Source organism: Nitrospira tepida (assembly GCF_947241125.1).
GTDB lineage: Bacteria > Nitrospirota > Nitrospiria > Nitrospirales > Nitrospiraceae > Nitrospira_G > Nitrospira_G tepida.
This window is the reverse complement of record NZ_OX365700.1, coordinates 3207865-3264730: the sequence shown is the minus strand read 5'-3', so window position 1 is coordinate 3264730 and position 56866 is coordinate 3207865. Positions and strand designations below refer to the sequence as shown.

Annotated in this window: 55 protein-coding genes and 1 pseudogene (1 of these 56 cut by a window edge); 34 read left to right on the top strand and 22 right to left on the bottom strand. The window is 62.2% G+C overall.

The annotated features are described in order from the left end of the window. The first annotated feature begins 541 nt into the window (after positions 1–541). From QWI75_RS15450 to QWI75_RS15440, 3 genes are all read left to right on the top strand, one after another. Positions 542–955 carry a response regulator gene (locus QWI75_RS15450; protein WP_289269479.1) on the top strand — a complete coding sequence of 138 codons (414 nt, stop codon included), beginning with the start codon at positions 542–544 and terminating at the stop codon, positions 953–955. 263 nt (positions 956–1218) lie between these two features. Beyond that, positions 1219–1575, top strand: coding sequence for a hypothetical protein (locus tag QWI75_RS15445; protein WP_289269478.1), 357 nt, complete (start codon positions 1219–1221; stop codon positions 1573–1575). Between the two features lie 62 nt (positions 1576–1637). Continuing rightward, entirely contained in the window at positions 1638–3395 is a 1758-nt protein-coding gene (locus tag QWI75_RS15440) for a mechanosensitive ion channel family protein (RefSeq protein WP_289269477.1), read from the top strand. Positions 3396–3418: 23 nt separating this feature from the next. On the opposite strand, the gene QWI75_RS15435 is transcribed toward QWI75_RS15440, so the two are convergent. The 10 genes from QWI75_RS15435 to QWI75_RS15390 form a co-directional block, all read right to left on the bottom strand. Next, entirely contained in the window at positions 3419–4609 is a 1191-nt protein-coding gene (locus QWI75_RS15435; RefSeq protein WP_289269476.1) for a hypothetical protein, read from the bottom strand. A gap of 131 nt (positions 4610–4740) precedes the next feature. Then, entirely contained in the window at positions 4741–5352 is a 612-nt protein-coding gene (locus tag QWI75_RS15430) for a tetratricopeptide repeat protein (protein WP_289269475.1), read from the bottom strand. Next, positions 5349–5801 carry a C39 family peptidase gene (locus QWI75_RS15425; protein WP_289269474.1) on the bottom strand — a complete coding sequence of 151 codons (453 nt, stop codon included), beginning with the start codon at positions 5799–5801 and terminating at the stop codon, positions 5349–5351. Before QWI75_RS15425 ends, QWI75_RS15430 begins: the two co-directional genes overlap by 4 nt. A gap of 194 nt (positions 5802–5995) precedes the next feature. Continuing rightward, positions 5996–6460, bottom strand: a complete 465-nt coding sequence (locus tag QWI75_RS15420) for a PA2779 family protein (RefSeq protein WP_289269473.1) — start codon at positions 6458–6460, stop codon at positions 5996–5998. Between the two features lie 526 nt (positions 6461–6986). Beyond that, positions 6987–8813, bottom strand: coding sequence for a glycoside hydrolase family 15 protein (locus tag QWI75_RS15415; protein WP_289269472.1), 1827 nt, complete (start codon positions 8811–8813; stop codon positions 6987–6989). Between the two features lie 113 nt (positions 8814–8926). After that, entirely contained in the window at positions 8927–9340 is a 414-nt protein-coding gene (locus tag QWI75_RS15410; RefSeq protein ID WP_289269471.1) for a DNA polymerase III subunit alpha, read from the bottom strand. Between the two features lie 99 nt (positions 9341–9439). Continuing rightward, a complete protein-coding gene (locus QWI75_RS15405) occupies positions 9440–10615 on the bottom strand; it encodes a hypothetical protein (protein WP_289269470.1) in 1176 nt (391 codons plus the stop codon). A gap of 13 nt (positions 10616–10628) precedes the next feature. After that, complete coding sequence (locus tag QWI75_RS15400; protein ID WP_289269469.1) at positions 10629–10841, bottom strand: hypothetical protein; 213 nt, start codon at positions 10839–10841, stop codon at positions 10629–10631. An 84-nt stretch (positions 10842–10925) separates the two neighbouring features. Then, complete coding sequence (locus QWI75_RS15395) at positions 10926–11612, bottom strand: hypothetical protein (RefSeq protein WP_289269468.1); 687 nt, start codon at positions 11610–11612, stop codon at positions 10926–10928. Between the two features lie 107 nt (positions 11613–11719). Then, entirely contained in the window at positions 11720–12445 is a 726-nt protein-coding gene (locus QWI75_RS15390) for a chlorite dismutase family protein (protein ID WP_289269467.1), read from the bottom strand. Between the two features lie 227 nt (positions 12446–12672). Between QWI75_RS15390 and QWI75_RS15385 the strand changes: the two genes are divergently transcribed. From QWI75_RS15385 to QWI75_RS15370, 4 genes are read left to right on the top strand one after another with little or no spacing between them, the layout of a single operon-like run. Further along, a complete protein-coding gene (locus QWI75_RS15385) occupies positions 12673–13254 on the top strand; it encodes a hypothetical protein (protein ID WP_289269466.1) in 582 nt (193 codons plus the stop codon). 51 nt (positions 13255–13305) lie between these two features. Then, entirely contained in the window at positions 13306–14640 is a 1335-nt protein-coding gene (locus QWI75_RS15380) for a competence/damage-inducible protein A (RefSeq protein WP_289269465.1), read from the top strand. Further along, complete coding sequence (thpR, locus tag QWI75_RS15375; protein ID WP_289269464.1) at positions 14613–15269, top strand: RNA 2',3'-cyclic phosphodiesterase; 657 nt, start codon at positions 14613–14615, stop codon at positions 15267–15269. The genes QWI75_RS15380 and thpR overlap by 28 nt, the downstream gene beginning before the upstream one ends. 10 nt (positions 15270–15279) lie before the next feature. Beyond that, positions 15280–17661, top strand: coding sequence for a fatty acid cis/trans isomerase (locus tag QWI75_RS15370; protein ID WP_289269463.1), 2382 nt, complete (start codon positions 15280–15282; stop codon positions 17659–17661). A 111-nt stretch (positions 17662–17772) separates the two neighbouring features. Here QWI75_RS15370 and QWI75_RS15365 read toward each other — a convergent pair whose 3' ends face one another. Beyond that, entirely contained in the window at positions 17773–18063 is a 291-nt protein-coding gene (locus tag QWI75_RS15365; RefSeq protein WP_289269462.1) for a hypothetical protein, read from the bottom strand. A 193-nt stretch (positions 18064–18256) separates the two neighbouring features. Between QWI75_RS15365 and uvrB the strand changes: the two genes are divergently transcribed. Further along, on the top strand, positions 18257–20254 hold the full coding sequence (gene uvrB / locus QWI75_RS15360; RefSeq protein ID WP_289269461.1) for an excinuclease ABC subunit UvrB: 1998 nt from the start codon (positions 18257–18259) through the stop codon (positions 20252–20254). Positions 20255–20277: 23 nt separating this feature from the next. Here the strand turns inward: uvrB and QWI75_RS15355 are convergent, their stop codons facing one another. The 5 genes from QWI75_RS15355 to QWI75_RS15335 all read right to left on the bottom strand — a co-directional run bounded on the left by QWI75_RS15355 (position 20278) and on the right by QWI75_RS15335 (position 24087). Beyond that, positions 20278–20538: a DUF4321 domain-containing protein gene (locus QWI75_RS15355; protein WP_289269460.1), complete on the bottom strand. Its 261-nt coding sequence runs from the start codon at positions 20536–20538 to the stop codon at positions 20278–20280. Positions 20539–20880: 342 nt separating this feature from the next. Further along, entirely contained in the window at positions 20881–21249 is a 369-nt protein-coding gene (locus QWI75_RS15350) for a hypothetical protein (protein WP_289269459.1), read from the bottom strand. 105 nt (positions 21250–21354) lie between these two features. Continuing rightward, positions 21355–22272, bottom strand: coding sequence for a transposase (locus QWI75_RS15345; protein ID WP_289269458.1), 918 nt, complete (start codon positions 22270–22272; stop codon positions 21355–21357). A gap of 423 nt (positions 22273–22695) precedes the next feature. After that, the gene (locus tag QWI75_RS15340; protein ID WP_289269459.1) at positions 22696–23064 is read right to left on the bottom strand and encodes a hypothetical protein; all 369 of its coding nucleotides are present in this window, start codon (positions 23062–23064) and stop codon (positions 22696–22698) included. 105 nt (positions 23065–23169) lie between these two features. Continuing rightward, positions 23170–24087, bottom strand: a complete 918-nt coding sequence (locus QWI75_RS15335) for a transposase (RefSeq protein ID WP_289269458.1) — start codon at positions 24085–24087, stop codon at positions 23170–23172. A 489-nt stretch (positions 24088–24576) separates the two neighbouring features. Here QWI75_RS15335 and QWI75_RS15330 point away from each other — a divergent pair, with 489 nt between their 5' ends. The 12 genes and pseudogenes from QWI75_RS15330 to QWI75_RS15275 all read left to right on the top strand — a co-directional run bounded on the left by QWI75_RS15330 (position 24577) and on the right by QWI75_RS15275 (position 35433). Next, a complete protein-coding gene (locus QWI75_RS15330) occupies positions 24577–25965 on the top strand; it encodes an IS1380 family transposase (RefSeq protein WP_289269371.1) in 1389 nt (462 codons plus the stop codon). A 139-nt stretch (positions 25966–26104) separates the two neighbouring features. Then, positions 26105–27454: a signal recognition particle protein gene (gene ffh / locus QWI75_RS15325; protein ID WP_289269457.1), complete on the top strand. Its 1350-nt coding sequence runs from the start codon at positions 26105–26107 to the stop codon at positions 27452–27454. A gap of 46 nt (positions 27455–27500) precedes the next feature. Next, the gene (gene rpsP / locus QWI75_RS15320; protein ID WP_289269456.1) at positions 27501–27782 is read left to right on the top strand and encodes a 30S ribosomal protein S16; all 282 of its coding nucleotides are present in this window, start codon (positions 27501–27503) and stop codon (positions 27780–27782) included. A gap of 91 nt (positions 27783–27873) precedes the next feature. Continuing rightward, positions 27874–28449, top strand: a complete 576-nt coding sequence (gene rimM, locus QWI75_RS15315) for a ribosome maturation factor RimM (RefSeq protein ID WP_289269455.1) — start codon at positions 27874–27876, stop codon at positions 28447–28449. Then, positions 28439–29227, top strand: coding sequence for a tRNA (guanosine(37)-N1)-methyltransferase TrmD (gene trmD, locus QWI75_RS15310; protein WP_289269454.1), 789 nt, complete (start codon positions 28439–28441; stop codon positions 29225–29227). The genes rimM and trmD overlap by 11 nt, the downstream gene beginning before the upstream one ends. A 4-nt stretch (positions 29228–29231) precedes the next feature. Next, a complete protein-coding gene (gene rplS, locus QWI75_RS15305; RefSeq protein ID WP_289269453.1) occupies positions 29232–29636 on the top strand; it encodes a 50S ribosomal protein L19 in 405 nt (134 codons plus the stop codon). A gap of 65 nt (positions 29637–29701) precedes the next feature. Continuing rightward, positions 29702–30373, top strand: a pseudogene (gene rnhB / locus QWI75_RS15300) (ribonuclease HII); the annotation flags it as partial. A 61-nt stretch (positions 30374–30434) separates the two neighbouring features. Next, positions 30435–30827, top strand: a complete 393-nt coding sequence (locus tag QWI75_RS15295) for a YraN family protein (RefSeq protein ID WP_289269452.1) — start codon at positions 30435–30437, stop codon at positions 30825–30827. A 443-nt stretch (positions 30828–31270) separates the two neighbouring features. Then, positions 31271–31939, top strand: a complete 669-nt coding sequence (ftsE, locus tag QWI75_RS15290) for a cell division ATP-binding protein FtsE (RefSeq protein ID WP_289269451.1) — start codon at positions 31271–31273, stop codon at positions 31937–31939. Further along, on the top strand, positions 31936–32838 hold the full coding sequence (locus QWI75_RS15285; protein ID WP_289269450.1) for a cell division protein FtsX: 903 nt from the start codon (positions 31936–31938) through the stop codon (positions 32836–32838). The genes ftsE and QWI75_RS15285 overlap by 4 nt, the downstream gene beginning before the upstream one ends. Continuing rightward, positions 32838–34028 carry a murein hydrolase activator EnvC family protein gene (locus QWI75_RS15280; RefSeq protein WP_289269449.1) on the top strand — a complete coding sequence of 397 codons (1191 nt, stop codon included), beginning with the start codon at positions 32838–32840 and terminating at the stop codon, positions 34026–34028. The genes QWI75_RS15285 and QWI75_RS15280 overlap by 1 nt, the downstream gene beginning before the upstream one ends. Positions 34029–34053: 25 nt before the next feature. Further along, the gene (locus QWI75_RS15275; RefSeq protein WP_289269448.1) at positions 34054–35433 is read left to right on the top strand and encodes a S41 family peptidase; all 1380 of its coding nucleotides are present in this window, start codon (positions 34054–34056) and stop codon (positions 35431–35433) included. A 32-nt stretch (positions 35434–35465) separates the two neighbouring features. On the opposite strand, the gene QWI75_RS15270 is transcribed toward QWI75_RS15275, so the two are convergent. After that, a complete protein-coding gene (locus QWI75_RS15270; protein WP_289269447.1) occupies positions 35466–35951 on the bottom strand; it encodes a histidinol-phosphatase in 486 nt (161 codons plus the stop codon). Positions 35952–36038: 87 nt separating this feature from the next. Between QWI75_RS15270 and thiS the strand changes: the two genes are divergently transcribed. From thiS to QWI75_RS15225, 9 genes are all read left to right on the top strand, one after another. Further along, positions 36039–36245, top strand: coding sequence for a sulfur carrier protein ThiS (gene thiS / locus QWI75_RS15265; RefSeq protein WP_289269446.1), 207 nt, complete (start codon positions 36039–36041; stop codon positions 36243–36245). Between the two features lie 34 nt (positions 36246–36279). After that, on the top strand, positions 36280–37053 hold the full coding sequence (locus QWI75_RS15260) for a thiazole synthase (protein ID WP_289269445.1): 774 nt from the start codon (positions 36280–36282) through the stop codon (positions 37051–37053). Between the two features lie 117 nt (positions 37054–37170). Next, positions 37171–37812, top strand: coding sequence for a thiamine phosphate synthase (gene thiE / locus QWI75_RS15255; RefSeq protein WP_289269444.1), 642 nt, complete (start codon positions 37171–37173; stop codon positions 37810–37812). A gap of 221 nt (positions 37813–38033) precedes the next feature. Next, positions 38034–39803, top strand: coding sequence for a proteasome ATPase (gene arc / locus QWI75_RS15250; protein ID WP_289269443.1), 1770 nt, complete (start codon positions 38034–38036; stop codon positions 39801–39803). Between the two features lie 24 nt (positions 39804–39827). Further along, positions 39828–41324, top strand: coding sequence for a depupylase/deamidase Dop (dop, locus tag QWI75_RS15245; RefSeq protein ID WP_289269442.1), 1497 nt, complete (start codon positions 39828–39830; stop codon positions 41322–41324). Positions 41325–41361: 37 nt separating this feature from the next. After that, positions 41362–42186, top strand: a complete 825-nt coding sequence (gene prcB, locus QWI75_RS15240) for a proteasome subunit beta (protein ID WP_289269441.1) — start codon at positions 41362–41364, stop codon at positions 42184–42186. After that, complete coding sequence (prcA, locus tag QWI75_RS15235; protein ID WP_289269440.1) at positions 42186–42872, top strand: proteasome subunit alpha; 687 nt, start codon at positions 42186–42188, stop codon at positions 42870–42872. Before prcB ends, prcA begins: the two co-directional genes overlap by 1 nt. An 87-nt stretch (positions 42873–42959) precedes the next feature. Next, complete coding sequence (gene pafA, locus QWI75_RS15230) at positions 42960–44336, top strand: Pup--protein ligase (protein ID WP_289269439.1); 1377 nt, start codon at positions 42960–42962, stop codon at positions 44334–44336. Further along, positions 44333–45277 (top strand): M23 family metallopeptidase, encoded by a 945-nt coding sequence (locus tag QWI75_RS15225; protein ID WP_289269438.1) that lies wholly within the window; start codon positions 44333–44335, stop codon positions 45275–45277. The genes pafA and QWI75_RS15225 overlap by 4 nt, the downstream gene beginning before the upstream one ends. Before the next feature lie 104 nt (positions 45278–45381). On the opposite strand, the gene QWI75_RS15220 is transcribed toward QWI75_RS15225, so the two are convergent. The 5 genes from QWI75_RS15220 to galU are packed head-to-tail and all read right to left on the bottom strand — an operon-like array spanning position 45382 to position 51817. Then, positions 45382–46803 carry an HD domain-containing protein gene (locus tag QWI75_RS15220; protein WP_289269437.1) on the bottom strand — a complete coding sequence of 474 codons (1422 nt, stop codon included), beginning with the start codon at positions 46801–46803 and terminating at the stop codon, positions 45382–45384. Between the two features lie 25 nt (positions 46804–46828). Continuing rightward, on the bottom strand, positions 46829–47320 hold the full coding sequence (locus tag QWI75_RS15215) for a DUF2062 domain-containing protein (protein ID WP_289269436.1): 492 nt from the start codon (positions 47318–47320) through the stop codon (positions 46829–46831). An 18-nt stretch (positions 47321–47338) separates the two neighbouring features. Beyond that, positions 47339–48382, bottom strand: a complete 1044-nt coding sequence (thiL, locus tag QWI75_RS15210; protein WP_289269435.1) for a thiamine-phosphate kinase — start codon at positions 48380–48382, stop codon at positions 47339–47341. 1 nt (position 48383) lies between these two features. Then, positions 48384–50885 (bottom strand): endopeptidase La, encoded by a 2502-nt coding sequence (gene lon, locus QWI75_RS15205; protein WP_289269434.1) that lies wholly within the window; start codon positions 50883–50885, stop codon positions 48384–48386. 44 nt (positions 50886–50929) lie between these two features. Next, positions 50930–51817: a UTP--glucose-1-phosphate uridylyltransferase GalU gene (gene galU / locus QWI75_RS15200; RefSeq protein ID WP_289269433.1), complete on the bottom strand. Its 888-nt coding sequence runs from the start codon at positions 51815–51817 to the stop codon at positions 50930–50932. A gap of 362 nt (positions 51818–52179) precedes the next feature. Between galU and bamA the strand changes: the two genes are divergently transcribed. From bamA to lpxA, 5 genes are all read left to right on the top strand, one after another. Beyond that, positions 52180–54477 (top strand): outer membrane protein assembly factor BamA, encoded by a 2298-nt coding sequence (gene bamA / locus QWI75_RS15195; RefSeq protein ID WP_289269432.1) that lies wholly within the window; start codon positions 52180–52182, stop codon positions 54475–54477. A 75-nt stretch (positions 54478–54552) separates the two neighbouring features. Next, complete coding sequence (locus QWI75_RS15190) at positions 54553–55086, top strand: OmpH/Skp family outer membrane protein (RefSeq protein ID WP_289269431.1); 534 nt, start codon at positions 54553–54555, stop codon at positions 55084–55086. An 8-nt stretch (positions 55087–55094) separates the two neighbouring features. Further along, positions 55095–55673 (top strand): OmpH/Skp family outer membrane protein, encoded by a 579-nt coding sequence (locus QWI75_RS15185; RefSeq protein ID WP_289269430.1) that lies wholly within the window; start codon positions 55095–55097, stop codon positions 55671–55673. A gap of 65 nt (positions 55674–55738) precedes the next feature. Then, positions 55739–56197, top strand: a complete 459-nt coding sequence (gene fabZ / locus QWI75_RS15180) for a 3-hydroxyacyl-ACP dehydratase FabZ (protein WP_289269429.1) — start codon at positions 55739–55741, stop codon at positions 56195–56197. An 85-nt stretch (positions 56198–56282) separates the two neighbouring features. Beyond that, positions 56283–56866 carry the 5' portion of an acyl-ACP--UDP-N-acetylglucosamine O-acyltransferase gene (gene lpxA / locus QWI75_RS15175; protein WP_289269428.1) on the top strand. The gene runs 223 nt beyond the window's last position, so only the first 584 of its 807 coding nucleotides appear in the window; it begins with the start codon at positions 56283–56285; its stop codon lies off the right edge, out of view.

Sequence of the window (56866 nt, the reverse complement as noted above, 5' to 3'; positions counted from 1 at the left end):
TCGATCTTCGCGGTCGCCTTGAGTTTTCAGCCTTCCCGGGAACGGCCTGTCTCTGTCTTGATAAGAGAATGCCGTCATCTGACCGGGGCCTCTCCGTTCATCATGTGATCCACCTGGTCCTAGCCCGCATTATTCGTGAACGCTTCTACTGCAACCGCCGATACGCCGCTGCGACGAGCCAGCATGCGAAGTCGGAGGCAAAGGGCCTCTCCGCCGCGACATGATCGAGCGCGGCGGCTCAAGCGAAGCTTGGTATGGCGGGCAGGCTCGCCCCTCAAGGCCTCGACATACTGTTTCAAGTATGCCTCGGCCTCTTGGGGCTCCGCGTGGGGGTACCCATTGCTCTTCTCCCTGCAATGGGTCCCACGCCCGGCGTCTTCGGGTACCCGTTGCTCTGGATATGCAACGGGTGCAACGTCAAGAACCGTCATGAATAATGCGGGCTAGGGTATTTAAGAGTGGCGGTCCGGGGCCTGTTCCTCGCAGAATGAGCGGGAACCGACGGCTGGAGCACCTCAACCGGATCACGGAGGACAGTACGGTGAGGGCAAACGACTCGTCCACAGGCGTGGTGAGCCATGCGGCGCCGATCCGAGTGGTGATCGCCGATGACCACCGACTCGTCAGGCAGGAATTGCGGAACATCCTGGAGGAGACGGAGGATATTCAATTGGTCGGCGAGGCGGTTGATGGATGCCAGGCCGTGGAACTGGCCGGGACGCTGACGCCGGATGTCGTGCTCATGGATATCAACATGCCGCGCATGGACGGAGTAGAGGCGACTCGTGTGATCCGCCATCGCTATCCCTCGGTTCAGGTCGTCGGCCTCTCGGTGAATGCCGCGCACTTTGCCGAGGCCTTGCGATGGGCCGGAGCGGTCGCGGTGCTCAATAAGGATGGCGACCATGCCCGCCTCATCGAAGCCATCCGATCGATTCGCCCGACTCGCAATTAGGACAGGCCCACATCCTCCGTTCTCTTCGAAGCCCTCGAGTCTAACCTATCCCGACTAGTTCTTTCATTTCTCCGATCCAGGGTCCGGCTTCCTATGGGCTTGGGTGTTCCCCAGGGAGGCCCCCGGCGGTCTGGTGCTATAACGAGGCCAGTCAAGGAAGGAGCATGTGATCAAGCCGCTTGAGCGGGATTTGGCAAAGCCGGCCAAATCAGTGGCCGATCAGCTTGGATTTCCACTCCACTGTTCATCATGAGGAGGAAGTGATGGCGACATTCACGGCGGCTCCGATGTTCCGTGTCAACCGATCGACCAGGGGCAGAACAACCGAGCAGGCGGCGGCCAGCAAAGAAGCGCAATGGCTGGAGTCGATCCTCCGGTCCAGGCAATGTCCTCGATGTCAGGGCTTTCTGGTCGGCGATCTCTGCTACGACATCGACGACGACCAGGGCCAGCGGTGGTTCTCGGCCTTGCGGTGCGTGCAGTGCGGGGACGTGCTCGATCCGATCATTGCGCGGAATCGCTTGGCCGTGCTCGGGCGACGCCGGGCGGACGAGGGGGAAGCCTTTACCGCCACCGCCGAGTTCGAGGACGAGGCGCCATTGCTTCGGGTTTCGGCGTAAGCCAGACCGGGACAGAATCGGGAAGTAGGTAGCACTGCACCGCCAAGGGGGGAGGCGGCGGGATGGTTGGATCGGCGTGGCGACGGCTGTTTCTTGTCATTGGGATCATTGGACTGTTGGAATTCTCGGCGCGGCCGGCCTGCTGGGCGGCGCCGGAGGCGGCTCCGCCAAACGCGCCCGGCACCACGGACGAGTTCTTCTTTGACGAGCGCCTCAATGAGGGACTTCCGGCCGTCAAGAACCCGCCGAGCCTTCGAACTCCACGGGTCGCGCTGAAACATTTTCTCTCCTCGGCCGGACAAGGAGAGTTTGACCGAGCCGGCCTGGCGCTCAACCTCGCGCCGGTTCCTCCGAAGGATCGCACCCGTCTGGCGCCCTATCTGGCCGAACACCTCTATTACGTCCTCAACAAGAAACCCTGGATCAACTGGCGGACCATTTCGGATCGGGACGACGGCCAGCTCGACGCGGAGCGCAATCCCAATCATCCGGCCGCCGGCAGGCCGAGGCGCAGCATCGCGATCGCGACGATCCCTCTCGACAATTGGGATGTCGAGATCAGGCTGGAACGATTCAAGCCGGCCCGCGGCGAGCCGGTGTGGCTGTTCTCTCCCGGCACAGTCGAGAAGATCGATGACCTCTACAAGGAGCACGGCCCGGGCCCGTTGATCTATTCGCTGCCGCCGCAGGTGCGGGCCCGTCTGGTGAGTGGGGATGTCGATTGGCAGACGGGGCTGTTGCTGCTGCTGATCGTGAACGGCGCCGCGGCCGGCTGGCTCGTCAGGCGGCTGATTCTTTGGGGGCGGGGCCGCTGTCGCAGTCACACCCTGTGCGGCCTGGCTGATCGCATCGCCGCTCCCATCGCGTTGCTGAGCGGCGCCCTGGCGTTCTATTACCTCGGCTTCGTGAGGCTCTCGCTGTCCGGGCCGATCTTTGCGACCGTCGGTCCGCTGCTCTCGATCCTCGTGATCGCTTCCACGACCTGGCTGGGGACCCGCAGCATCGGCTTCCTCGCCGATACCTACACCCAGCCCTATTTGGACAAGATCGGCCAGGAGGTGTCGGTGACGGCCAAGCGCCGGCTCACGCTCGTCTCAGTCGCGCGGCGGCTCATGATCTTCCTGGCCGTGCTGGGGTCGATCGTCCTGGCGGTCGAGGAGGTCCACCTGTTCGACAACTGGTCCACCTCCGTGCTGGCGTCCGCCGGCATCGTCAGCGTCATCCTCGGGGTGGCGGCGCACAATGTGCTCGGCAACGTGATGGCGGGCATCCAGATCGCGATCACCCAGCCGGCCCGGATCGGGGACAGCGTCGTGTTCGAAGGCCATTGGGGCTATATCGAGGACATCACCTATACGTCGGTGACCATCCGCCGATGGGACGCCAAGCGCGTGATCGTGCCGGTGTCCTATTTTATCAGCCATCCATTCGAGAACTGGTCCATGAAAGAGTCTCATATCCTGACCACCGTCGTCCTGTACGTGGATTACGGGATCGACATCGATGTGCTGCGGGCCAAGGTCGGCGACGTGCTCTCGTCCTCGCCGGCCTGGGACCGGCATGTCGGGCCCTCGTTGCAGGTGACGGATCTTACGGAGCAATGCATGGAGCTGCGGGTGCTCTGCAGCGCGAAAGACGGTCCCTCCGCCTGGGACCTGCAATGCCACCTCCGGGAAGAGTTGATCGAATTCGTGCGCACGCTGGAGCAGGGACGCTATCTGCCGAAACAGCGGCTATCGATCGATCCGCCGCCGGCCCCGCGTGCCGCGGCGTCCGAGCAAGGCGTCGATGCCGTCCCGCGCCCTTCGGGCCGGCCTTGACCCTGTCTTGACCGGCGGACTGTTCATAGCTCCTTCGACCAGAACACAAACATGCCATGGCTGCCGTATTGCCGCTCGCCGCCCGGGTCGCGGATCATCCCGAAGTTGTACGCATAGCTGAACTCGATTTGCGAACGCCAGGGGGCGCCGCTGATGACCCCCCCGCCCAGCGACGGCAACTGATCCATGCTCATGCGGACCGCGCCACCGTCGGCGAACCGCGGCCGTTCGACCAGTCCCCAGGTGCCCCTGACGTAGGGATACAGGAAAAAGAGGACCTCGTACCGATAGGTGAGGGTGGTGACAAGGTACCGCCTTGGAAACAGCTCATTGAACGCGACGCCGGGCAGCAACGGGAGAGCGAGGGCTTCCCATTCATATCCGGTCGGGCGGCCGGGAAGCCGGAAGGAGGAGAAGCGATCCTGATCCTTCCCGATGCCCGCGTACAGGGCTGACACGAGCCGGTGCCGCTCGCTGTCGACGAACGGAACGCCGCCCGCCGCTACGGCAAAAGCCGTGGCCGTCAGATAGCTGCGCTCCTTGCGCACGTCCGGATCGTCGAACGCTACGCCGCCCCACTCCTCCCAACGGGAGCGGTTGGCATAGACGAAATCGCCTCCGAACGCGAAGCCTCGATGGGGAAGTTCCATCAGGTTGCGGATCATGCCGTCGGCGCGCATCCGAAACCGGACGCGGCCTTCGTAGGTGTCGGTGGGGACTTTGAATTGCGGCGACGCTTCTTGTTTGCCCTTGAACCAGAGGTAGCCCGGTTCGTAGGTCAGGGAGAGTTCGATGGCGTTGTCCTGGTACCAGGGCTTGAGGCCGGTGCGATAGGCCACTCCGATGCCGCCATAGATCTGGTTCCATTCCACCTCGACATCGCGGATCCGTTGTCCCTCCACATATTCGGCCCTTCCCAGCGGGATGATAATGCTGTCGAAGGTCAGCAGGAGTTCCCAGCCCTTGAGCCACCGGGAGCCGAAATTGAAATTGATGTCGTTGAAGACGCCGGCGAAGGCCCCGCGCAGGCGGCGCCGCTCATGATCCCAATTGCGCCAGACGAACAGCGAGCCGAACGGCAGGACCTCCAGTTCGCTGGGGCCGTTGATGATCCACTGCACGCCGAAGTTGGCGGCGGTCACGCTGCGGCGGTCCCTGGGAGGCACGTAGATCTGTTGGCCGAACAGGGTGGCCTCATAGGGCTCTCCAGCCACTCCGGTCGGAGGCTCCTCCGCCCGGCCCGCCCACGCAAGGGCGAGCAGGAAGGCTGTCGCGGCGAGACAAATTAAACCGGCACCACACAGGGTACGTAATAGGCTCACAATCGGCAGGATCTCAGCACGATTTAGGGGCAAAGGCCGGACAAGCAAGACCGGTTGGGGCCGTCCTGGGCTTCGAGGCGGGCACGTAACTGGGCCAATTGAAACCGCAGAGCCGGAGGAGCTCCGGCCACGAGCCGATCCGCCTCTTCCAGAAGCAGGGCCGCTTCCTTATGCCGGCCCTGCTCGAAGTAGTGGGAGGCGAGGGTGTGCAGCGCATAGGGGCGGAACGAGGCCGAGCCTTCCATGGCCCGTCGAGCCAAAACCTCGATCTCGTTCAGATGGGAGCCTTGCGCGAGATAGACCATGGCGAGGTTGTTGTTGGCACCCGGATGGCGGGCGTCCAAGTCGAGAACCGACCGGTAGTGCTGTCCAGCTTCGGCCAACGCGCCTGCTTCGTAGGCCAAATTTCCCAATTCCATATGAGCGGAGACATTCCGCGGATCACGGTCGAGGGCTTTCTGGAATTCATTCGTCGCGAGTGGACGAAGATCCTTGGCGAGATACGCCTGTCCGAGCGCAAGGTGTTCCTCGGAAGTCAACGGATCATGGGTGATGAGGGGCCGCGGCATCCACGAACAGGCCGGGGTAAGGAGCAACACAAGCGCGGCAAGGAGCGAAAGCCGACGATGGATCACAAGCCTGTGCTCCCTTTTCGCCCGGGAAGGACGGTCTCGGTCGAACTCCGCCCGGGACGCACCGTCAACATCCAGTTTCCGGCACCGGCCCAGTCACGGAGAAAGGCGGCATAGGGAAAAACACGGTTGGGCCTGGTTCCCGAGTGGGCGATGATGCGGGCGTGGTCCTCGTCGAACCCGGTGACCAGTACATAATGGCCGATGGGGAGCCAGCCGGTTCCAAGGTTCAACTGGACGATGACCGGCCGTCCTGCCGTGATCTCCACTTGCAGGTCCGGCATGGTCCCGCGAACCAGTTGCGCGATAAACCCCCGGTCGGCGGCCGCCTGCCGGAGATCGAAGGGCAGGGTCCCGCGCAGGCTCCGGTCATACACCTCCGCAGCTAGATTGGCCTGACTCACCGACGACCCCCAGTACGACAAGGATTGCGGCCAGGGTGGCCGGGCCACATTCGTCTCCATCGTCCGCGAAAAACGGCACTCCGGCGATCCATGTTGTGCTGGTAGTTGCCCATGGGATCGGCGAAGACTCGCCGGTGCCCGCACAGCCGGAACTCAACCAGGCCGACAGGATCACTGCAACCATCCGTCCTCCAAACCCAATCTGAAAGGCCTTGGCACTCATGGCCGATCACGAACAGCGATCAGACTAGAATGACGATGATGACCGCAACCAAGATAATCAACAGGACCGTGAGAATGGTCCCGAGCACGTGATCGATGCCGCCGGGGAACAACTGGTCGATCTGGGAAGCCAACAGATGAAGCTGCGCGTCGGACAGCCGATTCAACCGATTCTGCGCCTCCTCGGCGGATAAGCCGAGGTCCTCCAGCCGTTGCTTGACGATCTTCATTTCCAAGATCTTCTGGACCTTCTCCAGATCTCTCGTGCGCAGGTCTTCGGCGGGTAACGATTCAACGGTCCCATCCCGATCAACGGTTCCATCCCGACGGATATCCTCCGTGGACGCGGGCTGCGGGGACTCATATCGAGCGGGATCTGCCGGAACAAGCGCGGCCAGGCCGCTCGAAACATCAAGCGCCGTCAAGACCAGCGACAACGCGAGGAGCGAAAGAGACGACAGTCCGAACCGAGCGGCCTGTAACATATCGACTTCTCCTTATTTGATCGTCGTCTGGATCTATCCTGGAATCGCCAGATGACGAAATGAAACTCAATGTGCGAATGCGCGAAGGTACGTAGCCAATACAGTTTCTTGTACGCCGCGGCGCCGCCCGACGAACCTAGGAGCAACCCTGGTGCCGGGAAGGGGCGCCGGCTCTAATCGGATGTCTTGCCGGGGGTCTTGCCAGTGCTTCCCGGGAGCCGGGTGCGGTACGGTGAGGCATTCTGCCGAGAGGAGGGGCTTATGACGCGCGAGGTTGGTCTGCAATCATGGCTGGAACCGCGGCGGGCGGTGATGAGGCGTCCGAGGAGGCGGGGATCCGTTCGGCCGGCCCCCGTCCAGCCTGATCCATCGCCCTTTCCGCCTGAGCCTCAACCTGATCCGTTTCCTCCCCCCAACCCGACGCCCGATCCGCCCTTGCCGGACCCGACGCCTCCCCCGGTCAAGCCGCCGATTCCGCAACTGGGGCCGGCGGCGCGCCGCCCGGACCGATCAGCAGCACGAGCGGCTACTCCGCCCTGGGATGCTGTTGGACCGGTGCGGCCGCTGCCGGTCGATCCTCCGCGGACTTCTCGGCGCAACGCGTCAGGTTATAGGCGGTATTGATAAGCGAGATATGGGAGAGGGCCTGGGGAAAGTTTCCGAGTTGGCGGCCGGAGACGGGATCGTATTCTTCGGCCAGGAGGCCGACATCGTTCCGGATGTCGAGCAGGCGGGCGAAGAGATCAAGGGCACGTTTCTGGTGGCCCATCAGGGCGAGGTTGTCGGCCAACCAGAACGTGCAGGTCAGGAACGAGCCTTCCCCGGGCGGCAACCCATCGACCGAGGGCTGGGGCTCGTAACGTTTGACGAATCCGTGCTCGACCAGCTCCTGCTCGATCCGCTTCACCGTGGCGACCATGCGCGGGTCCGTGGCGGGCAAAAAGCCGACCAGCGGGATCATGAGGGCGCTGGCGTCCACCTGTGCGGCGCCGTAATACTGCATGAAGGCGCCCCGCTCAGGATCGTACCCCTCGCGACAGACCTGCTCATGGATGCGGTGCCGCACGGCCTTCCATCGGTCCAACGGGCCGGACCGTCCGAATCGCTCGATGGCCTTGATCGCACGGTCTACCCCGACCCAGGCCATGACCTTGGAATGCGTGAAATGGCGGCGCGGCCCGCGTACTTCCCAGATGCCTTCATCGGGGCGTTCCCAGGCCGATTCGAGAAATTCCAGCAGTTGTCGCTGAAACTCCCAGGCCATTTCGTTCGGCTCGATGCCGCTGCGCCTGGCGATGTGGGCCGAGTCCATGATCTCGCCATAGACGTCGAGTTGAAACTGTTGGGAGGCGGCGTTTCCGACCCTGACCGGGGCCGAGCCTTCGTATCCCGGCAGCCAGTCCAGGTTGTATTCGAGGAGCCGGCGCTCGCCTGATAATCCGTACATGATCTGCAACTCGGATGGATTGCCCGCGGCGGCCCGCAACAGCCATTCGCGCCAGGCGCGGGCCTCGTCCTGGTAGCCGGCCAACAGGAGGGCGTAGAGGGTAAAGGTGGCGTCGCGCACCCAGCAGTAGCGGTAATCCCAATTGCGGACCCCGCCGATCCATTCGGGCAGCGAGGTGGTCACGGCGGCCACGATCCCGCCGGTCGGCGCGTAGGTCAAGGCTTTGAGCGTGATCAAGGATCGCAGCACGGCTTCGCGCCAGGGGCCCTGATAGGTGCAGCGGCCGGACCAACCGCGCCACCAGGTTTCCGTCTCGGCCAAAGCCCGGCGGGCATCGATCCGCTCGGGCGGCGCTCCGTGAGACGGACGCCAGGTCAGCACGAACGGGATCTCCTGTCCTTCTGTCACCGTGAACTCGGCGACGGTGGAGAATCCCTTGCCTTCGAGCTTGATGTCGGTCCGGAGATCGAGTGCATCGGGGCCGGCCAGCGCTTCCAGGAGACCGTCTCGCCTTCTGACCCAGGGCACGACCCATCCGTAATCGAAGCGGATGATCAGCTCCATGGCCATGCGGACCTGGCCCTTGATGCCGACGACCAACCGAATCAGGTCGATGTTCGTGTCGTGCGGCGGCATCCAATCGATAACGGTGGCCGTCCCGCCCTCGGTCCGGTACTCCGTTTCCAGGATCAAGGTGCCGTCTCGATAACGGCGGCTGGTCTTCCGTACCTCGTCCTTGGGCGCCAGCAGCCAGCGCCCGTTGTCCTGAGTTCCGAGCAATGCGGCGAAACAGGCGGCGGAATCGAAACGGGGGACGCAGTACCAGTCGATCGAGCCGTCCCGTCCGACAAGGGCGGCCGTGTGGGTATCGCCGATCAGCGCGTAGTCTTCAATTCGAGAGGCCATGGAGAGCAGGATGCCTCACCGGCCCGATGGATTTCAAACTGATTCCGCTGCTGATCGGGAAGCGTGAAGGATGGGAGTACGACAGGGAAAGCGGGATTAGGGGTGAAAGGAAGTCAGCCGACGAAGTCGGGATTCAGGCGATTCATGGAGCGGACGCCGGTGGCTTTGATTTCGTTGTAGACGATCGCGCGGCCAGACTGGCGCATGCGGCTGAAGATGCCTTCGACGATGACCAGATCGCCCTCGCGAACTTCCGCCTGTCCCAGCGCGACGACCTTGACCGTGCCGGCCTGGTCCTTGATCAGGAACCCGTACGCGGGCTTGCCGTCGCGGGTGGTGGCCAGTTGAAAGTTGCTGACTTGGCCCGCGATGATCACGGTCTGGTGATCATATTGCTCCGGATGGCTGATGAGCTCCGCGATCTCCAACACGTTGGCGGCGATCAGAAACGGAGGAAACAGGCTGAGGAAAAATCCGAATAGACCGGCGAGAATCGTGGCGGTCATCGGCGGTGCAGGTCGCGTCACGGCTGATCCTTGGGTGAGATTATACCGCAGAACCTTCTATGAGAAAACGGTCGATGAAAAAGAAGTTTGGACGAGAGTGGATCACCGGCGGGAGGGTTCTCAAGGGCCCGGTTCTTGGGCGGATCGAACCTCGCCGAACATGCTGTTCAACACGTGCTGCGTCATTTCGTTGATTTCGATCTTTTCCGGAGCCGGCGGAGGCAGTTCGCCCGGCGCCAGCTTCGGCTGCGGCGAGACCAGGGCGAGCAGCTCGTCTTCGAGCGCCTCTCGGCTCTGATCGGCTTCCGCCAAAACCGCGCAAAGCTTTTGCAACCCGAAGACCGACCAGCCTTCTTCGGCATGGACCGCGTTCGAGCTGCCTCCTTTCCCCAGCGAGAGCCAGAACTTGGTTTGGGCATCTTCGGGAAGACGGTTCGCGACGAACGCCTGGAGCTTCACCATAAAGGCGTCTTCCGTCTGCTCCAGCCCGTCGTAGTGGGCCAAGGACCGTTCAACAGGCCGCTTGGATAGGACCGTAAAAGTCTCTTTCCAGAGATCGACGGGTCCTTGCGCCTGAGCCTGCGGCAAGGCGCCCGCCGCGGACAACTTGCTCTGTAAGGCTTGGGTGTAGGTGCTGAGAAACTTGACCTTCCGAGCCATCAGCGCGCCGGCGGGGATTCCCCAGATATGGCCGATCTCATGGTCCTGCAGGGGAGCGCGAGAGATGGTCTGCAGTTCCCGTTCCGCAATTTCCAGTTGCCGGCGCTCCCGATCAATCCGGCGCACAAGGAATTGCAATTCGAGGCAGAGGCGGGCTTTCCGGTAGGATTCCTCCTCGATCTCATCCCGGTCCCACTGCTGGTCAAGTGAACGCAGTGCCGGTTTGGGCACCATGGCCCTCGCCTCGCGCTTCAGCTCTTCCAGCCGCTCTGCGGGCACTTCGAAGCGCGTGCGCAAAAGATCGGCCGCCGCCGCGAGCTTGGCGCTGTTCAGTTGAATGAGCTTCTGGAGGCCTTCCACCTGGAGCCAGGCCCGTTCGCGCTTGATCCGCACATACCGCCGATATTGGGCGGCACGATCAACGACCGCCTGGATCTTCTCCTTCGAGATGACCGGGACCACCAATTTCTTGCCGGACACCATCCGGGAATCCGGCTGATCGGAGGCTATGAACTCGCAGTCTTCCTGGGTCACATCGAAGTAGGGCAGGAGCAACAGCCGCAGCATGATGCGCCCCTGAACGGGGAGCGCCGCGATTGTGGATTCGATCAGGTCAAACGTCAAAGTGGCATTCATGGTTGACCCGGTGTTAGGCGGAACCGCTCGCCAGGGATTCGATGTAGGTTGCGACATACTCCCGTATTTCCTGCACCGTTCCGGTGCTGTACAGCTCGCGGGGAACATCGACCCGCACCAGCTTGGCCGGATCGATCCCCTGATCCAGCGCGTACTCCTCATCGACATACAAGCTCACGGAACCGTCGGGGTAGCGGACGGCGTAGAGGGGTTCGCTGTTGCTCATGCTGAGGTCACCCTGCGATCGATCCAGCCATTCACCAATAACATAGCCTCCAAAAGGCTGTCAAAGAGGCGGAAACCCTGCTCATCAGACGAAACGATCCCGCCTCCAGAGGATATAGCCGGTGAAGAGCAGCAGGGTCACGAACATGACCGTTCGAATCCTCCCATAGCCGAAACAGACATAGTTCACCATGGCGCTAATGAGTTGGTAGGCGGCGTAGACTAAATAGAAGACCAGGGCCCACCGGCGCAAGCGCACGAAGCCGTATCCGATCAACAGATGGGAGGGGGGAGACTGGGCCTTGGCGGCCAGGCCGAGCCACCCGGTCGGTTTGGAGCAGAAGACCGGCAGCGCATAGTCCGGATTCACCACAATGATATAGAGGTCCATGAAGGCGGAAAGAAAAAAGAGCGCGCCGAGGTAGCGGAGGTCGTGTCCCTCCGACCAGGCCTGCTTGAGCGAATGGATCAGGGTGCGGCGGCCGGCCGGCCGCCCATCGTCGCCGAAAGAGGCGTCGTAGGCCTGCAAGGCCCACCAGGGCAGCACGATCAACATGAAATAGAAGATCTCGGCGCTCAAGTCGGTCATGCGGCCGAGTCCGTGCCCGATCAGAATCAGCAGCAGGGTGACGGCGATGATCCAGAGCCCCTGTCGGGGCCGTCCCAGCCGGACTTGGCCCAGACCGGGGAGGAAACCGGACAGGAGGACGGGCAGCCAGGCAGGGGGAGGAGAGGAAGGAACCGAAGACGAAGCGGGAGGCGTCTCGCTCATGCGTTCATGTCCCGAAGCTCAGCGGCAGATCGACGAGGCAGAAAACAGAAGCGGCCTTCGGAAGCGCTTCCGAAGGCCGCTTGACGGACCCTATTCTCGCACCTCGCTCAGCCGCCCAAGGTGTCGAGCGCTTCCTTGAGACTCTTGCGGATGCAGGTGAAGATCGGCGTGTCCCGAAGGGTGTAACGGCTGCCCTCTGTTTCCCGCAACGCCATCACGAGATCCAAGAAATCTTCGGGCTTGTCCGATTCGAAGGCCACGACCCACTCCTGATCGTCGAGGCCGAAGCTGTAGGTGGTGTTCAGTTTCACGGAGGGAAACCGGTGCCCCACTTCGATATGCTCATCCATCATGCCCTGGCGGGCCGCTTTGGTCAGCAGGAACCACTCGCGGGTCTTCAGGAACGGATACACAAAGATGTACTTGCTCCGCCCCGGGATGATCGTCAGCCGCTTGCTCTCCTGGCCCTCGTGCGAATGGTTGTCCACATAGATCGACCGTTTGGTCATGGATAAGTAGGAATAGGGCGTGGACAGGTATTTCCCGAGCCCGCTGGCCATGATCTTCGTCGACATTTCCTGGAACAGTTCCATTTCGTAGGAAATGCGCCAGAGCATGATGTCCGTTTCCGGCCTGATGCCTACGGTGCTGTAGGCGATGACGATGACTTTCCCTTGGTATTCTTCGATGGCCCGGATGAACTCCTGCTTGCCGCGGGTCCGCTCATCTTCCGACAGGCGGCGCCAGGCGGGATCAACCTTGTAAAAGATGAAGTTGCAGAATTGCCGCCGCTGGGGCTGTTGGGATTGCTGTTGCTGTTCAGGGCCTGCCATTACCGTCCTCCGTCGAATCGCATGCTTGACTCATGTGCCTGCAAGTGCGCACGTGTAGCACTTCTTTTGCGATATTGTCAACCGCGTCAGCCGGGTCGGACCGCCCGTTGACAGGCGGGCGCGCCCATTTGATACTGCGGGCCGTGATCGCGCGGGACAGACAGCGGATACAAGGGCTGGTATCTGTTCATCGTCGGCCCGGTCTGCGCCGAATCCTCCCATGGGAGATGGGCCTCACCTTGGCCCTTTTGGGATTCTCCGGGCTCTGTGTCGAGCCAGGTCTCGCCATCCAGATCGACCCGAGCGCCACCGCCATCGAAGCGGCCATGCAGCGGGGCAAGGAGGCGGCCCAGGAGCGCCTGCCGCCGGATCGGCTCTATGCCTGGTTCGGCAGCGATCGGGACCTGGAGCCCCGCGGCTTTCTGCTGAGCAAACTGGTCGGCATCACCGTGATGACCTCCCACTTCGCCCTGCGAGGGGAGACCCCGAGCCGGTCCGACATCGACCAGATCCTCGCTGAAAAAACGTTCCTGGTCACGGTGCACCTGTTCGGCGACCGTCCCGATTTCGCCCGTGACACCTATGTCGTCATGGACCAGGGAGGCAAGACCGTGAAGCCGCAGCATGTGCGGTTCGACGGCCAGGCCGCCCGCACGTCCGTCTGGCCGAAGGCCCCGGCCTATCGCGCCAAGGTCGTGGCCTCCTTCAACTATGCCGATCTCGATCCGCTCGCCAAGACGCGACTCCTCGTCTACCCGGCCCGCGGTGGAGAGGTAACCTTTGACTTGGACTTTGCCCGCATCGATTGACCGAACGCATCGCGGGCGAAATCGGATGGCGGATCGCCTGCGGAGTTCCACGTGATCGGTAAGCCGCCGGCTTCCTTCGCGGAAATCATCGCCATCGGATCGGAGCTCCTGCTCGGCGGCCGCCTGGACAGCAATTCCTTGTTTCTCACCGAGGCGTTGGCGAGGGAAGGGGTCGAAGTCCGATATAAGTCCGTGGTCGGCGATGCGGTCCGGGATATCGCCCGCGCGATCGGGACGGCGGCGCGCCGGGCGCGTTGGATCGTCGTGACCGGCGGCCTCGGGCCCACCAGCGACGATTGCACGAGGGAGGCGGTCTCGTTCGTGACCAAGCGGCCCCTGCAAGTCCGGGCGGAAGCGCTCCGGCAGATGACGGAGCGGCTGGCCACATGGAACCGGGTCCCGAACGACGCGCAGCTCCGCCAGGCGCTGATTCCGCGCGGCGCGCTGGTCCTGGCCAATCCGGTCGGGTCCGCTCCGGGGTTTGCGGTCCGTCACGGGCAGGCGCTCATTGCGGCGCTTCCGGGGGTGCCGGCCGAGGCGCAGCAGATGTTTGAGACTTCGGTGGTCCCGCTGATCCGGGCAAAACTGAAGGCCGGCAAGGAGGCTCGCCCGGCCGTTCGTATTATCCGGCGCCTGTTTCACACCTTCGGCCTTCCGGAATCGGAGGTGCAGGCCAAGATCGCGCACCTGTTACCCCCAGGGAGCCCGATTCGATTGGGGATCTACGCGTCTCCCCTGGGAGTGAGCGTCTCGCTGACGGTGATCCATGAGGGACGGGGCCGTTCGCCCGCCTCCTCTTCTTCTATAGATAGAGGCCGATCGGTTGGGGAGGAAGCGGTCGAACGGACGCTTGGCGCGATGCGCGATCAGCTTGCGCCGTTCGTCTACGCCGACGAGGCGGACACGATGGAATCGGTCGTCGGAAGACTTCTGTCTCAACAGTCGCTCACCCTGGCGGTGGCGGAATCCTGCACCGGCGGATTGATCGGTCATCGCCTGACGCAGGTGCCGGGCTCCTCCGACTATTTCGAAGGCGGCGTGATCTGCTACAGCAATCGGATGAAGCAGGATTGGCTCGCCGTGCCGGAGCCGTTGCTTCGGCAGCATGGGGCGGTCAGCGCCGAGGTCGCGGCAGCGATGGCCCGTGGTATCCGGGCCCGAAGCGGAGCCTCGCTCGGCCTCAGCATCACAGGGATTGCCGGACCGGGCGGAGCGACGCCCGGCAAGCCGGTGGGGCTGGTCTATATCGGATTGGCAACCCCGGACGGACAGGCGCAGGCCAAAGAGTTTCGTTTTCATGGGACAAGGGACATGATCAAGCTCCGTTCTTCACAGGCCGCCCTGGATCGCGTGAGACGATGGCTGTTGGAACGAAGGCCGACATGATCCGCGCGTTTCTCGCCGTCGAACTCACGGACGACCTCCGCCGCTCGGTCGCGCTCGTACAACAAGAGGTCCGACGGCGGATCGAGGGAGCCGGGCGCCGGGGTTCGCGCATCACCTGGGTGAAGCCTGCCGCGTTGCACCTGACGATCAAGTTTCTTGGCGACACGGGCGAACAGATGGTGGAGTCCTTGCGGGAGGCCCTCACGCAGGCCCTCGGAGGACGGCGCGAGTTGTCGGTGCCGCTGGAACGGGTCGGCGGGTTCCCGCGGGCGCAAAGCCCTCGCGTGCTCTGGGTCGGGCCGGGAGAAGAATGGGAACGGAGCGAGGACTGTGCCGAGGCCGTCGCCTGGCAGCGTTCGGTCGATGAAGGATGCCGGCCGTTCGGGTTTGCTCCGGAGACCAAGTCATTCAGTCCGCACCTGACCATCGCGCGAATCAAAGAAGGGGAGCGTCAGGTAGGGCAGGCCTTGGCGAACAGTGGCCTGCTGGATCGGCCGTTGGAGATGGGGCACTTGGTCTTGAACGGTCTTTCGCTCATCAAGAGCGAATTGCGGCCGGAGGGGCCGTCGTATACCAAACTCTGGGCCGTTCAGGTCGGCGAGAGGTCCGGTTCAGCCGAGGGCCGATAGCAGGAGGAGCATGATGCCGTTGATCGGTGTCAATCGACGAGTCACCTGTCTGTGGTTGTTCATGATGGTCATTTCGTCGGGCTGCGCGCAGCCGGAACGACCCTGGTCCGGCGCCTCTGCGGACGGGCGCGTCACTGCCGCTCGCGCAAGCCTGGCCGACGGGGTGGCGACGGTGAGCTACTGGCGGGACGTGAAGCCGATTTTGGAGCGTCGCTGTGTCGTCTGCCACGGCTGTTATGATGCCCCCTGCCAATTGAACCTCGGCGCGCCTCAAGGTATTGAGCGGGGAGCGCACAAGAAAAAGGTTTACGACGCCTCTCGCCTGCTGGCGGTGGAGCCGACCAGGCTGTTTGAAGATGGAGCATCGGAAGCAGACTGGCGCAAGAAAGGGTTCTTTTCCGTCCTCAATCCGCCGGCCGACGGCAACACCCAGGCTCGGCAGGCCGGCGTCCTGGCGCAGATGCTGGCGTTGAAGCGCCAACATCCACTTCCCACCGTGGCTCCATTGCCGGCCTTGTTCGATTTCTCGCTGGATCGCCCGCAACAGTGCCCGACCCGCGAGGAGTTCGGCGACTATGCCCGCCTACATCCGCTCTGGGGCATGCCCTATGGATTGCCGGGGCTGACCGGCCAGGAGCATGACCTGCTGATGCGCTGGTTGGACGAGGGCGCTCCGTATGGTGAATTTGATCCTTTGCCGAACGGCTATGCGGAGCGGATCGCCGAATGGGAAGCCTTTCTCAACGGCGATTCGCTCAAGCAACAGGCGATGAGCCGCTACCTGTACGAGCATCTCTCCCTCACGAGCCTGTACTTTGACGACCTGCCGCACCGGCAGTTCTTCCGCCTGGTCCGGTCGCGCACGCCGCCGGGCAAACCGATCGACTTCATCTCCACGCGCCGGCCGTACGACGATCCCGGGGTCGAGCGGGTCTACTATCGGCTCGACCCCATGAGGGTGAGCGCGCTGTCCAAGACTCACATGCCCTACGAGCTGAGCCATGCGCGCCGGACACGTTGGACGGAATTATTCCTGGACGTACGCTATGAGGTCCGCTCGCTGCCGGTCTATCATCCGGATGTCGCCTCTAACCCCTTCATCGTCTACCGGGACCTGCCGGTGTCCTCACGCTACCGCTTTCTGCTCGATGACGCCCAGACCTTCGTGATGCAGTTCATCAAGGGGCCGGTGTGCCGGGGCCAGGTCGCCTTGAGCGTGATCGAAGAGCGGTTCTGGATCTTCTTTCTCGACCCGGACAGCTCGCTGCTCGAAGCGAACGCCGAATTCCTGGCGCGAGAAAGCAAGCACCTGCGCCTGCCGACATCCGAGCAAGTGAGCCCGTTAGGGGTCCTCTCCTGGTTGGAGTATTCGCGTTTGCAGAAAGCGTTTCTCAAGGCCAAGCAACGGTACCTGGAAGAGAACCGGGCGCAGGCCGAAGTCGAGGGGCTGAAGTTTATCTGGAACGGAGACGGGCAGAACCCAAGCGCGGCGCTGACGGTCTTGCGGCACCAGGACAGCGCCAGCGTGGTGAAAGGGTTGATCGGACGCGATCCGAAGACCGCCTGGCTCGTCAGCTACCAACTTCTGGAGCGGATTCACTATCTGCTGGTGGCCGGGTTCGATGTGTTCGGCAATGTGGGGCACCAATTGGATACGCGCATGTACATGGACTTTCTGCGGATGGAGGCCGAGTTCAATTTTTTAGTGATGTTGCCGAAAGAAGTCCGCGAAAAGGAACGGGATCTATGGTATCGACAGGCGCATCAATCGGTCAAGGACTATGTCTACGGTGCCCATATCGATTTTCCCTACGAGAGTGGCATCGAATACCGCACCGCCGATCCCAAAGCCGAGCTGTTCGAGTTGTTGCGTACACGCCTGGGTGGCGCGCTCGATCGCCGGCACGATCTTGCGTTGGAGCCAGACGCGGGCCTTCACCGGTCGCTCGACGTCCTGACGCATGCCCGGGGACGGAGCCTGTCCTGGATGCCGGAGGTGGCGTTTCTGTTGGTGACGGACGGCAGGGAATCCCACGCGCCGCCGTCCCTCTACACCGTGATTCACGATGCGGGTCTCAGCAACATCGCCGCGCTCTTCGATGAGGAGAAGCGGCGTCTGCCCGAGGAAGACGCGCTCACGGTAGCGCGGGGACTGATCGGCGCCTATCCGAATGCGTTCTATCGGGTGGATCGGGCCGGCCTGCCGGACTTCGTCAAGGCCGTCATGGAGCTGGCTGGCGAGGAGGATTACCGCCGGCTGGCCGAACGCTTCGCCGTCCGGCGGACCGACGCCTCCTTTTGGGAGCACAGCGATCTGCTCCACCGCCTGTACTTCGAGCTTTCCCCCATCGAAGCCGGCCTTTTCGACTATAACCGTTTGGAGAATCGGTAGGGAGCGAGATCCCGTTCGCGGCCCTGCGATTCTATACCGATGGATTCACGTATTGCGAGATCCCGCTTGGCGGACGATGGCGGAGCCGTAAGAAAGGCTCGAGGTTAACGATCAACGCAAGGTCGATTTGGCCGTCGAGACCACACTGTTCACCATCTTCTCCATCGTGCCGATGGTGCGGCCCAGCACCTTGCCGACGGCGGCGCCGGTCTTGCGGGCGGTCTTCCTGGTCTTGCCGCTGACGCCCGACGCCGCTTTCTTGGCGCGGGTCATGACCCGAGAAGCTTTCTTCGCCTGTTTTTTTGTCACGCGCGCGACCTTCGTCGTCACGGCGCGCTTGGCCGCGGCAGCGGAGCGGGAGACTTGTTTTCGAGCCCGTGCAACCTTCTTTGCGACAGCCATGGATGCTCCTTTCTCACGTAGGTGGCGTTAACACCCTTACTAACACAGGGTTCGATCGCAGCATAGCAAGTCCCTCCTGGCTGTACAAGGCGCAGGGAGGCACGAGGTGCTCTATCAGTGGCGCTCGTGCACAGCAGGCAGCGCCGCCTTGGACTCTTCCGGACAGGCGCTGGTATGATCAGCGCTGAAAGCCATGCCGCCCTTCAAACTGGAAGCGCCCTTTCATCCCTGCGGGGACCAAGGCCAGGCGATCGAGAAACTCGTCGCCGGCATCGAGAAGAAGACCAAGCACCAAGTCTTGCTCGGTGTCACCGGCTCCGGCAAGACCTTTACGATCGCCAACCTGGTCGCGCGGGTGCAGAAGCCCACGCTGGTGCTGGTCCACAACAAGACGCTCGCGGCCCAGCTCTATCAGGAGTTCAAGCAGTTCTTGCCCCACAATGCCGTCGAGTATTTCGTCAGCTACTATGATTACTACCAGCCGGAAGCCTATATCCCCCAGACCGACACCTACATCGCCAAGGACGCGTCAATCAACGACGCGATCGACCAGATGCGCCATGCTGCGACCACCTCGCTGTTGCAGCGCAACGATGTGCTGATCGTCTCCTCCGTCTCCTGCATTTACGGCCTCGGCTCGCCGGAGGTCTACCACGGCATGTTGCTCTATCTGGAGGAGGGGATGGAGATCCGACGGGAAAAAATCCTTTCGAAGCTGGTGGAAATTCAGTACCAGCGGAACGACATGGATTTCCATCGCGGCACGTTCCGGGCGAGAGGAGACGTCGTCGAGATCTTTCCCGCCTCCTCCGATGCGATCTCCGTCCGCATCGAACTGTTCGGCGATACGGTGGACGCCATCCATCAGATCGATCCGCTGACAGGGAAGTCGCTCGCGCGGCTGCCGAAGGTGCCGATCTATCCCAACACCCACTACTTGATCGCGCCGGATCGTTATGAGCGGGCGATCACCGGGATCGAGGAAGAGTTGGACGCGCGCATCGCCGCCTTCAAGAAAGAGGGCAAGCTGCTGGAGGCGCAGCGCATCGAGCAACGGACCAAGTTCGACCTCGAAATGATCCGGGCCATGGGCTATTGCCACGGGATCGAGAACTATTCGCGACACCTCAGCGGGCGCATGCCCGGCGAGCCGCCTCCGACCCTGTTGGATTATTTTCCGAAAGACTTCCTGTTGGTCGTGGACGAGTCGCACGTGACGGTGCCGCAGGTGCAGGGGATGTATGAGGGGGACTATTCCCGGAAGAAGACGCTGGTGGAGTATGGCTTCCGCCTGCCCTCGGCAGTGGACAACCGGCCGCTCAAGTTCCCGGAGTTCGAACGGTTCATCAACCAGGTCGTGTACGTATCGGCGACGCCCGGCCCGTACGAACTCAAACATGCGGAGGGGCAGGTGGTGGAGCAGATCATCAGGCCGACCGGCCTGACGGACCCGGTCATGGAGGTGCGGCCTGCCAAAGGTCAGGTCGATGACTTGCTTGCCGAGGTGAGAAAAGAGGCGGCGAAGGGCAACCGGGTGTTGGTCACGACCCTGACCAAGCGGATGGCCGAGGACCTGACCGAGTACTACCACGAGCTGGGGGTGAAGGTGCGGTACCTGCATTCCGACATCAAGACGTTGGAGCGGGCCGAAATCATCCGAGATCTGCGGCTCGGGGTATTCGACGTCCTGGTCGGGATCAATCTGCTCCGGGAAGGGTTGGATCTCCCCGAGGTCAGTCTGGTGGCGATCCTGGATGCGGACAAAGAGGGCTATCTCCGGTCGCACCGGTCGCTGATTCAAACGGCGGGACGCGCAGCCCGGAATGTGGAGGGCCGGGTGATTCTCTATGGCGAGGGGGTGACGGAGTCCATGCGTCTCGCGATCGAGGAGACGGCGAGGCGGCGACGCATCCAGGAGGAATACAACCAGGCCCATGGGATCACGCCCGAAACGGTCAAAAAGCTGGTGCCGGAACTGGAATACCGAACGGCCGAGGCCGATTATGTGCAGCTTGAGCTGGTGGCCGAGCCGGCGACCGGCTATGGCAAGATCGGGACGGTGGAGGAACTGATTCAACGATTGGAAGGCGAGATGAAGGCGGCGGCCAAGCAATTGGAGTTCGAGCGGGCGGCGGCGCTCCGCGATCGCATCAGGCTGTTGAGGTTGAAGGCACTGGAAGTCCAGACGTGAGCGCCCAGCAGGTGCGCGTTGTCCTAAACTTGTTTATACAGGTACATGCCCAGGATGATGCCGAGGAAGGAAAGCAGGTTCATCTTCACGGACAGGCCGAAGGTGATTTTGAGGAGGACGAGATCAAGGGTCAGCGGGGGATTGATGCCCGGCGTCAGGCTTGTGGCGAAGATGCTTTGAATCGTCCCATGTGGGGCAATGACCCGGAGGATTTCGCCCATCACGCCGCCGAGCAGCCCGCCGACCAGCATGAAGACCAACAGTAACCAGGCCGATTTCCTCATTCACAGGCTCGCGCGTTCTCGGATGCTGAGGGGAAAAGCGTAGTCGGGAAGAATGGCCGCACGATAACCGAAGCCCTTGAGCCTGTCAACAAATCCGGCTGATTTCCGGCAGGCGCTGGCAGGTGCTGGATTGCCTGGAAGGAGCCTCGACCAGACTCTATCTCCTCAACGATCCGATGCACTTTTCACCCGAAGGTCATCGGCGGGTCGCGGAGTTGATTCGGAAGAAGTTGCGCGAACGGGGTTTGATTTCAGGTGGGGGCTTGCTCGGGACTGATTCCATATCGAAAGATTTACAATTCCAGAGTAGTTCTGTGCCTAGAGTTATCTTGCACAAGCTGCTCATTCAGGCGGGATGTTGTACAACGCTGTCAAGTAGTTATGCGCCCTCTCGGCATAATAAGCCTTCATTCGAGGATTGAAGTTTGATCGTCCCGCCTCAATATCCTCAAGAAGTCGATGGAGGTCCTCGCGCAACTCGATCAACTTGAGATCTGCAGCTAACATAGCTGCGACCATGCTCTCAGGGGCTCTTCGGATCGCCAACCACGAGCGTAGCGCTTCAAGGGCTACCCCGCGTTCCTCGGGCTCGTGATCAAGAAGCCTCGCGGTGTGTTCTTTGAGATAGTCGTACGTTCGTTCTCCTGAATCCGGAGCTGGACTCCTATCCATGATGTACAACATCCAATCTATGAATTCGTCTTTGCTCATCTTTATTCTTGTAATTCTTGCAATTGCTTCAACCGCCCCTGGTCCTCTCGCGCAAGCAAAAGGAGAGCAAAAGTCAGAGCAAAAGGGTCAGGCATGAGTATTGACTTATTGGTTCAACGCCTTGCTCAGGTGGGCTTCCGCCTTGTCATCCCGCTGCATCGCATAACGACTGGCCAACCGGCTGATCATGGATGGGTCTCGTTGGAGCCGTCGTCCGAGCTCTTGGGTGCTGACCGCCCCCCACTCCCGCGCCAGATACACCAGCATGGCTCGTGCTGGGACCGGTGCCCGACGCCGTCCCGGGGCAAAGATGGCGTGGGGCATCACTCCATGTAGGTCGGCGATGGCGTGGAGTAGACGCTCAAAGGACACCCGTCGCGGTCGGGTGGTGACGGGATAGCGTTTCCCTGCTCGACGGCCGACCTCGGCCACAAACCGTGCATCTCCAAGAAACCGCTGGTCCACCGTCTCATAGTAGCGCTCGTCATGCCCCTGTCTGATCCCGGCTTTGAGAAATTGCAGATATGCCTGCCGGGCCGGCCCCAGTTGGCGGTGGAACTGGTCGAGCACCGTGGCCGATTGCACCTGCACGGTCCCTGACTCTCCCAGGTAGGCGCGGTGGCTGCTCCACTTATAAGACCAGGGGTTCAGGGGCGTCCGCAGACGGGCCGGATTCAGATGGAGATAGCGAACCAATTCCAGTAGATAGGCTTCCCGGTCACAGAGGATCGCCGTGTAGCGTCCTTGGAACAGGTGGCCGGTCTTACGATACCGGCGGTTGTAATATTGGCTGTATGTGAACTGAAGCGTCTGCATCGTACGGGAGAGCGGAACGATGCCGGTTTCGACTAGGAGGTGCACGTGATTCGCCATAAGAACGTAAGCATAGAGGGTCATGCCGTCGCGCTGGCGATACCGTTCAAGGCGATCCAGATAGGTCTGGTAATCGGCATCATCGTGAAAGAGCGCTGCCCGGCGGTTGCCCCTGGCAATGACGTGATAGAGCGCCCCCTCAAACTCCACGCGTGGCTTCCTGGGCATGCCGTGGAGCGTATGTCTTTGTACAATAACAAGTCAATACTCATGCCTGACCCCATACGCAGACCCCAGGCTCGCGCGTTCTCGGATGCTGAGGGGAAAAGCGTAGTCGGGAAGAATGGCCGCACGATAACCGAAGCCCTTGAGCCTGTCAACAAATCCGGCTGATTTCCGGCAGGCGCTGGCAGGTGCTGGATTGCCTGGAAGGAGCCTCGACCAGACTCTATCTCCTCAACGATCCGATGCACTTTTCACCCGAAGGTCATCGGCGGGTCGCGGAGTTGATTCGGAAGAAGTTGCGCGAACGGGGTTTGATTTCAGGTGGGGGCTTGCTCGGGACTGATTCCATATCGAAAGATTTACAATTCCAGAGTAGTTCTGTGCCTAGAGTTATCTTGCACAAGCTGCTCATTCAGGCGGGATGTTGTACAACGCTGTCAAGTAGTTATGCGCCCTCTCGGCATAATAAGCCTTCATTCGAGGATTGAAGTTTGATCGTCCCGCCTCAATATCCTCAAGAAGTCGATGGAGGTCCTCGCGCAACTCGATCAACTTGAGATCTGCAGCTAACATAGCTGCGACCATGCTCTCAGGGGCTCTTCGGATCGCCAACCACGAGCGTAGCGCTTCAAGGGCTACCCCGCGTTCCTCGGGCTCGTGATCAAGAAGCCTCGCGGTGTGTTCTTTGAGATAGTCGTACGTTCGTTCTCCTGAATCCGGAGCTGGACTCCTATCCATGATGTACAACATCCAATCTATGAATTCGTCTTTGCTCATCTTTATTCTTGTAATTCTTGCAATTGCTTCAACCGCCCCTGGTCCTCTCGCGCAAGCAAAAGGAGAGCAAAAGTCAGAGCAAAAGGGTCAGGCATGAGTATTGACTTATTGGTTCAACGCCTTGCTCAGGTGGGCTTCCGCCTTGTCATCCCGCTGCATCGCATAACGACTGGCCAACCGGCTGATCATGGATGGGTCTCGTTGGAGCCGTCGTCCGAGCTCTTGGGTGCTGACCGCCCCCCACTCCCGCGCCAGATACACCAGCATGGCTCGTGCTGGGACCGGTGCCCGACGCCGTCCCGGGGCAAAGATGGCGTGGGGCATCACTCCATGTAGGTCGGCGATGGCGTGGAGTAGACGCTCAAAGGACACCCGTCGCGGTCGGGTGGTGACGGGATAGCGTTTCCCTGCTCGACGGCCGACCTCGGCCACAAACCGTGCATCTCCAAGAAACCGCTGGTCCACCGTCTCATAGTAGCGCTCGTCATGCCCCTGTCTGATCCCGGCTTTGAGAAATTGCAGATATGCCTGCCGGGCCGGCCCCAGTTGGCGGTGGAACTGGTCGAGCACCGTGGCCGATTGCACCTGCACGGTCCCTGACTCTCCCAGGTAGGCGCGGTGGCTGCTCCACTTATAAGACCAGGGGTTCAGGGGCGTCCGCAGACGGGCCGGATTCAGATGGAGATAGCGAACCAATTCCAGTAGATAGGCTTCCCGGTCACAGAGGATCGCCGTGTAGCGTCCTTGGAACAGGTGGCCGGTCTTACGATACCGGCGGTTGTAATATTGGCTGTATGTGAACTGAAGCGTCTGCATCGTACGGGAGAGCGGAACGATGCCGGTTTCGACTAGGAGGTGCACGTGATTCGCCATAAGAACGTAAGCATAGAGGGTCATGCCGTCGCGCTGGCGATACCGTTCAAGGCGATCCAGATAGGTCTGGTAATCGGCATCATCGTGAAAGAGCGCTGCCCGGCGGTTGCCCCTGGCAATGACGTGATAGAGCGCCCCCTCAAACTCCACGCGTGGCTTCCTGGGCATGCCGTGGAGCGTATGTCTTTGTACAATAACAAGTCAATACTCATGCCTGACCCCATACGCAGACCCCATATGAATTCGTCTTTGCTCATCTTTATTCTTGTAATTGCTTCGACCGTCCCTGGACCTCTCGCGCAAGCAAGAAGATAAAGCAGCATGGCCTACGAAGGTACCAACAAGTCAATAGCCACGCCGGATTTCTTCGACCGGATTTCTTAGAGCGGTGGCGATGCGGGTGCCCCTGACAAAGAAGAATCGTCTGTCCTGATCCTGTGGCGTTCGGCGCTCGATCGGGTTTTCTTGATTATCACCCTCGGTAAAGATGCACGGAATTTCTCCCCTATTCTCCGGCTAAGCCCCCAACCGTGATGGACACGGAATCGGTCTGGACGCATGAGCAGCAGGCGACCGCATGGCATCAGCCTTGCGAGGTGATTCACCCAATGGGTGATTCGCCAACCAAGGAGGAGGTTGATGCCTGAGAAGCCGTTTGCGAGTCCTCGGCTGCCGTTCGAGATTGACGACCGCATTGATCCCCGTCTGGTCACCGCGCATGCGGGTGTGCCCTTGGTGATCGAGCTGTTTCGCCGCGTCGGAGCGGCGCAGGTCGTCGATGAGCAGGTCCGGATCAAACAGCGGCAGCGCGGCGTGACGTCGGCGCAGTGGGTGGAGACGCTGATCGCGCTGTGGGCGGCGGGCGGGGACCGCTGCCAGGACCTCACGACCCTGCGCGCCGATGCCGCACTGGCCGCCCTGCTGGGCTATGAGCTGCCCGCGGCCACCACGATGCGCGACTTCTTGGAGGCGTGTCATGTCGAGGATCTCCCGTTGCTGCGTGCTGGCGAGCAGACGGCCGTGCCCGAGGAGTCGGCGCCCTTGGCGGGCGTGGGGGCCGCGAACCGGCGCATCCTCGCCGCGGTGCAGCAGCAGATGCCGCAGCGCACCGCCACGCTGGATGTGGATGCCACGATCCTGGAAGCCCACAAGCGCACGGCGACGGTGACGTACGAGGGCACGTCGGGCTATCAACCCGTCGTGGTCGTCTGGGCCGAGCAGGACCTGGTCGTCCACGACGAATTCCGGGATGGGAACGTGCCGGCGGGCTGCGGCAACGTGCGCATCCTGGAGCGGGCCGTGGCGGCGTTGCCAGCCGGCGTGGAGCAGCTCTTCGTCCGGGGCGACAGCGCCCTGTATGAACAGGAGGTGCTGGCGTGGTGCGAGGAGCCGGCGCGAGGGATCGGCTACGCAATCAGCGCGGACATGAGCCCGCCGTTGCGGGCCGAGATCGAGCGGCTGCCGGGGACCGCCTGGCAACCAGACCGCGACGAGCCGGATATGATCCGCGAGTGGGCCGAGGTGCCCTCTGTCCCCGATGATAAGGACTACCGGAAGGGTCGGCCTTGCGCGCGGCGCTACTTGGCGATTCGCGTGCGACACCGCCAAGGCGAGCTGTTCGCGGATGGCAGCACCGCGAAACACTTCGCGATCGTGACCAACCGGGAGGGCGACGGTCGCTCCCTGATCCGCTGGCACCGAGAGAAGGCCGGGACGGTGGAGCATGTGCATCATGTCCTCAAGAACGAGTTGGCGGCAGAGGCCCTGCCCAGTGGGAAGTTTGGCGCCAATGCCGCCTGGTTCCGGCTCAACGTGCTCACGTATAACCTGCTCAGCGCGTTGAAGCGCCTCGCGCTACCCGGAGATTTCTCCGACGCCCGGCCGAAGCGGCTGCGGTTTCTGGTGTTCAATACGGTCGGCACAGTCATCCATCATGCCCGCCGCACGCTCTTGCGCCTCACAGCAGCGGTCCAACAGACCCTTTTGGCCTTGGCGCGAAGCAAAATCCTGGCGCTCAGCCCTGCTTAGCCGGAGAATAGGGGTCTCTTTGACGCCTTGACTTTCAGCATCCTGTTGTCTACACTGCCCGATGGTCTTTTTCCTGAAATTCCGACACGATACGTAAGCGATACCTAAAAATAGCCCGACGAGCAGGATAGGTGTGCCCGTGCTGGATGCCTTAAGCCAGAAATTCGAGACCATTCTCCGGAAGCTTCGGGGGCAGGGTGTGCTCACTGAGGCCAACATTGCGGAGGCTCTCAAGGAAGTTCGCCTGGCGCTGCTCGAAGCGGACGTGAACTTCAAGGTGGTCAAGGACTTCATCGAGCGGGTCCGTGTGAAAGCGGTCGGGCAGGAGGTCTTGCAGAGCCTGACTCCCGGACACCAGGTCGTCAAGATCGTCTGGGAAGAGCTGGGCGAGATGATGGGGAAGGAGCAGGCCGGTCTGAAACTGGCCTCGGTCCCTCCCACGATCATCATGATGGTAGGGTTGCAGGGGGCCGGCAAGACGACGACCTGCGGCAAGCTCGCGCGATGGTTCAAGAACCAGGGCCGTCGCGTGCTCCTTGTGGCGGCCGATCCGCGGCGGCCGGCGGCGGGCGACCAGTTGTCCAATCTCGGGGCGTCGCTGGGCGTAGACGTGCACCGGGCCGACCGGGTCGATGCGACCCAGCGGGATGTGGTGCAGATCTGCCGCGAGGGAACGGAGCGGGGCAGGGACAAGGGCTACGACGTCGTGATTCTGGACACAGGCGGGCGCCTGCATATCGACGATGAGCTGATGCACGAGCTGGTGGCGGTGAAACAGGCCGTTCTCCCGCAGGAAGTCCTGCTCGTGGCCGACGCGATGACGGGGCAGGATGCGGTCTCGATGGCCGGGCAGTTCGACCAGCAGGTGGGGCTGACCGGCGTGATCCTGACGAAGACCGAAGGCGATGCGCGCGGCGGCGCCGTCCTGTCCATCCGCGCGGTGACCGGGAAGCCGATCAAGTTCCTCGGGGTGGGCGAGAAGCTCGATGCGCTGGAACTGTTCCACCCGGATCGGATGGCCTCCCGGATCCTGGGCATGGGGGACGTGCTGACCCTCATCGAAAAGGCGCAGGAGACCTATTCGCAGGAACAGGCCGAGGTCGCCCGCAAGACATTGAGCGGCAAGACGCTGACGTTCGACGATTTTCGCGACCAGATCAAGCAGGTCAACAAGCTGGGGAGCATGGAGCAGATTCTCGGCATGCTGCCGGGCGGCCAGCGGCTGCGCGACATGATGAACGGCGACGCGATGCCGGACAAGGAGATCGGCCGGATCGTGGCCATCATCGATTCCATGACGGCGCAGGAGCGCCGCGACCACACGTTGCTCAACGGCAGCCGCAAGAAGCGCATCGCGCGCGGCAGCGGCACCAGCGTGCAGGAAGTCAACCGGCTCATCAAGCAGTTTCTCAGCGCGAGAAAGCTTGTCAAAGCCATCAGCGGGCCGGGTGGCCGCCGCAATCTGCTGCAGGCCCTCCGGACGATGTAGTTCAACGCAACCAGGAAGCTCGCTTCCCAGAACAAAGGAGATTCACGTGGCCGTTCATTTACGACTCGCGCGCGCAGGGCGACATAAACTTCCCCTCTACCGGCTGGTGGCCGCCGATTCCCGGTGTCCCAGAGACGGCCGGTACATCGAGGTGCTGGGGACCTACAATCCGTTGAAGAACCCTGCCGTGGCGGAGATCAAGCAGGAGCGCGTGCTGGACTGGATTAAGAAGGGGGCCCAGCCGACCGTGACGGTGCGGACGATTCTCCGTCGCGCCGGCCTGTTGGCATCTACTCCTGCGCCCCGTGCCGCTGAAAAGCCTCGGTAGCTCGGTCGTCTCATCGATCAGGATTCGGGAATTTGGACCTTGAGCGCTTCCGGTAGTCAGCCGCCCGCGGGAGCCCGTGGGGATATTGGTGATGAAGGGACCTACAGATATCATGGAAGCCGAGTTGGTCGTGATCGGGGCAATCGAGCGCCCGTTCGGCGTCAAGGGTGCGATCAAGGTCCGGTCGCTCAGCGACGTGTCAAGCCGGTTCGAGTCGTTGGATCAGGTGGTCTTGACCTCTCTGGAAGGAAAACGAGTGGAGACGAGGGTGACGGAGGTGCGGGGCGGGGGCGACCGCTACATTCTGAGCGTCGAAGCCCTGCGCTCGCCGGAAGAGGCCGGAGCATTTCGGGGTGGATACCTCTATGCCGAGCGGTGGGCCGCGGCGAATATGGCGTTGCCGGACGCACCCTTGCAATGTGATCTGATCGGACTCTCCGTCGTGGACGAGCAGGGCCATCCGGTGGGGCGGTTAGAAGAAGTCATCGAGACGGCCGGCGGCCATCTGCTCGTCGTGCGGAGCGGCAAGCGGGAGGCGATGGTGCCGGCGGTAAAAGAGTTCGTCGCCCAGGTGGATCTGGCAAGTCGTCAGGTGACCATTCACGCCATTCCCGGACTGCTCGACGACCTGTATGAGGATGGAAAGGTCGGCGCCCATGCGTGGTGAGGTGCTCACGCTGTTTCCCGACCTGGTCTCGGGAGTGCTGGGGCAGAGCATGCTGAAGCGCGCCCAGGAGAAGGGCCTGCTGGCGGTCCGGGTGCGGAATTTGCGCGACTATACGGAGGATCGTCACAAGGTGGCTGACGATGCCCCCTATGGCGGCGGCGGCGGCATGGTGCTGAAGCCGGAGCCGTTTGTGCGCGCCGTGGAAGCCCTGCAAGCCGGTGCGGAAGAACAGGGGGAGCCCTCCGGTCTGCGGGTGATCATGCCGTCGCCCCAGGGACGGCCGTTCAGCCAACAGATCGCTCAGGAGTTGAGCGAGGAAGCACGGACAATCGTGTTTTTGTGCGGGCACTACGAAGGCATTGACGAGCGGGTGCGGCTCAGCCTCAAGCCGGAGGAAATCTCGATCGGGGACTATGTGCTCACCGGCGGCGAATTGGCCGCGCTGGTGATGATCGATGCCGCCACCCGGTTGATTCCGGGCGTTCTGGGTGATCCAGACTCCGCCTTGCGGGACTCCTTTCAGGAGCCGCTGCTGGACTATCCGCACTATACGCGGCCGCCTGAGTTTCGCGGGTTGGCTGTTCCGGAGATTTTGCTCTCCGGGAATCATGAGCACATTCGACGATGGCGACGGAAGGAGGCCTTGCGCAGTACCTACGTCAAGCGTCCGGATTTGTTACGGGATCGGGTTCTCTCAGCCGAAGACCGTAGGCTGTTGGACGAAATACTTCACGAACGAACCCCCTCGACGACGGTCGAGTGTGGGGAGGAGGGGTAGGAACATGAATCGCTTGGAACGGCTGAACCGGTCTTTGGTCAAGAAGGACCAGCCTAAATTTGAGATTGGCGACACGGTGCGGGTGCATGTGACGGTGAGCGAAGGCGACAAGGACCGCATTCAGGTCTATGAGGGCGTCGTGATCAGCCGCAAAGGGGGCGGCAACGCCGAAACGTTCACTGTGCGGAAGATTTCCTACGGCGTCGGCGTCGAGCGGATTTTCCCGGTGCATTCGCCGATCATCGCCAAGATCGACGTGGTGCGGCAGGGACGTGTCCGCCGCGCCAAGCTCTATTATTTGAGAGGCAAGAAGGGCAAGACGGCGAAGGTCGCGGAGCGGGAGTATTCGCCCGAAGGCAAGAGCGGCGTGGGGGAAGCGAAACTGGCCGCGCCCGCTGCGAAGGCATAGACTTGGCTTGAACGGCGGCGGCACCGGCCAATCTCCGGGGAAGCCGGCCCGACGCCGAGAGACGCTGCGTGGAGCCCACCCACGAATTCGAGTCCGAAGCACGCCGGTGCGGCTATCGCCTGGTCGCCGGCCTTGACGAAGCCGGCCGCGGGCCGTTGGCCGGTCCGGTTGTTGCCGCAGCGGTCATCCTGCCCGCGCGTGTCAAACTTCCCGGCGTCGCCGATTCGAAGTTGTTGACCGAACCGGTTCGGACGAAGCTCTTCGAGGACATCCGGCTCCGTGCCCTGGCCGTGGGAGTCGGGCAGGTGTCCGAACAGGAGATCGACCGCCTCAACATCCTCGAAGCGACGCGCCTGGCCATGTCCCGGGCCCTGCTCTGCTTACAGGCCGCCCCGGACTTTCTGCTCTTGGACGCCATCGTGCTTCCGAACGTGCCGATTCCTCAACGCCCCATCATCAAGGGCGATCAACTCTCCCTGTCCGTGGCGGCGGCCTCGATTGTTGCCAAGGTGGCGCGGGATCGGCTGATGGAACAGTATCACCGCCTCTATCCCCAGTATAATTTTCGCGACCATAAGGGGTATGGCACCCCCGAGCACCTCCACTTGCTGAAACTCCATGGACCGAGCCCCATCCATCGGCGGACCTTCGCGCCGGTGGAGCGGATCGAGACGGACCTGCTGCCGTTCGACGGGCCTGATGAACAGTGTGCGGCCCAGACACGTGCTCCCTTGTAACAGGCCGGGTAACAGGTCTGTCGCCGGCCGAGCCGATGAGCGGGTTGTGTGAATCCGAACCATGACGACCAAACAGGAGGCCCGGGGATTCGGCCAGCAGAGCGAACATCTGGCCGAACGCCATTTGCTCCGGAAAGGCTACCGTTTGGTCGCCCGCAACGTGCGGCTGCCGCAGGGCGAAGTCGATCTGATCGTCCGGCAGGGAGCCGTGTTGGTGTTCGTGGAAGTGAAGGCCCGCCGCTCCGCGGCGATGGGGGGCGCCGCCTACGCCGTGACGCCGGCCAAGCAACGCCGGCTCGCGCAACTGGCGGCCCAGTACCTGTCGATCCATCGGCTTGAGGATCAGGTCTGCCGCTTTGATGTAGTGCTCGTTGAACAACCCTGTGACGCTCCGGCGACGGTCACCCACATTGAGAACGCCTTTGAGGTGTCGGCACAGCATCTCCGGTGCTAGCCCACATTATTCATGACCGCTTCTACTGCAACCGCCAACACGCCGCTGCGACAAGCTTGGCTGCCTGTTTCCGGCAACCAAGCGGGCAGGCGCTCGCCGCTCGGTCGGTCGACATACTGTTTCAAGTATGCCTTCCTCCCTCGCGTCTCTGCGTGCCCGTCTCGCATGGCGTCTTGGCGGTTTCGTCACGAACCGTCATGAATAATGTGGGCTAGGAGCCTATCCGACATTGCCGTTCGTGACGAGGTGAAGGAGGTGCTGGCAGATGCAAGGCCGCAGGCCACGAAAACCCGGAAGCGTATTCGCTGGAATACGTTGAGGATGTTTCGGGGCCGAGAACGAAGCAGATGCCGGTACATCGTTCGCCGCAGTAGAAAGGTCAATGTCGGACAGGCTCCTAGGCCGGCATCCGGGTACGATCGGTCCGGCGCGCGGGCGTCTGCATGATCCAACTGTTCCACGTCTCCAAGGCCTATGGGCGATGCCAGGCGCTGTCCGATATCAATTTGGAGATCGGCAAGGGCGAGTTCGTGCTCCTGATGGGTGGCAGCGGAGCGGGAAAGACCACCCTCCTCAAGCTGCTGTTCGGAGGAGAACAGGCGGACGAGGGACAACTGCTGATTCAGGGACAGAATATCGGGAAACTGTCTCCGCGCGAGGTTCCGCTCCTCCGGCGCCGGATGGGCATCGTGCTCCAGGATTTCCGGCTCCTGCCGAAACGAACGGTCTACGAGAATGTGGCGCTTCCGCTGGTGGTGGCGGGCGCCTCGGGCGCGGATACCAGGCGGAAGGTGTCGGAGGCCTTGCGGTCGGTCGGCGTCGAGCACAAGAAGGAGCAATTGCCCCCCAGTCTGTCGGCAGGGGAACAGCAGCGGGTCTGCATCGCCCGGGCGATCGTGAACAGTCCGCTGATCCTGCTGGCCGACGAGCCGACCGGGAACCTGGACCCGCATTTGACGTCGGAGATCATCGAGCTCTTCAAAATGATCAACGCCCGCGGCACGACGGTGATCCTGGCGACCCACGACCCGCAGGTGATGAAGCAGGTCAACCGGCGCGTCGTCACCATGCAACATGGTAAGCTGGTCGGCGATCAACGGGACGGGGCATGAGACGACTCGGCTATCTGCTTCGGGAAGCCTGGGCGAACATCCGGTTGAACCGGACGACCAGCCTCGTCGCGGTCGTGACGACCGGCTTCACCCTGGCCTGCCTCGGGGTGTTCCTCTTGATCTATCTGAACGTGCGGGGAATGGCGGCCTCGCTGGCCAATGAAATCAAGGTCATCGTGTTCTTGCAAGAGAACCTGTCCGACTCTCAGTTGGCCGAACTGCGACAGCAATTGGAGCGGGAACAGGCCGTGGCCGCCCTCTCCTTCGTCTCCAAGGATCAGGCGCTGGCAGATTTCCGGGAGCAGTTCCCGTCCGACTTCGAACTGCTGGAAGGGCTCGGCGAGAATCCCCTTCCGGCGTCGTTTGCGGTCACGCTCGCCCCGCGCTTTCGCTCGCCTGAATTCGTGCGGCGGTGGGCCGAGCAATTCAAGGCGCTGCCGGGGGTCGCCCAAGTGGAGTATAGCCAGGATTGGGTGGAGAATTTGACGGGGCTGTTGCGGAATCTGGAGGGTTTGGCGCTCAGCGTCGGCTTGATCCTCTCCGTCGCGTCTGTGACGATTATCGGCAGTACGATCCGCCTGACCTTGCATGCGCGGCGCGATGAGGTCCAGATCCTGCGGCTGGTGGGGGCGTCCGGGAGTTTTCTCCGGCTGCCCTATCTGATAGAAGGAGCCATGCTGGGGGGAGCCGGCAGCCTCCTGGCTCTCGGCATTCTGAAGGGCGGTTTCGAGCTGTTTCGCCTGAAGCTCGGCACGGCCTCCCAGTTGCTGGGCCCGCAGCCCTGGCTGAGTTATTTCCCGGGACACGTGAAGGGTGTGTTGATCGTGGCCGGGGTGCTCTTGGGCGCTGTCGGGAGTTTTTTGTCCATCATGCGGATGCGGGAGGCGGCAAGCCTGTGATGCCAAGGTTGATCTCGGCCTGGCTCGGATTGGCGCTCTGCGCGGGATTGGCCGCGCCCGTTTGGGCCGGGAAGGAGGGCGACGGGCTGTCGCAGAAGATCGAGCGCGAGCGCCAGAACCTCCAGAAGCTCAAGAGCCGGATTCAAGAAGAAAAGCAGCATGCCGACGCGGCGGAACGGCAGCGCGAATCCGTGCTGCAAAATCTGCAACAGCTCGATCAACGAGTCGTCAAATTACGCCAGGAACGGCAAGAGGTCACTCGCCAAGTGGCCAAGAAAGATCAGGAGATCACCGAACTCAACGGCCAGTTGGCCGAACTCAGGGGCCGCACGACCGAACATCAGGAGGCGATTCTGGCCAGGGCCCGGCTGCAATACATTCAAGGGCAGTGGGGGCCGATGAAGCTCCTGCTGGCGGCCCAGTCGTACAGCGACTTCCAACGCCGTTTTCAGTATCTCTCCACGCTGTCCCGGCGGGAATATGCGATGGTGGAATCCTACCGGACGGATATGACCCGCCTGGAAGCGGCCGAGCGACAGCGGGCGCTGGTCCGGGAGGAGATGGTGGCGTACCAGTTGCTGACCGACAAGAAAATCCGCGAGATCCGGGACCTCCGCAGCCAGAAGCGCCAGTATCTGAAAAAGGTGACCTATCAAAAGGAGTCCTATCAGCGAGTGATCGATGAGCTGGAACGGTCCGCGGGCCGCGTCGACAGTCTCTTGAACGAGCTGGAACAGCGACGCAAGCTGGCGAGGGCGAAGCCGCCGGCGGCGCTGCCCGGCGCGGGGCGGAAGTTCAAGGGGGTGCTCCCATGGCCGGTACAGGGCGAGGTGGTGTCCCTATTCGGCCGGCAGAAGCATCCGACGTTTGAAACCTACATCCAACGCAAGGGGATCGAGATCCGGTCCGCCGAAGGCAGCGCGATCAAGTGCGTGATGCCGGGCACGGTGGTCTATGCCGATTGGTTGAAGGGCTACGGGCAGGTGGTGATCGTCGACCATCAAAACGGGTACTTCTCGCTGTACGCGCATGCCTCGAAACTTCTGGCCAACGTGGGCGACCGGGTCGAGACCGGGCAGGCGCTGGGCGAGACCGGGGATACTGGGATGACAGGCGACAGCACGTTATACTTTGAACTACGGGAAGGCGCGGAGGCGGTGGACCCCCTTCTCTGGCTGGCCAAACGCTAACGACGTTCACAGAAAGGATCGTGGGATGATGGAACAGCAGTCACGGCGCCGTTCATGGTTGCTTGGGCCGTTGGTCGTGGTGGCCTTGGTCGGAGGGGTTCTGATCGGCAAGGGGTGGGAACACACCGGCTACGCCACGGAAACGTATGAGGAGCTCAAAGTCTTTTCCGAAGTGTTGAGCCAGGTTCAGAAGCACTATGTGGATGAGACAAAGATCAAGGATCTGGTGCAGGGGGCCATCCGCGGCATGCTGTCCACGCTCGATCCCCACTCGGCCTACATGACGGCCGAGATGTACAAGGAGATGCAGGTCGAGACCAAGGGCGAGTTCGGCGGCGTCGGGATCCAGATCGGCGTCAAGGACAATCGATTGACGGTCATCGCCCCCATTGAAGGCACGCCGGCCTATCGCGCCGGGATCAAGGCCGGGGATTTCATTACCAAGGTGAACAATGAGCCGACGAAAGATCTCACGCTCATGGACGCCGTCCAGAAGATGCGGGGGCCCAAAGGCACCAAAGTCAACCTGACGGTCCAGCGGGAGGGCGCCGCCGACCCGCTCGTGTTCGAACTGGTGCGGGACACGATCAAGATCGAGAGCGTGAAGTCGAAGGTGATCGACAAGACCATCGGTTACATCAGGCTCACGCAATTCCAGGAATCAACCGGCCGGGACCTCAGCAAAGCGTTGAAGCAGCTCCGCGAGCAGAAAACGACCGCCACCATTCTCGACCTGCGCAATAATCCCGGCGGGTTGCTGACGGCGGCGGTGGAAGTCTCCGAACAGTTCGTCGGGCCCGGGAAGCTGATCGTGTATATCAAGGGCCGGGACGGGCGCAAGGACGAGTATGTTTCCAAGGCCAAGGACGGCATTGACGATTCTCCGATGATCGTCCTGGTCAATGAGGGGTCCGCCAGCGCGTCGGAAATCGTCGCAGGGGCGCTTCAGGATTGGGGCCGTGCCGTCATCGTCGGCGCGACCAGCTTCGGCAAGGGCTCCGTCCAGACGATTCTGCCGCTTCAGGATGGATCAGGCTTGCGGCTCACGACCGCCAAGTACTATACGCCGAAAGGGCGAACCATCCAGTCGACCGGCATCACGCCGGATATCGTCGTGAAGGCGGCGCAGCCTGCTCCGCAGGTCGCAAGCGCCAAGCCTGGCGACAAGGAGGCGCCGGAGAAGGGCGCGGCCGACAAGGGGGCCAAGGGAACGGGGAATAAGGAGAAGGAAAAAGATGCCGCCACGACTCCCCCTGCCACGAACGGTGGAAGCAAGGCTCCGATTCCCGCGGTTCCCACCGATGCGAACGGGGAGCCGTCGCTTGAAGAGGATGTGCAATTGCAGAAGGCCGTCGATATGTTGAAGACCTGGTCGATCTTCAAGGATCTCAAGCCCACGACATAAGTGGGAGGAGTGAACCGGGACCGAGTGACGGGTCAGGTCGAAGGAGGACGGGCGTCCTGACCGGCGCGCAGCGCGTCGATGGCTTGGAGCAGGCTCTCCTCGTCACCCCCGAAACTCGGCAGCGTGCGGAGCAGATGGGAGCGGACCAGCCCCGCCAGGTCGTCCAGGTCCCGAATGTTCAAGCGGAAATAGAGATGCTGCACCAGCGTCTCGGAGAGTCCCGGCAGGGATGTCCATGGCTGAACCTCCGGCGGCAGCGGGCGCTTGAGAGCTTCATAGGATTGGATCGCGCCGGTCCTGAGAAATTCCCGAATCTTGTTCGCGAGGTCCTTCCCGATTCCGTCGATCCGCTCCAACTCTCCACGCCCTTCAATCTGCGCGACATCTTCCACAATCGACGTTAAGGTTTCAGCCGCGCGCCGGTAGGCCCTGATCCGGTAGGGATTGGCCTGCTGGCCGCGCAACAGGTCGGCCATGCGGAGAAAGATTGCGGCCAGCTCTTCGTTTGCTCTCGTCATGGCCATGTGATCGGCTGGATTCCGGCAGTTCCGTCGGTTGACATTCCGGGAAACCGTCCCCTAGGATTACTTCGCCGGGTCTCCTGAATGCAAATCCACGTGAACGGGCAGGTGCGGGAAACGACGTCGGGCACGACCGTCGCCGACCTCCTGCGGGAACTGAACATCACGGGAGAACGGGTGGCGGTCGAAGTGAATCTGGACATCCTCGAGCGGGGACAATTCGGCCAACGGTTGCTCACGGAGGGGGACCGGGTCGAGATCATCAGTTTCATCGGAGGCGGGAGTCTCTGAAGAGGGAGCCTCGGGCTCCGCGAAGGTGATAGCCATGCAGGACGATAGCCTGATCATTGCCGGGCGGGAATTCCGGTCTCGCTTATGGGTGGGGACGGGAAAGTACAAGGATTTCGTGGAAACCCAGAAGGCGATTGAAGCGTCGGGCGCGGACGTGGTCACGGTCGCGGTCCGGCGCGTGAACATCACCGATCGGTCGAAAGAGAATCTGCTGGATTATCTGGACCCGAAAAAATACACGATCCTCCCCAACACCGCCGGCTGCTACACCGTCGAGGATGCGGTCCGGTATGCGCGGCTCGCCCGAGCCGCCGGGGTGTCCGATCTGGTCAAGCTCGAGGTCATCGGAGACGAACGGACGCTGTTTCCGGACACCGCCGGCTTGATCGAAGCCGCGAAGATTCTCGTCAAGGAAGGGTTCGTGGTCTTGCCCTACACCAATGACGACCCGATCGTGGCGAAGAAACTGGTCGATATCGGCTGTCCCGCGGTCATGCCCCTGGCGGCCCCCATCGGTTCGGGATTGGGCATTCGCAATCCCTACAACCTCAAGATCATCCTCGAAACCGTCAACGTGCCGGTCATCGTAGACGCCGGCGTGGGAACCGCCTCGGATGCGGCGCTGGCCATGGAATACGGCGCCGATGCGGTGTTGATGAACACCGCGATCGCGGGCGCGCAGCATCCCATCGCAATGGCGGAAGCGATGCGCTATGCGGTGCACGCGGGCCGGTTGGCCTATAAGGCCGGACGCATTCCCAGGAAGTTGTACGCGACGGCCAGCAGCCCGATCGAGGGCATGCTGTAATTCAGGATTGAGACGCGAGCCACGAGGGCTGCATGGTGACGGTCGATCGGAACGGATGACAAGAGTCCTGCCCTTGGTTCTCAGTCCTCAGCCCTTGTTGCACAATCTTGGCCGTCCATGCCTCCCGTTCAGTTCCGTCTCTATTTAGTGAGCGACCGGAGTCAGACCGGCGGGCGGCCCCTCGGCGAGGTGATCGCGCTGGCGAGTCAAGCCGGCCTGCCGGCTGTCCAAGTGCGCGAGCGGGACCTGCCGACGCGGGAACTGGCGGCGTTGGTCCGAATGATCCGCTCGGCGGTTGCCGATCGCCCCACCCGTGTGCTCGTCAACGACCGTGCGGATATCGCCCTGGCTCTTGGGGCCGATGGCGTGCACTTGCGCGCCAGCAGTCTGCCGCCCGGACGCGTCAGGGCCATGATTGGCCCGGACCGCTTGCTGGGCGTCTCCACCCATTCATTGGAGGAGGTCCGCCGGGCGCAGGATGACGGGGCGGACTTCGTGGTCTTCGGGCCGGTCTACGACACGCCGTCCAAACACGCCTACGGCAGGCCGCAGGGGATAGATCGGCTGGCGGAGGTCTGTAGAATCGCGCGGGTGCCGGTCTTTGCCATCGGCGGCGTGACTCCGGGGCGCGCGGTGGAGGCGCGGCGAGCGGGAGCCCATGGCGTGGCCGTGGTCTCTTCGATTCTCTCCGCGCCGGACGTGCCGGCTGCCGTCCGCGCGTTTCTTCGGGCGTTGCATGAGGCCGGTCCATCGGCATAAGGGGTTCGAGTTCGGACTACGTCGGTCGCAGCGACAGGAGCCGTCATGGGAATATGGCGGGGCCATGATACGTAGTAACACTAGACAATGCGCCGGAGCCCATGCGTGCGGCCGGTTCCGTTCTGTGTTCCAGTTGACCCTCGATAGACCGGATGTTAGAATCCGTGCAAGTCAGCAGTGGGGCGCGTTCGGCAGAGCCGTGGATGAGGTCGGCAGGGAGGATGCGGGAGCCAAAAAAAGGATCGGGGCGGCTCCGTTCCCTGCGTGAATCCGTTCAGAAGATCACCAAACGTCTTTCCGAAAAGGACTCGACCCCCGTGCAGAAACACGACGAGCATTCGCGAGAGATCGAGAAGCTCCGCGTCCAAATCCAGTCGATGGAGGAAGAGATCCACCGGCTGTACCAGTCACGCTATCAACTCGAACAGGCCAACCGCCACAACGAAAAGCTCGCCGCCACGCTGCAGGAAGCCAAGGCCCAGATCGAAGCGTTGCGGGCCGAGATCGACAAGCTGACCGCGCCGCCCTCCACCTTCGCCATTTTTTCCGGCGTGAATGACGACGGCACGGCGAACGTGTACGTGTCCGGCCGGAAGATGAAGGTGAGCGTGCATCCGGCCGTCGCCGTCAAGGGGTTGCGCAAGGGCCAGGAGGTGATCCTGAACGACGCGCTCAACATCATCGAGTCCCGCGGCTTCGACAGCCAGGGGGAAGTCGTCAGGCTTAAGGACGTCCTCGACGACCGCCGCGCGCTCGTGACGCTGCACTTCGACGAAGAAAAAGTGGCCGATCTTGGGGAGCCCCTGCTCAGCCAGCGACTGAGCGTCGGCGATCATCTGCTCTATGACCCCCGTTCGGGATATGTGATCGAGAAGCTGCCGAAGTCCGAGGCCGAAGAACTCGTCCTCGAAGAAATTCCCGACGTCAGCTACGAGCACATCGGCGGGCTTCAGAAGGAGCTCGAACAGGTGCGGGACGCGGTCGAGCTGCCGTTCCTGTATCCGCACCTGTTTGCCGAATACAAGTTGAGCGCGCCCAAGGGGGTGCTGCTGTACGGTCCGCCCGGCTGCGGCAAGACGCTGATCGCCAAAGCGGTGGCGAACTCGATCGCAAAGAAGCTCGGCCACCTGACGGGGAAGGAAGTGCGCAGCTTCTTTCTCCACGTGAAGGGGCCGGAGCTGCTGAACAAGTACGTGGGGGAATCCGAACGGCAGGTTCGCGAGGTGTTCAAGAAGGCGAAGGAGCGGGCGGCCAGCGGCCATCCGGTGATCGTGTTCTTCGACGAGATGGACGCCCTGTTCCGGACCAGAGGGAGCGGCATTTCGTCCGATATCGAGTCCACGATCGTGCCGCAGTTCCTCTCGGAGATCGACGGCGTGGAGCGGCTCCGCAACGTGATCGTGATCGGCGCCAGCAACCGGCAGGATCTCATCGATCCCGCCGTGCTGCGGGCCGGGCGCCTCGACGTCAAGGTGAAGGTGTCCCGGCCGGACGCCTCGTCCGCGCGAGACATTTTCTCGATCTACGTCACGACGGAGCTCCCGTTCGATCCGGAGGAAGTGAAGCGGCACGGGAACGATCCCGCCGCCTTCGTCGAGCATGTGATCGCCATGACCGTGGATCGGATGTACAGCACCAGCGACGAAAACAAGTTCATCGAAGTCACCTATGCCAACGGAGAGAAGGAAACCCTGTACTTCAAGGATTTTGCGAGCGGCGCGCTGATCGAAGGCATCGTCTCGCGGGCCAAGAAGTTCGCCGTCAAGCGCGCGATCGCCAATGAAGGACAGGGACTCCGGGCCGACGACCTGATTCGCGCCATCCGCGAGGAGTTCAAGGAACACGAGGACCTGCCCAACACCACCAATCCCGACGATTGGGCGAAAATTGCCGGCAAGAAGGGAGAGAAGATCGTCCATATCCGCACCATCATCGGTGGTGGCTCCGAGGCGCGCCAGATCGAAACCATTACGACCGGTCACTATCTCTAAGTCGGGTTCGTTTCAGTTCTATCTATGGCAACGGAAACAGGTCCCTTTCACAGGGTTCTGGGCACCGAAACGGAGTTCGGGATCGCCGTGCGGGATGCCGGCGCGGCGGATCCGGTCACGAACTCCCTGCACGTCATCGCCCACTATCCGTCCTTGCCGGCGCCGCAAGCCGTCTGGGATTACGAAGGCGAGAATCCGCTCCTGGACGCCCGCGGATTTGAAGTGGAAGGGGAACGGGAGCGGCCGGGGCCCGAGTACAATCGCCAGTTGAACAAGCTCTTGGCCAACGGGGGGCGTCTCTATGTGGACGGCGCGCATCCCGAATATTCGACCCCGGAATGTCTCGAACCGGCGGAACTGGTGGCCTATGAGCGGGCGGGCGAGTTGGTGCTGGCCAAGAGCTTGGAGGCGTTGACCCGCTCTCGCGGGTCGGACCAGTTCGTCCTCTATAAGAACAATTCGGACGGCAAGGGCAACAGCTACGGGTACCATGAGAACTACCTGGTCGCCCGCGCCGTGCCGTTCGACCAGTTGACGAAGGCGTTGATTCCGTTTTTTGTGACGCGCCTCATTTTTGTCGGCGCCGGGAAAGTCGGAGCCGAGAACCAGACCGCGCCCTGCGAGTACCAGATCTCCCAGCGCGCGGATTTCTTCGAATGTCTCGTCGATCTGAATACCATGGTTCGGCGTCCCATCATGAACACCCGCGACGAGCCCCATGCGGATCCGGCCAAATACCGGCGGCTGCACGTGATTGTCGGCGACGCCAACATGGCGGAACTCTCGACCTATCTCAAAGTCGGGACCATGGCGCTGGTGTTGGAATTGATCGAGGCCGGATGGCCGCTTCCTGTGTTCGAGCTGGACGATCCGGTGCGGGCCATCAAGCATGTGTCCCGGGACCTCGACGTGAAACAGACCTTGAAGTTGGTTGATGGCCGGCCCACCACGGCGATCGCCGTCCAACGGGCGTACCTGCGGGCCGTGACCGATTACGCCGCGAGCCACCCGCTCTCGCCCGCGTATCAGCAAGTCCTGTCCCGCTGGGGCGACGTGCTGGACAAGCTGGAGCGCGAGCCGATGGCGCTGGCCAGGGAACTCGACTGGGTCGCCAAGCGGCAGATGATCGAGTCCTACATGGACCGCAAAGGCTGCGGCTGGAACGATCCGCGGATCTTGCTGTTGGACCTCCAATACCATGACGTGCGCCCCGAGAAGGGGCTCTATTATGCCCTGGAACGGACCAATCGGATCGAGCGCCTCGTGACGGATGCGGCCATCAGCCGCGCCGAGCATCAGCCTCCGACGAGCACGCGCGCCTATTTCCGAGGCACCTGTCTCAAGAAATTCGCGTCCTCAGTCTACGGCGGGAGCTGGACCTCCGTCCTGTTCGATATCGGCAACACCTCGGTCAAGAAAGTCCCCCTGCTCGAACCGACCAGGGGAACGGAAGCATTGACGAGGGAGCTGCTGGACGGATGCGAGACCGCCGCGCAGCTCCTGTCCAAACTCACGGCGTGATCGAGCCCTGCCGATGCCCATCGCCACCGCCTAGAACATGAAGCTGCCGTTCTTCCCGCATGACGAAGGTTCGAGCTTTTTTGATCTCCTGCTGAAACAACGGCCGGAACTGGCGCCTGCGCCGGATCGGTGGAGTCAGCCTTCTCAACCGAGCGAAATTCCGATCCGTCCGGGCCAGGTCCCTCTGCCGACCGGGACCACGGTGCTCGCGCTCAAATATGACTCCGGGATTGTGATCGCCGGGGACCGGCGGGCCACGGAAGGGTTCCAGATCGCCGAACGCCGGATCGAAAAGGTCTTTGCGATCGATTCCCATTCCGCCATGGCGATTGCCGGGGCGGCCGGCCCCTGCATCGAAATGGCCCGGTTGTTCCAGACCGAGCTGGAGCATTACGAAAAGATCGAAGGCGTCCCGCTCTCCTCCGAAGGCAAAGCGAACAAACTCGGCCAGATGGTCAAGGCCAATCTCCCGATGGTCTTCCAAGGGTTGGTGGTCATGCCGATCTATGTCGGATTCGATCTGGCCCGAGGGGAGGGGCGAATCTTCAAGTACGATCTCGCGGGAGGGCGGTACGAGGAATCGGACTACCACGCCATCGGGTCCGGGGGGAAGGACGCCAGAAATACGATGCGTGAACATTATCGCCGGCGCCTTCCGGAGAACGACGCGCTGCGTCTGGCCCTGCTGGCCCTGTACAACGCGGCGGAAGACGATGTCGGCACGGGAGGGCCGGATCTCGTCCGCGGCATCTTCCCGACCGCCAAGCTGGTGACCATCCAGGGCATTGCGGACGTGGACACGGAACGGATTCGTTCCGCCTATACGGAACTCATCGCTCGCCGATCGCAAGAGGCCTCCTGATGCCGCTGCCCTACTACGTCTCTCCCGAGCAGATGATGCAGGACAAGGCGGAATATGCCAAGAAAGGCATCGCCAAGGGACGGTCGATCGTCGCGATGGAATATGCGGACGGCGTGCTGCTCACCGCGGACAATCCCAGCGCCTCGCTGCATAAGATTTCGGAGATCTACGACACCATCGCCTTTTCCGGCGCGGGCAAGTACAGCGAGTTCGAGAATCTGCGGAAGGCCGGGATCCGTCACGCGGATCTGAAAGGGTTCGCCTACAGCCGGGAGGATGTGACGGCCCGGTCACTGGCGAACACCTATTCGCAGGCGCTGGGGACCATCTTCAGCCAGGAGTTGAAGCCGCTGGAGGTGGAAATCCTGGTCGTGGGCGTGGGCTCGTCCGGTCAGCCCAACGAAATTTATCGGATTTCCTTCGACGGCAGCATCATCGACGAGCGGGGGTTCGCCGTGATCGGCGGGCGCGCCGAGGTGCTGCAGGGTTTTCTGAAGGATCGCCTGCCCGGCACCTTGCCCTCGCTGAGCCAAGCCCTGTCCCTCTCCCTGGCGGCCCTCGAAAGCGGCTCCACCCAGAAGTTGGCCCTGGAAAGCCTCGAAGTGGCGGTTCTGGACCGTACGCGAGACGGCCGGAAGTTCCGTCGCATTCCCGTCCAGGACGTGAAGCGGCTGCTGGCCACGTAACACCTTTCTTTCGACCCCTCATCGACCTCCGTCGGTTGCAGTGCGCCCGGATGGCGTGTATGCTCAATTTTACCGGCCCAGAACCTCATGAGACCTCGGATTTTCGGCCTTGAGAACGAATACGGCCTCATCTTCTCTCCCAATGGGCGCATCTACCTGCCCATGGAGAAGGTGCTCGGCTATATCTTCGAAGGGTTGATTCCCAACAGTTGGCCCTCCAACGCCTTTCTGGTCAACGGGGCGCGCTTCTATCAGGACACCGGCTGCCATCCCGAATATTCGACGCCGGAATGCGACAGCATCGTGGATCTTGTCGTGCATGACAAGGCGGGCGAGCGCCTGCTCGAGGCCTGTCTCCCGGCGGCGGAGGAGCGGCTCCGGGAGGAGGGCCTGTCCGGCGAGATCTATATTTTCAAGAACAATACCGACTCTCTTGGCAACACCTACGGCTGCCACGAGAATTACCTGATGCGGCGGGACGTGGATTTCTGGAAAGTGACCGAGCAGTTGATCCCGTTCTTCGTCACCCGCCAGATCTTTTCCGGCTCCGGCAAGGTGTTGAAGGTCTCGGGCAAGCCGCAGTTCTTCATCTCGCAACGCGCCCAGCACATCCACGAGAAGACCTCCTCTTCGACCACGTCGTCCCGGAGCATCATCAATACCAGGGACGAGCCGCACGCCGACGCGGAGAAGTACCGCCGCCTGCACATCATCGTCGGCGATTCCAACATGTCGGAGTTTGCCACCTACCTCAAGATCGGAACGGCGGCGCTGGTGCTGTCGATGATCGAGGACGGATTCAACGTCACCGGCATGGAGTTGGAGGATCCGGTGAAGGCGATCCGGGAGATCTCGCGCGATCCGACGCTCAAAAAGAAAATCCGGCTGGACGATGGCCGGCAAATGAGCGCCATCGAGATACAGCGCGCCTATCTCGAACGGGCCCGCGAGTATCTGGGGACGCAGCCCTATGATGAAGTGATGGACGATGTGCTGTCGAAATGGGCCGTCGTCCTGGACCGGCTGGACGAGGACCCCATGCAACTGGTCCGGGAAGTGGATTGGGTCGCCAAGCGACATCTCATCCAGTCGTTCGTCGAGAAAAAGGGCTGCGGCTGGGACGACCCGCGCGTGTTCCTGATGGATTTGCAATTTCATGATGTCAAACGGACCCGGGGGCTTTATTATCTGATGGAGTCCAAGGGCATGGTCGAACGGATCGTCGGAGAAGAATCGATTCAGCGGGCGATGTCCGTGCCGCCGCAGACCACCCGCGCCAAGGTGCGCGGCGACTTCATCCGGTTCGCGCGCGCGAAGAACCGCTCGTATACCGTGGACTGGACCTACTTGAAGTTGAACGGCTATTGGGAAGAAACGATCCTGTGCATGGATCCCTTCAGCCCCATCAACCGGCGGGTGGAGGAGCTGGTCTCTCAGGTGGCCGGATTGAGGTTCTACCGATGAGGCTCCCGTCCGCCAGGCCGTCATTGGCCATGGGTTACGCCGAGCGGGTGACGCTCTCGGCCATTGTCATCCTCGCAAGCATCTTTCCGGTGGAATGGTTTCCATCCGGCCCGCAGGTCCTCCACGGCACCGACGGGCAACTCAGCGGGAAACAGGGACAGGTATTGGTCGTCAAGGTGCCGATCGAGGAGCCGACCGCGGTCCTGTCCGGAACTTTCATGGGACGAACGATTCCGTTCTTTCCCGAGTATCGGCCCGGGCAGGGCCAGGGCTTCGTGGCGTTGCTCGGTCTCGATTTGCAGGACGAGCCGGGGACGCATGAGCTGGTGGTCGAGGTCCGAAACGGGGAACAGCAGCGGCGTCTGAGCTACAACATCCTCGTGCTCAAAGAGAAATTCAACGTCGAGCGGCTGAAGCTGCCGAAGGAGAAGGTCGACCTCGACGAGGAGGGGTTGGCCCGTTACAAGAGCGAACAGGAACAGGTGCGGGCGGCGTTGGCGGAGGATTCGCGCATCCGGTTATGGTCGGTGGATTTCCGGGAGCCGGTGGGCGGCAAGCGGAGCGGACGGTTCGGGAGCGTCCGCGTGTTGAACGGCCAGCCCAAGAGCCCCCATCGGGGGGAAGACATCGCCGCCCCGGCGGGGACCGAGGTCGTGGCGACGAACGACGGCATCGTGCGGTTGACGGTCGATCACGTGTTCTCCGGGCTCGGCATCTACCTGGATCACGGGCTCGGCCTGTACTCGATGTATTTTCATCTCTCCGAAGTCCTCGTCAAGGACGGCGATCCGGTCAAGGCGGGTCAAGTGATCGGCAAGGTCGGCGCGAGCGGCCGGGCGACCGGTCCGCATCTCCATTGGGGTGCTCGGGTCAACGGGGCCTGGATCAATCCCTATGCGCTGGTCGGCCTCCCGTTGCTCAACGGCGCCGCCCCTCGATAACGTCCAGCCCCTTCGCTGATTTCCCCCTTCTATCGCGATTTCGCACGGCAGACCGCGCGGACTGAGCAAGCGCCCTACCATCCAAGACGGGTTTCCGGAGCCGGCTAGACGTTGGTGGGGCTGCTGGAGGGGGTCCGATTAAGCACGGAAGCGGCGGCCCGTGAGAGGTCCGCGTCGTGCTCGTGATCAAGCGCGTAAATGCGGAACTGGACCAGCCTGGTGGGCAGGAGATCGAGAAATTCCTCCAACGGCTCCCGAGAGACCCCTTTGGTCCCGGGGTCGTAGACGAACAGCGGCTTGCTGCTCAGGTCTTTCGGATCCGGGCGGGGATCCAGCGGAGCCATGTCGACGCGAAAGGCGATCCGCTGTCGGGAGGCGGGAAGCTCCTTTGTGATCAACTGCTCGAAGTGCGTATGGCTGGGGAAGTCGAGCCCTCGCTCCTGCCCCTTCTCCTTGAGCACCGTGCTGTAGGCCATTTTCCACTTCACATCGCGCCCTAGAATTCTCGCCCATTCCGCCGCGAGCCGGCGCCGGTTCCGATGGCGCGAGGACCGCCAGGTGCGGACTTCTTCGAGGAGCGACCAATCGGTCAGATCGAGGTAGCGGTCCATACGGCGCCGCGGATCGTAGGGAAACAAGAGCCTCATGCTGTCGCCGAAGATATCGCGGAGGTGGATGTCGATCGCCCTGGTGGTGCGATGGTAGTAGACGTTCGAGTACAGGTACATGCGCGTGGTGAGGAACATCTGAAGCGCGGGGAGGCCCGTCTTATGGATGGTGAACCCCTGTTTGGTCAGCATCGTGTAGTGGATCAGACGGTCCAGATCCACGGGGCCGACCGCCACCCCGCACATGTAGGAATCCCGCAGGACGTAATCGAGATTGTCGGCCGTATAACTGCCCGAGATGACCGGCTGGAGGTATGTCAACCATCGAGGGAGCCGGGAGTTGTCCTTCCCCTTCTCCTTCAGGATGATGTGGGCGATCTGCGCCGGGTCCAGTTCCTCGCCCTTGGCGAAGGGGCCGCTCGGGCTGCGGCGGATCTTTCTGATCGTCGGGCCGAGATGGTCGCGAATGATGATCTGGCCGATCCGTTCGTGCGTGAGATGGTAGGCCGCGAGGAAGTTGTCGTCGAAGAAATGGCAGAAGGGGCCGTGGCCGATGTCATGCACCAGGGCGGTCACCCGCAGAAACTCCTCTACAAAGTTGATGGACGGACAGTCCGGGGCCGCCTCTTTGAGAAAGGGATGGAGGTGCCGGGCGAATCGTCCGGCCACGTGCATCGTGCCGACCGAGTGGACAAACCGGCTATGTTCGGCCGAGGGGTAGACCCACCGGGCGCTTTGGAGCTGATAGATATACCGGAGGCGCTGGACCCAGGCCGAGTCGATCAAGTCCTTCTCCGTCCGCTCGGAGGCGTCGGGCGAATCCAGCGGCACGGTGAAGAAGACATAGTCATGGATCGGATCGGCGATGAGCGCGCATCCGTCGTAGGGCTTGGCCGCGGCGTCGTTCGAGGGCGTCATGCGTCTGTGCGGGATCGTCCGCATCTTACCCGAGGCCTCTGGAAGGCGGCAACGGGGCCTCCCGCACCTCGCCGCCCGCTCGTTCCCGATAGCGCGTGATCAGCCAATAGGCGATCGGATAGGCGAGCAGTCCTGCGGCCAGGCTGAGGACCGTCCCGCCGACGATGAAGGGCAGGAGATAGGGCTTCACCTGATTGAAAATCGCCGATGGGCTGGTATCGCCCCAATCGAGCGAGGTCGGAAAGGGGACGCCGAGCAGGAGGCAGCCCAGCCAGAGCGTCCCGCCAAGGACGGCCACGATCGTCCAGGGGGTATTGACGCAGAGGCCCGCCAGCAGCGCGACAAAGTTCAGCCGGAAGGCCCAGGCGCAGAACACGGCCATCATCATATGGAGTCCATAGGGGGGCGAGAAGGTGAAAAAGACGCCGAGGGCGAACGCAAGCGCGGTCCTGTGGGGAGACTCCTGCAAGTGGAGGAGCTGGCGCAACAGGCTGCGAAGTCGAGACGAGGAACGCATCGGTCGCGTGGAGCTGGCTCAGGTGAAATGTCGATAACTGGTGACGGCCAGGTCCTTCAGGCTGCCGTGGCGATCCCGCTCCTTCATGCCGAAGCGGGCTGGCATCATGCGGCCGATGTTGGTGACGGGCACGCGAAGTTGCCGGCCGAGACGCTGCACCGCGGCTTCATGCCGGGGAGACAGGGTGAATAACAGCTCATAGTCCTCGCCTCCCTGAAGCGCCAGAGACTCGGCAGAAGAGCCGGCCAGCGCGGCAAATCTCCTCAGGGCAGGTGAAAGAGGCAGGGCCGAACGATCCAGCAGGGCGCCGACGCGGCTTTCCTCGCAGAGATGGGCGAGGTCTCCGGACAGGCCGTCGGAGAGGTCGATCATGGCGGTCGCCAGCCGTCGCGACGCGAGCGCCTCTCCGAGTGCCACGCGAGGAGTCGGGCGCCGGTGCCGGCCGATCAAGCGAGCCCGGTCGGCCGGCGCGAGGCCTCGCCGAATCCCGCGCGTGAGGGCCTTCCCTAGCAACATCAAACCGGCCTGCGACTCCCCCAAGGTGCCGCTGACGTACAGGAGGTCTCCCGGCCTGGCTCCGGATCGAAGGACAGCGCGGCCTCGGGCAATCTCCCCGATGAGGGTGATGGTGAGGAACAGGCCGGCGCGGGAAGAGGAGGTATCCCCGCCGATCAGTGCCACATGGTGCGGGCGGCAGGCCCGATGGAGACCCTGGTACAAGCGCGAAAGGTCCGATTGGGACAGGGTTGTGGGAATGGCCAGCGCGATCAGGAGGTAGGTCGGCGAACCTCCCATGGCGGCGATGTCGCTCAGGTTGGCGGCCGCGGCCTTGTATCCGAGATCGTCGAACGAGGTCGTGTCGAGAGAAAAATGAACGTCCTCGGCGAGCAGGTCCGTCGTGACGACCCAATCCCGCGTCGATGGGCCCCGCACCACGGCGGCGTCGTCTCCGATGCCCATAGCGACACGGCGGGGGACGCGACCGAACCGGCGTTTGATCAGATTGATGAACGCGAACTCTTCGAGCCGTCGAGGTCCCTGCTGCCTCCGGCGAGCCGGCATGTTACAGGTGGACTGGGTGGATGCTCGGCGCCGGCCGGCTCGGTCGCCGCGGCGCCGGGACCGCCTGGCGGACCGGTTTACGGGTGGATTTCTGGGCGCGGGTGTGATGCGCCCCGTTGCCCCGCGTCAGGGAGACGGGCAGGCGCCTCAACCCGGCCTTGATCACGTCGTCCATCGTCTCGGCAAACACGAATTGCAAGCCCTTCAACAGGTGCTTGGGAATCTCGTCCAGATCCTTCTTGTTTCGTTTCGGCAGGATCACGGTGGTGATGTGGGCCCGCTTGGCGGCCAGAATTTTTTCTTTCAATCCTCCGATCGGCAGGACGCGTCCGCGTAGTGTCACTTCGCCGGTCATGGCCACGTCGCGGCGGGCCTGGAGATTCGCGAGCGTGGAGGCGATGGCGGTGGCCATCGTGATGCCGGCCGACGGGCCGTCTTTCGGAATGGCGCCGGCCGGCACGTGAATGTGCAGATCGGTCTTCGCGAACACGTCCGGATTGATCCCCAGCAGCTTGGCCCGAGACCGGACGTAGCTCAACGCCGCCTGCGCCGATTCCTTCATGACGTCGCCCAACTGTCCCGTGAGGGTCAGGTGCCCCTTCCCCTTCATCGCGGTCGCTTCGATGTAGAGCACGTCGCCGCCGGTCTCGGTCCAGGCCAGCCCGGTCGCCACGCCGACCTCGTCCTTTTCCTGCTCGGGGTCCGGCACGAACTTGGGCACGCCCAGGTATTTGTGCAGGTTCGCGGGCGTAATGGTCTGACACTGCCCCTTCCCTTCCGCCACCTTCTTGGCCACCTTCCGCATCACGTTGGCCACTTCCCGTTCGAGGTTGCGGACGCCGGCCTCGCGCGTGTAGTGGGAGATGATTTGGCGCAGGGCGGCTTCTCCGATTTGAATGTGTTTCTCCGAGATCCCGTGCTCGGTGAGCTGGCGCGGGACGATGTATCGCAAGGCGATGCCGAGCTTCTCCTCTTCCGTATAGCCGGGAATCTCGATGATCTCCATGCGGTCGCGCAAGGCGGGCAGGATCGGGTCCATCAAGTTCGCGGTCGCGATGAACATCACGTCGGTCAGATCGAACGGCACGCCCAGATAGTGATCGCTGAAGGCGTGGTTCTGCTCCGGATCCAGGACCTCCAACAGGGCCGCCGAGGGGTCTCCGCGGAAGTCCATCCCGACCTTGTCCACCTCGTCGAGCATGAACACCGGGTTGTTGGTGCCGGCCTGCTTGATGCCCTGGATGATCCGGCCCGGCAACGCCCCGACGTAGGTCCGGCGGTGGCCTCGGATTTCGGCCTCGTCGCGGACGCCGCCCAGGCTGATCCGGACGAACTCGCGCCCGAGCGCCCGCGCGATGGATTTGCCCAGCGAGGTCTTGCCGACGCCCGGAGGACCGGCAAAGCAGAGGATGGGCCCCTTCATCTTGTCTTTGAGCTTGCGCACCGCCAGGTATTCGAGAATCCGCTCCTTGACCTTTTCCAGGTCGTAGTGGTCCTCGTTCAGCACCTTGGCGGCGGCCTTGATGTCGAGGTTGTCCTTGGATTTCTTGCTCCAGGGCAGCTCCACCATCCATTCCAGATAGGTGCGCACGGTGGCGGATTCCGCCGTGTCCGGATGCATCTTCTCCAGGCGTTTGAGCTGCTTCTCGACCTCCTTCAGAACCTTCTCCGGCATCTTGGCGTCCTTGACGCGCTTCCGGAACTCGGCGATCTCCTCGGACCGTTCGTCGAGCTCGCCCAGCTCCTTCTGGATGGCCTTGAGCTGCTCCCGGAGAAAGTACTCGCGCTGGGTCTTGTCCATCTCGCCCTTGGCCTGCGCCTGGATCTTCTGCTGCATCGACAGGACGTCGATCTCTTTGGAGAGAATTTCGCTGGCCTGCTTGAGCCGTCCCAGCGGGTCCAGGATCTCCAGCACGCTCTGGGTGATGTCTACCTTGAGGCCGAGGTTGGAGACGACCATATCGGCCAGGCGGCCGGGGTCCTCCAGGTTCTCAATGACGACCATGACGTCCGGGATGAGCACCTTCCCCAGGCTGACCAGTCGCTCGACTTGTTCCTTGACGGTCCGCATCAAGGCTTCGCTCTCCAGGGTCGGGGCGACGGCCTTGTTCTCCACGACCTTTTCGATTCTCACGGAGAAATAGGGGTCCTGCTGGATGTAATCAACGACCCGTGCCTTCACGATCCCCTGCACGAGGATCTTGATGCGCTCGTCGGGGAGCTTCAGCATGCGCATGATGATGCCGACGGTGCCGATCCTGTGGATGTCGTCGGGCGTGGGATTCTCCACGTCCAGCGCCTTCTGGGTCGCGAGGAAGATCATCCGGTTGCCGGCCAGCGCCGCTTCGATGGCCTTGATCGACATTTCGCGGCCGACGAAGAGCGGCAGCACCATGTAAGGGAAGACGACGATGTCCCGGACCGGCAGGAGCGGAAGCTGGTCTGGCACGTCGGCGCTGGAGACGGATTCAACCGGCTGATCGTTGGACGCTGGCTCGTTCATCAACAGTCCTCTCGCACGGGCAGTGCCCGGTCCTGTGTCGCTCCTCAGTGATGCGGGGTCTTGCCGAGGCGCGGCTTGAGTTCTTTTAGATATTCGCTGAAGGCCGGTCCGAGGCGCGGGTTGCGCAGGGCGAATTCGACCGTGGCGACCAAAAAGCCGAGTTTGTCGCCCGCGTCGTGGCGGGACCCCTTGACCTCGACGGCGTACATCGGCGAGTGGACGGCGAGGGTCCGGAGTGCGTCCGTCAACTGGATCTCGCCGTTCTTGCCCGGCTTGGTGTCCCGCAAGATGGGAAAGATGGACGGCGGGAGCACGTAGCGCCCGATCACCGCATAGTTCGAGGGCGCATCCACGCGGGCCGGCTTTTCCACGATCGACTCCACCCGGAACAGGCCGGGCTTGAGCGCCTTAGGCTTGATGATCCCATACCGGTTGACCTCGCTGTCCGGGACTTCCTGGACGCCGACGACCCCGCCCTTCTTGCTGTGATAGACCTCGATCAGCTGCGCCAATCCGGGGACCGGCGCGTCGATGATCTCGTCGCCCAGTATCACCGCGAACGGCTCGTCGCCGATCAGATGTTGCGCGCAGAGCACGGCATGGCCCAACCCGCGGGCCTCCGGCTGGCGGACGTAACAAAAATTTGCGAGCTGGGAGATGCCCTCGACTTCCTTGAGCAGATCGAGCTTGCCGTTGGAGCGCAGGTTTTCTTCCAACTCGAACGACCGGTCGAAATGGTCCTCGATCGCCCGCTTCCCCCGGCCGGTGATGATGATGATGTCTTCAATGCCGGAGGCGACGGCCTCCTCCACGGCATATTGAATCAACGGCTTGTCGACAAGCGACAGCATCTCCTTGGGAGAGGCCTTGGTGGCGGGGAGAAAGCGGGTGCCCAACCCCGCGGCTGGGAATACGGCTTTGCGAACCTTCATGGGGTATTGAGATGGCCGAGATGAGAAACCGGCGGACATTCTGGATAGTATGTGATGGGGTACGCGAAGTCAAGGAAGTGACCGCTTCGCGCGGACGCGGGCCGCGCCGTGGGCGAGGAAACTCGCTTTACATTGTCCGCAGCGAAAATTATAATTCGTCGATTTTCTTCGACACTCCTCCTTTCGGTCCGGTCCGACGGCGGAACGGACCGGTTCAGATGGGCCTCGGCAGCCTGTAAGTCGAAAGAATCCCCTGCGACAGGCGGTGGAGGAAGTGGCACAAGGCTCTCGCGCCGCCGCGCGGCGAGACTTGCAGATCAAGTCTGGTGGACCAGTGGGGCGCCTACGAAGGGCACCGGTGAGTGATTCGCGCACGTCTTGCCTTGCTTTGGATAGGGCTGATCGGGCTGTTGATGGCGGGTCTCGCGGTCGTGGCGGCCGCGCAGGAGGCCGTCCAGAAGGTCACGTCCGTCGTCATTCGAGGCAACAGCCGGATTGAAACGTCGGCCATCCAGGGCCGCCTGACGCTCAAGGCCGGGGATCCTTACACGCCCGACGCGGTGCGGAAGCAGATGCGTCTGCTTTATGAGACCGGCTTCTTCGAGGACGTCCAATCGGAAGTCGAAGCGGTGCCGGACGGCATGGCGGTGTCCTTCATCGTCAAGGAGAAGCCCTTCATCACGGAGATCCTGTTCGACGGCAACGAGGAACTCAGCGAGGACAAGCTCAAGGAGAAAATCACCATCCGCGGCCAGACCTTTCTTGATCCGCAACTGGTCAAGGAAAGCGCGGAGAAGATCCGAGGCGCCTATCAGGAGGACGGATATTACAACGTCGAGGTCGTGCCGATCATTCAGACGCTGGATGAGGACCGCAAGCGGCTGACTTTCTATATCCGCGAAGGCGAGCGCGCCCGGATCAAGACCGTGAATTTCGAGGGGATGAAGTCGGTCACGAAGAAGGAGCTGTTGTCCGTCATGGCGACCCGGGAATGGGTGCCGTGGTATGCGCTCTTGACCCGGTTCACGATTCCCTCGGTGTTCTCCGACGCCGGCCTGCTCAAACGGGAGGAAGTGCCGAACGATCTCGAGCGGATCCGGGAAGTCTATATGAACAAGGGCTACCTCAATATGCAGGTGGGGTTGCCGACGATCGAATTGACGGAGGACCGAAAGTGGTTCATCGTGACCTTCGCCATTGTCGAAGGGGAGCCGTTCACCGTCAGCCAGGTGGGCTTCCGCGGCAACACGGTGTTCGAGGAGCCGGAGCTCCGCGAGGGCATGAAGATCTACGAAGGCGAGATCTTTCAGCGCGCCAAGATCCGCGACGAGGTCACCCGCTTGACGGACAAATACGGCGCCAAGGGCTACGCGTTCACCGACGTGAATCCGAACGTAACGCCCAACCAGGACGACAAGACCGCCTCCATCATTTTCAACATCAAGGAGGGCGAGCTTACCCGCATCCGGCAGATCCGAATCTCGGGCAACGACAAGACGCGGGACAACGTCATCCGGCGGGAATTGCGCGTGAACGAGTCCGACGTGATCGACACCGTGTCCTTGAAACGGAGCTTCCAGCGGCTGAACAATTTGAATTTCTTCGAAACCGTCGAAATTCTCCCCAAACAGGTGGAGAGCGACAAGGTCGATCTGGACGTCAAGGTCAAGGAAAAATCCACCGGCATGTTCAGCATCGGCGGCGGCTTCAGCACGTTGGACAAGCTGGTGGCGGTCGCCGACATTACGGAGGGCAACCTGGGCGGGTATGGCTATTTGGGCCGGATCCGGGGACAGCTCGGCCAGCGCCGAAGCCTCGGCTTGATCAGCTTCCGCAACCCCTACGTCAACGATTCGCTCACGTCGATGCAGCTCGACATCTACAGCACGTTTACGAATTATCTGACGTACTTCGAGGAAAAGCAGGGGGTGAGCGGGACGTTCGGCCGGTGGTTCTCCGAGTATATCTTCGGGAGCATCACGCCGTTCGCCGAGCAGCTCAACTACCGGGACGCGACCATCGACGCGCCCGAGTTCATCACCCAGCAGCTTGGACGGCAGACCACGACGGGTTTTCGAACGCTCCTGTCGCGGGACACGCGGGATTACTATCTGGACCCTCGGACGGGTCTCCGGACGGCCGTGGGATTCGACCTCGGTACCCCCTATCTCGGCGGGTCCAACGATTTTTACAAATACTATTTCGACGTCATCAAATATACCCCGCTGTTCTTCGACACGCGGTTCGCCGTGCGTGGACGGTATGGAGTGGTCGAAGGACGGCACGGGAAGCCGATCCCGCTGACCGAGCGGTTTTTCGTCGGCGGCATCAACACCATGCGCGGATTCGTCTTCGGCCGGGCGGGACCGGTGACGCCGAGCGGCTCCCTGCTCGGCGCGGCGAAGGAGCTCATCTTCAACTTCGACTTCATCTTCCCGATCTCGACCGAGGCCAAGCTGAACGGCGTGATCTTCTTCGATTACGGAAAGGGGTTCGATGAGAATGAGCCGGTCAATTTCAATTTGCGGAGTTCGGCCGGGTTGGAAGTCCGGTGGATTTCTCCCTTCGGTCCCCTCCGGGCGGCCTACGGGATCAATTTGGACCCCAACCCGAACGAGCGGAAGGGCGTGTTCGAATTTACGGTCGGATCGTTGTTCTAGAGCAAACGGTCGGGCGGTCTCCGCCCGCGTGAACCGGCGCCCCGGCTGCCGACTCTGCTGCGTATGGTGGGAAACATGACGTCTCGAGGCGGAATGCGGCGGCTGTGGCCGGTCGGAGCCCTCTTGTTGTTGGCCGGGTGCGCGGCGGCGCCCGCGCAGTCGGACCTGCGCATCGGCGTGATCGATGCGCAACGGGTACTCAACGAGAGCAATCCCGGCAAGAAAGCCAAAGACACCATGGCGACCTTCACCAAGAACCGGCAGGCGCTCATTGAGCTGGAAGAGCGGGAACTCCGGCGCATGGAGGAGGACTTCGTCAAGCAGGGGAGCGTCCTCAGCGCCAACGCCAAGCGCGAGCGCGAAGAGCAGTTCCGGCGCCGGATGGCCGAGTACCAGCAGAAGGCCGCGGAGTTGAATCGCGAAGTGCAGGAGAAACAGAAGGAAGTGCTGGACGGGTTTCACGAGAAGATGGAGCGCGTGGTCTCGAACCTGGCGAAGCAGTTGAACCTCCTGCTGGTGCTGGAACGGGGCCGCGGAGGGCCGACGGTCTACAGCGACAGCACGTTGGATCTCTCCAATCGGGTGATCGACGAATTGAACAAGGAATAGGGGCGACGATGACAGCGGACCAATCATCCCATGGGCTTGTTCGGCGGAAGTGGGTGGCGGCGGGAGCGGGCGTGCTCGCGGTCGTCGGGGCGATGCTGTGTTGGACGGCCGGCGCCATGGGGGCGGAGTCGTTTTCGGTCGCCGTCGTCAATCAGCAGACCGTCATGGATAAATCCAAGACCGGGCAGCGCGCGATCGAGGAGCTGAAGACCTTCTCCGCAACCAGACAGAAAATCGTCAGCTCGGACGAGGAGGAGCTCAAGGAATTGGAGAAAGTCCTGCAGGACGGAACCTTAAAGGACGAGCAGAAACAGGAGAAACAAAACCTCTTTCGCGCGAAGCTGGATGCGTACCAACGCCGCGTGCAGGATTTCAACCGGGAGATCCAGCAGAAGCAGAAAGAGCTGTTCGAGCAGTATTCGAAAAAGATCTCCGAGGCGGCGCTGAAAGTGGCGCAGCGCCGCGGGTTTGCCGCCGTCCTGGATACGGGCACGGAAGCCAGCGTGAAAATCGTCATTTACGCCAATCGGTCGGTCGATATCACGGATGAGGTCATCAAGGAGTTTGACCGTCAATTCAAGCCGTAGCCACGAGCGGCAGGCGCCGGGCCGCGATGCGGCCCAGGCGTTGCGACGGAGGAGGGGCGAGATCCATGCCGGAGCTGGACATCGGTGACATCCTGCAGTTGTTGCCACATCGCTATCCATTCCTGCTGGTCGATCGGATCAGGGAATGGGAGTCGGGGCAGCGCATCGTCGGCATCAAAAACGTGACCGCCAACGAGCCCTTCTTCCAGGGCCATTTCCCAGGCCGCCCCATCATGCCGGGCGTTCTGATCCTGGAGGCCATGGCTCAGGTCGGCGGCGTGCTGGCCTTCAAGTCGGCGCCGGCGACGGGCAAGCCGGTCGTCTATTTGACGGGGGTCGATCAGGCCAAATTTCGGAGGCCGGTGATTCCCGGGGACCAGTTGCGGTTCGAGATTGACGTGATCAAGCGCCGCCAGCCGTTTTGGAAGATGCAGGGACGCGCGTTCGTGGAGACCAATCTCGTCTGTGAAGCGGAAATTACGGCGATGGTGACGGACGAAAAAGCGGAAGACGTGAATCGTTAATCGTGAACGTGAAACGTAATATGCAAGATTGGCGCAAACAAGACGGTGAACGAACGACGGGTAACGATTAACGGGAGGAACGCGAGTGGAGATTCATCCAACGGCGGTTGTGCACCCGAAGGCCGAACTGGCGGACGATGTCGTCATCGGCCCCTATTGCGTCGTCGGCGAACATGTCAGCATCGGACGAGGCACGAAACTCGTGTCGCACGTGTCCGTGGACGGGTGGACGGAGATCGGCGAGCGATGCCACCTGTATCCGTTCGCCTCGGTCGGAGGCCCGCCCCAGCACCTCCACTACAAGGGGGAGCCCACCAAGGTGGTCATCGGCAACGATAATATCCTGCGGGAGTACGTGACCGTGAACCGCGCCACGGTGCAGGGCGGCGGGGTGACCAGGCTCGGACACCACAACTTCCTGATGGCCTACGTGCACGTGGCCCACGATTGCCATCTCGGCAATCACCTGATCATGGCGAACTGCGCCAATCTGGCCGGGCACATCACGATCGGCGATCATGCGATCATCGGCGGCTTGACCGGCATCCATCAATTCGTCCGCGTGGGGGCCTATGCGATGGTCGGAGGCTGTTGCGGCCTCACGCAGGATGTCGCCCCCTTCACGAGAGCGGCGGGCGGATACCGGGCCCGCATGTACGGCATCAACTA

Bases quoted from the DNA above. Each gene is read 5' to 3' on its own strand.
- QWI75_RS15445 (WP_289269478.1), top strand. From the start codon at position 1,219: ATGGCGACATTCACGGCGGCTCCGATGTTCCGTGTCAACCGATCGACC.
- QWI75_RS15440 (WP_289269477.1), top strand. From the start codon at position 1,638: ATGGTTGGATCGGCGTGGCGACGGCTGTTTCTTGTCATTGGGATCATT.
- QWI75_RS15420 (WP_289269473.1), bottom strand. From the start codon at position 6,460: ATGTTACAGGCCGCTCGGTTCGGACTGTCGTCTCTTTCGCTCCTCGCG.
- QWI75_RS15415 (WP_289269472.1), bottom strand. From the start codon at position 8,813: ATGGCCTCTCGAATTGAAGACTACGCGCTGATCGGCGATACCCACACG.
- QWI75_RS15405 (WP_289269470.1), bottom strand. From the start codon at position 10,615: ATGAATGCCACTTTGACGTTTGACCTGATCGAATCCACAATCGCGGCG.
- QWI75_RS15400 (WP_289269469.1), bottom strand. From the start codon at position 10,841: ATGAGCAACAGCGAACCCCTCTACGCCGTCCGCTACCCCGACGGTTCC.
- QWI75_RS15395 (WP_289269468.1), bottom strand. From the start codon at position 11,612: ATGAGCGAGACGCCTCCCGCTTCGTCTTCGGTTCCTTCCTCTCCTCCC.
- QWI75_RS15390 (WP_289269467.1), bottom strand. From the start codon at position 12,445: ATGGCAGGCCCTGAACAGCAACAGCAATCCCAACAGCCCCAGCGGCGG.
- QWI75_RS15385 (WP_289269466.1), top strand. From the start codon at position 12,673: ATGGGCCTCACCTTGGCCCTTTTGGGATTCTCCGGGCTCTGTGTCGAG.
- thpR (WP_289269464.1), top strand. From the start codon at position 14,613: ATGGCTGTTGGAACGAAGGCCGACATGATCCGCGCGTTTCTCGCCGTC.
- QWI75_RS15370 (WP_289269463.1), top strand. From the start codon at position 15,280: ATGATGCCGTTGATCGGTGTCAATCGACGAGTCACCTGTCTGTGGTTG.
- QWI75_RS15365 (WP_289269462.1), bottom strand. From the start codon at position 18,063: ATGGCTGTCGCAAAGAAGGTTGCACGGGCTCGAAAACAAGTCTCCCGC.
- uvrB (WP_289269461.1), top strand. From the start codon at position 18,257: ATGCCGCCCTTCAAACTGGAAGCGCCCTTTCATCCCTGCGGGGACCAA.
- QWI75_RS15355 (WP_289269460.1), bottom strand. From the start codon at position 20,538: ATGAGGAAATCGGCCTGGTTACTGTTGGTCTTCATGCTGGTCGGCGGG.
- QWI75_RS15350 (WP_289269459.1), bottom strand. From the start codon at position 21,249: ATGAGCAAAGACGAATTCATAGATTGGATGTTGTACATCATGGATAGG.
- QWI75_RS15340 (WP_289269459.1), bottom strand. From the start codon at position 23,064: ATGAGCAAAGACGAATTCATAGATTGGATGTTGTACATCATGGATAGG.
- QWI75_RS15330 (WP_289269371.1), top strand. From the start codon at position 24,577: ATGCCTGAGAAGCCGTTTGCGAGTCCTCGGCTGCCGTTCGAGATTGAC.
- rimM (WP_289269455.1), top strand. From the start codon at position 27,874: ATGAAGGGACCTACAGATATCATGGAAGCCGAGTTGGTCGTGATCGGG.
- trmD (WP_289269454.1), top strand. From the start codon at position 28,439: ATGCGTGGTGAGGTGCTCACGCTGTTTCCCGACCTGGTCTCGGGAGTG.
- rplS (WP_289269453.1), top strand. From the start codon at position 29,232: ATGAATCGCTTGGAACGGCTGAACCGGTCTTTGGTCAAGAAGGACCAG.
- QWI75_RS15295 (WP_289269452.1), top strand. From the start codon at position 30,435: ATGACGACCAAACAGGAGGCCCGGGGATTCGGCCAGCAGAGCGAACAT.
- ftsE (WP_289269451.1), top strand. From the start codon at position 31,271: ATGATCCAACTGTTCCACGTCTCCAAGGCCTATGGGCGATGCCAGGCG.
- QWI75_RS15285 (WP_289269450.1), top strand. From the start codon at position 31,936: ATGAGACGACTCGGCTATCTGCTTCGGGAAGCCTGGGCGAACATCCGG.
- QWI75_RS15280 (WP_289269449.1), top strand. From the start codon at position 32,838: ATGCCAAGGTTGATCTCGGCCTGGCTCGGATTGGCGCTCTGCGCGGGA.
- QWI75_RS15275 (WP_289269448.1), top strand. From the start codon at position 34,054: ATGATGGAACAGCAGTCACGGCGCCGTTCATGGTTGCTTGGGCCGTTG.
- QWI75_RS15270 (WP_289269447.1), bottom strand. From the start codon at position 35,951: ATGACGAGAGCAAACGAAGAGCTGGCCGCAATCTTTCTCCGCATGGCC.
- thiS (WP_289269446.1), top strand. From the start codon at position 36,039: ATGCAAATCCACGTGAACGGGCAGGTGCGGGAAACGACGTCGGGCACG.
- QWI75_RS15260 (WP_289269445.1), top strand. From the start codon at position 36,280: ATGCAGGACGATAGCCTGATCATTGCCGGGCGGGAATTCCGGTCTCGC.
- thiE (WP_289269444.1), top strand. From the start codon at position 37,171: ATGCCTCCCGTTCAGTTCCGTCTCTATTTAGTGAGCGACCGGAGTCAG.
- arc (WP_289269443.1), top strand. From the start codon at position 38,034: ATGCGGGAGCCAAAAAAAGGATCGGGGCGGCTCCGTTCCCTGCGTGAA.
- dop (WP_289269442.1), top strand. From the start codon at position 39,828: ATGGCAACGGAAACAGGTCCCTTTCACAGGGTTCTGGGCACCGAAACG.
- prcB (WP_289269441.1), top strand. From the start codon at position 41,362: ATGAAGCTGCCGTTCTTCCCGCATGACGAAGGTTCGAGCTTTTTTGAT.
- prcA (WP_289269440.1), top strand. From the start codon at position 42,186: ATGCCGCTGCCCTACTACGTCTCTCCCGAGCAGATGATGCAGGACAAG.
- pafA (WP_289269439.1), top strand. From the start codon at position 42,960: ATGAGACCTCGGATTTTCGGCCTTGAGAACGAATACGGCCTCATCTTC.
- QWI75_RS15225 (WP_289269438.1), top strand. From the start codon at position 44,333: ATGAGGCTCCCGTCCGCCAGGCCGTCATTGGCCATGGGTTACGCCGAG.
- QWI75_RS15220 (WP_289269437.1), bottom strand. From the start codon at position 46,803: ATGACGCCCTCGAACGACGCCGCGGCCAAGCCCTACGACGGATGCGCG.
- QWI75_RS15215 (WP_289269436.1), bottom strand. From the start codon at position 47,320: ATGCGTTCCTCGTCTCGACTTCGCAGCCTGTTGCGCCAGCTCCTCCAC.
- thiL (WP_289269435.1), bottom strand. From the start codon at position 48,382: ATGCCGGCTCGCCGGAGGCAGCAGGGACCTCGACGGCTCGAAGAGTTC.
- lon (WP_289269434.1), bottom strand. From the start codon at position 50,885: ATGAACGAGCCAGCGTCCAACGATCAGCCGGTTGAATCCGTCTCCAGC.
- galU (WP_289269433.1), bottom strand. From the start codon at position 51,817: ATGAAGGTTCGCAAAGCCGTATTCCCAGCCGCGGGGTTGGGCACCCGC.
- QWI75_RS15190 (WP_289269431.1), top strand. From the start codon at position 54,553: ATGACGTCTCGAGGCGGAATGCGGCGGCTGTGGCCGGTCGGAGCCCTC.
- QWI75_RS15185 (WP_289269430.1), top strand. From the start codon at position 55,095: ATGACAGCGGACCAATCATCCCATGGGCTTGTTCGGCGGAAGTGGGTG.
- fabZ (WP_289269429.1), top strand. From the start codon at position 55,739: ATGCCGGAGCTGGACATCGGTGACATCCTGCAGTTGTTGCCACATCGC.